Annotated in this window: 59 protein-coding genes and 1 tRNA gene (2 of these 60 only partly in view); 44 read left to right on the forward strand and 16 right to left on the reverse strand. The window is 33.6% G+C overall.

Translation table 11 applies throughout. The annotated features are described in order from the left end of the window. Together FA046_RS17245 and ccoN are read right to left on the reverse strand one after the other, a co-directional pair. Window positions 1-163, reverse strand: partial view of a hypothetical protein gene (locus FA046_RS17245; protein WP_169303332.1) — the 5' portion only. The gene continues 14 nt to the left of window position 1, outside the view; 163 of the gene's 177 nt are visible here — the first part of the coding sequence; its start codon is at window positions 161-163; the stop codon falls past the left edge of the window. 12 nt (window positions 164-175) lie between these two features. Beyond that, entirely contained in the window at window positions 176-2,287 is a 2,112-nt protein-coding gene (ccoN, locus tag FA046_RS08435; RefSeq protein ID WP_136825939.1) for a cytochrome-c oxidase, cbb3-type subunit I, read from the reverse strand. Between the two features lie 60 nt (window positions 2,288-2,347). Here ccoN and FA046_RS08440 point away from each other — a divergent pair, with 60 nt between their 5' ends. From FA046_RS08440 to FA046_RS08470, 6 genes are all read left to right on the forward strand, one after another. Further along, a complete protein-coding gene (locus FA046_RS08440; protein WP_136825940.1) occupies window positions 2,348-2,665 on the forward strand; it encodes a hypothetical protein in 318 nt (105 codons plus the stop codon). 132 nt (window positions 2,666-2,797) lie between these two features. Further along, entirely contained in the window at window positions 2,798-3,460 is a 663-nt protein-coding gene (locus tag FA046_RS08445) for a hypothetical protein (protein WP_136825941.1), read from the forward strand. An 850-nt stretch (window positions 3,461-4,310) separates the two neighbouring features. After that, on the forward strand, window positions 4,311-4,928 hold the full coding sequence (locus tag FA046_RS08455) for a hypothetical protein (RefSeq protein ID WP_136825942.1): 618 nt from the start codon (window positions 4,311-4,313) through the stop codon (window positions 4,926-4,928). 211 nt (window positions 4,929-5,139) lie between these two features. After that, the gene (locus tag FA046_RS08460; RefSeq protein WP_136825943.1) at window positions 5,140-5,955 is read left to right on the forward strand and encodes an ion transporter; all 816 of its coding nucleotides are present in this window, start codon (window positions 5,140-5,142) and stop codon (window positions 5,953-5,955) included. An 86-nt stretch (window positions 5,956-6,041) separates the two neighbouring features. Next, entirely contained in the window at window positions 6,042-7,052 is a 1,011-nt protein-coding gene (locus tag FA046_RS08465) for a sodium:calcium antiporter (protein WP_136825944.1), read from the forward strand. Window positions 7,053-7,121: 69 nt separating this feature from the next. Beyond that, on the forward strand, window positions 7,122-7,538 hold the full coding sequence (locus FA046_RS08470) for a hypothetical protein (protein ID WP_136825945.1): 417 nt from the start codon (window positions 7,122-7,124) through the stop codon (window positions 7,536-7,538). 24 nt (window positions 7,539-7,562) lie between these two features. Here the strand turns inward: FA046_RS08470 and FA046_RS08475 are convergent, their stop codons facing one another. The 7 genes from FA046_RS08475 to FA046_RS08505 all read right to left on the reverse strand — a co-directional run bounded on the left by FA046_RS08475 (window position 7,563) and on the right by FA046_RS08505 (window position 17,329). Then, complete coding sequence (locus FA046_RS08475) at window positions 7,563-7,919, reverse strand: bleomycin resistance protein (RefSeq protein WP_136825946.1); 357 nt, start codon at window positions 7,917-7,919, stop codon at window positions 7,563-7,565. A gap of 40 nt (window positions 7,920-7,959) precedes the next feature. Then, complete coding sequence (gene tnpA, locus FA046_RS08480; RefSeq protein ID WP_136825947.1) at window positions 7,960-8,400, reverse strand: IS200/IS605 family transposase; 441 nt, start codon at window positions 8,398-8,400, stop codon at window positions 7,960-7,962. A gap of 1,003 nt (window positions 8,401-9,403) precedes the next feature. Then, window positions 9,404-9,577, reverse strand: coding sequence for a cbb3-type cytochrome oxidase assembly protein CcoS (gene ccoS, locus FA046_RS08485; RefSeq protein ID WP_136825948.1), 174 nt, complete (start codon window positions 9,575-9,577; stop codon window positions 9,404-9,406). Then, complete coding sequence (locus FA046_RS08490; protein ID WP_136825949.1) at window positions 9,574-11,958, reverse strand: heavy metal translocating P-type ATPase; 2,385 nt, start codon at window positions 11,956-11,958, stop codon at window positions 9,574-9,576. The genes ccoS and FA046_RS08490 overlap by 4 nt, the downstream gene beginning before the upstream one ends. A gap of 101 nt (window positions 11,959-12,059) precedes the next feature. Next, window positions 12,060-14,639 carry a cation-translocating P-type ATPase gene (locus FA046_RS08495; protein ID WP_136825950.1) on the reverse strand — a complete coding sequence of 860 codons (2,580 nt, stop codon included), beginning with the start codon at window positions 14,637-14,639 and terminating at the stop codon, window positions 12,060-12,062. Between the two features lie 432 nt (window positions 14,640-15,071). After that, window positions 15,072-16,118 (reverse strand): AI-2E family transporter, encoded by a 1,047-nt coding sequence (locus FA046_RS08500; protein WP_136825951.1) that lies wholly within the window; start codon window positions 16,116-16,118, stop codon window positions 15,072-15,074. 206 nt (window positions 16,119-16,324) lie between these two features. Continuing rightward, window positions 16,325-17,329: a LacI family DNA-binding transcriptional regulator gene (locus tag FA046_RS08505; protein ID WP_136825952.1), complete on the reverse strand. Its 1,005-nt coding sequence runs from the start codon at window positions 17,327-17,329 to the stop codon at window positions 16,325-16,327. Between the two features lie 259 nt (window positions 17,330-17,588). On the opposite strand from FA046_RS08505, the gene FA046_RS08510 reads away from it, so the two are divergent. From FA046_RS08510 to FA046_RS08520, 3 genes are all read left to right on the forward strand, one after another. Next, a tRNA-Pro gene (locus FA046_RS08510) sits at window positions 17,589-17,662 on the forward strand. Window positions 17,663-17,959: 297 nt separating this feature from the next. Further along, window positions 17,960-19,213, forward strand: coding sequence for a site-specific integrase (locus tag FA046_RS08515; protein WP_136825953.1), 1,254 nt, complete (start codon window positions 17,960-17,962; stop codon window positions 19,211-19,213). Further along, on the forward strand, window positions 19,213-20,208 hold the full coding sequence (locus tag FA046_RS08520; protein WP_136825954.1) for a PDDEXK nuclease domain-containing protein: 996 nt from the start codon (window positions 19,213-19,215) through the stop codon (window positions 20,206-20,208). The genes FA046_RS08515 and FA046_RS08520 overlap by 1 nt, the downstream gene beginning before the upstream one ends. A gap of 79 nt (window positions 20,209-20,287) precedes the next feature. Here the strand turns inward: FA046_RS08520 and FA046_RS08525 are convergent, their stop codons facing one another. From FA046_RS08525 to FA046_RS08545, 5 genes are all read right to left on the reverse strand, one after another. Then, window positions 20,288-20,707 carry a hypothetical protein gene (locus FA046_RS08525; RefSeq protein ID WP_169303333.1) on the reverse strand — a complete coding sequence of 140 codons (420 nt, stop codon included), beginning with the start codon at window positions 20,705-20,707 and terminating at the stop codon, window positions 20,288-20,290. Continuing rightward, on the reverse strand, window positions 20,694-21,875 hold the full coding sequence (locus FA046_RS08530; protein WP_136825956.1) for a nucleotidyltransferase domain-containing protein: 1,182 nt from the start codon (window positions 21,873-21,875) through the stop codon (window positions 20,694-20,696). The genes FA046_RS08525 and FA046_RS08530 overlap by 14 nt, the downstream gene beginning before the upstream one ends. A gap of 4 nt (window positions 21,876-21,879) precedes the next feature. Next, window positions 21,880-22,656, reverse strand: a complete 777-nt coding sequence (locus FA046_RS08535) for an SMODS-associated NUDIX domain-containing protein (protein WP_136825957.1) — start codon at window positions 22,654-22,656, stop codon at window positions 21,880-21,882. Between the two features lie 157 nt (window positions 22,657-22,813). Continuing rightward, the gene (locus tag FA046_RS08540) at window positions 22,814-23,236 is read right to left on the reverse strand and encodes a hypothetical protein (protein WP_136825958.1); all 423 of its coding nucleotides are present in this window, start codon (window positions 23,234-23,236) and stop codon (window positions 22,814-22,816) included. A 24-nt stretch (window positions 23,237-23,260) separates the two neighbouring features. After that, window positions 23,261-24,343 (reverse strand): helix-turn-helix domain-containing protein, encoded by a 1,083-nt coding sequence (locus tag FA046_RS08545; RefSeq protein ID WP_136825959.1) that lies wholly within the window; start codon window positions 24,341-24,343, stop codon window positions 23,261-23,263. A 255-nt stretch (window positions 24,344-24,598) separates the two neighbouring features. Between FA046_RS08545 and FA046_RS08550 the strand changes: the two genes are divergently transcribed. The 26 genes from FA046_RS08550 (at window position 24,599) to FA046_RS08670 (ending at window position 45,504) form a co-directional block, all read left to right on the forward strand. After that, complete coding sequence (locus tag FA046_RS08550; protein ID WP_136825960.1) at window positions 24,599-24,946, forward strand: helix-turn-helix domain-containing protein; 348 nt, start codon at window positions 24,599-24,601, stop codon at window positions 24,944-24,946. Window positions 24,947-25,071: 125 nt separating this feature from the next. Continuing rightward, entirely contained in the window at window positions 25,072-25,308 is a 237-nt protein-coding gene (locus tag FA046_RS08555) for a hypothetical protein (protein ID WP_136825961.1), read from the forward strand. 157 nt (window positions 25,309-25,465) lie between these two features. Further along, window positions 25,466-25,870, forward strand: coding sequence for a plasmid mobilization protein (locus tag FA046_RS08560; RefSeq protein ID WP_136825962.1), 405 nt, complete (start codon window positions 25,466-25,468; stop codon window positions 25,868-25,870). Then, window positions 25,837-27,066: a relaxase/mobilization nuclease domain-containing protein gene (locus FA046_RS08565; protein WP_136825963.1), complete on the forward strand. Its 1,230-nt coding sequence runs from the start codon at window positions 25,837-25,839 to the stop codon at window positions 27,064-27,066. Before FA046_RS08560 ends, FA046_RS08565 begins: the two co-directional genes overlap by 34 nt. An 11-nt stretch (window positions 27,067-27,077) precedes the next feature. After that, window positions 27,078-29,057 carry a conjugal transfer protein MobC gene (gene mobC, locus FA046_RS08570; protein ID WP_136825964.1) on the forward strand — a complete coding sequence of 660 codons (1,980 nt, stop codon included), beginning with the start codon at window positions 27,078-27,080 and terminating at the stop codon, window positions 29,055-29,057. Window positions 29,058-29,167: 110 nt separating this feature from the next. Continuing rightward, window positions 29,168-29,746 (forward strand): GNAT family N-acetyltransferase, encoded by a 579-nt coding sequence (locus FA046_RS08575; RefSeq protein ID WP_136825965.1) that lies wholly within the window; start codon window positions 29,168-29,170, stop codon window positions 29,744-29,746. An 80-nt stretch (window positions 29,747-29,826) separates the two neighbouring features. Continuing rightward, a complete protein-coding gene (locus tag FA046_RS08580; protein WP_225870899.1) occupies window positions 29,827-30,687 on the forward strand; it encodes a response regulator transcription factor in 861 nt (286 codons plus the stop codon). 252 nt (window positions 30,688-30,939) lie between these two features. Continuing rightward, window positions 30,940-31,641 (forward strand): RteC domain-containing protein, encoded by a 702-nt coding sequence (locus FA046_RS08585; protein ID WP_169303334.1) that lies wholly within the window; start codon window positions 30,940-30,942, stop codon window positions 31,639-31,641. A 64-nt stretch (window positions 31,642-31,705) separates the two neighbouring features. Continuing rightward, entirely contained in the window at window positions 31,706-32,035 is a 330-nt protein-coding gene (locus tag FA046_RS08590) for an ArsR/SmtB family transcription factor (protein ID WP_136825968.1), read from the forward strand. Window positions 32,036-32,072: 37 nt separating this feature from the next. Continuing rightward, a complete protein-coding gene (locus FA046_RS08595; protein WP_136825969.1) occupies window positions 32,073-32,636 on the forward strand; it encodes a DUF6428 family protein in 564 nt (187 codons plus the stop codon). Between the two features lie 17 nt (window positions 32,637-32,653). Next, window positions 32,654-33,073, forward strand: coding sequence for an arsenate reductase ArsC (locus FA046_RS08600; protein ID WP_136825970.1), 420 nt, complete (start codon window positions 32,654-32,656; stop codon window positions 33,071-33,073). Window positions 33,074-33,076: 3 nt separating this feature from the next. Then, window positions 33,077-34,156 (forward strand): ACR3 family arsenite efflux transporter, encoded by a 1,080-nt coding sequence (gene arsB / locus FA046_RS08605; protein WP_136825971.1) that lies wholly within the window; start codon window positions 33,077-33,079, stop codon window positions 34,154-34,156. A gap of 8 nt (window positions 34,157-34,164) precedes the next feature. Further along, a complete protein-coding gene (locus tag FA046_RS08610; RefSeq protein WP_136825972.1) occupies window positions 34,165-34,896 on the forward strand; it encodes a metallophosphoesterase family protein in 732 nt (243 codons plus the stop codon). A gap of 235 nt (window positions 34,897-35,131) precedes the next feature. Next, window positions 35,132-35,299: a hypothetical protein gene (locus tag FA046_RS17385; RefSeq protein WP_205943622.1), complete on the forward strand. Its 168-nt coding sequence runs from the start codon at window positions 35,132-35,134 to the stop codon at window positions 35,297-35,299. Then, window positions 35,289-35,624 (forward strand): DUF4134 domain-containing protein, encoded by a 336-nt coding sequence (locus FA046_RS08615; RefSeq protein WP_136825973.1) that lies wholly within the window; start codon window positions 35,289-35,291, stop codon window positions 35,622-35,624. Before FA046_RS17385 ends, FA046_RS08615 begins: the two co-directional genes overlap by 11 nt. Window positions 35,625-35,626: 2 nt before the next feature. Then, window positions 35,627-35,971 carry a DUF4133 domain-containing protein gene (locus FA046_RS08620; protein ID WP_136825974.1) on the forward strand — a complete coding sequence of 115 codons (345 nt, stop codon included), beginning with the start codon at window positions 35,627-35,629 and terminating at the stop codon, window positions 35,969-35,971. After that, window positions 35,955-38,420 (forward strand): TraG family conjugative transposon ATPase, encoded by a 2,466-nt coding sequence (locus tag FA046_RS08625; RefSeq protein WP_136825975.1) that lies wholly within the window; start codon window positions 35,955-35,957, stop codon window positions 38,418-38,420. Before FA046_RS08620 ends, FA046_RS08625 begins: the two co-directional genes overlap by 17 nt. After that, window positions 38,417-39,109, forward strand: coding sequence for a conjugal transfer protein TraI (locus tag FA046_RS08630; protein ID WP_169303336.1), 693 nt, complete (start codon window positions 38,417-38,419; stop codon window positions 39,107-39,109). The genes FA046_RS08625 and FA046_RS08630 overlap by 4 nt, the downstream gene beginning before the upstream one ends. A gap of 1 nt (window position 39,110) precedes the next feature. Continuing rightward, window positions 39,111-39,737 (forward strand): hypothetical protein, encoded by a 627-nt coding sequence (locus tag FA046_RS08635; protein WP_136825976.1) that lies wholly within the window; start codon window positions 39,111-39,113, stop codon window positions 39,735-39,737. A 5-nt stretch (window positions 39,738-39,742) separates the two neighbouring features. Further along, on the forward strand, window positions 39,743-40,369 hold the full coding sequence (locus FA046_RS08640; RefSeq protein ID WP_136825977.1) for a TerB family tellurite resistance protein: 627 nt from the start codon (window positions 39,743-39,745) through the stop codon (window positions 40,367-40,369). A gap of 2 nt (window positions 40,370-40,371) precedes the next feature. Next, on the forward strand, window positions 40,372-41,583 hold the full coding sequence (traJ, locus tag FA046_RS08645) for a conjugative transposon protein TraJ (protein ID WP_136825978.1): 1,212 nt from the start codon (window positions 40,372-40,374) through the stop codon (window positions 41,581-41,583). Between the two features lie 19 nt (window positions 41,584-41,602). Beyond that, entirely contained in the window at window positions 41,603-42,214 is a 612-nt protein-coding gene (traK, locus tag FA046_RS08650; protein ID WP_136825979.1) for a conjugative transposon protein TraK, read from the forward strand. 217 nt (window positions 42,215-42,431) lie between these two features. Continuing rightward, a complete protein-coding gene (gene traM / locus FA046_RS08655) occupies window positions 42,432-43,559 on the forward strand; it encodes a conjugative transposon protein TraM (RefSeq protein WP_136825980.1) in 1,128 nt (375 codons plus the stop codon). A gap of 11 nt (window positions 43,560-43,570) precedes the next feature. Then, the gene (locus tag FA046_RS08660; protein WP_136825981.1) at window positions 43,571-44,092 is read left to right on the forward strand and encodes a DUF4138 domain-containing protein; all 522 of its coding nucleotides are present in this window, start codon (window positions 43,571-43,573) and stop codon (window positions 44,090-44,092) included. Between the two features lie 6 nt (window positions 44,093-44,098). After that, window positions 44,099-44,884, forward strand: coding sequence for a hypothetical protein (locus FA046_RS08665; protein WP_136825982.1), 786 nt, complete (start codon window positions 44,099-44,101; stop codon window positions 44,882-44,884). A 95-nt stretch (window positions 44,885-44,979) separates the two neighbouring features. Continuing rightward, window positions 44,980-45,504, forward strand: coding sequence for a hypothetical protein (locus FA046_RS08670; RefSeq protein ID WP_136825983.1), 525 nt, complete (start codon window positions 44,980-44,982; stop codon window positions 45,502-45,504). A 135-nt stretch (window positions 45,505-45,639) separates the two neighbouring features. Here FA046_RS08670 and FA046_RS08675 read toward each other — a convergent pair whose 3' ends face one another. Continuing rightward, window positions 45,640-46,242 (reverse strand): methyltransferase family protein, encoded by a 603-nt coding sequence (locus FA046_RS08675; RefSeq protein ID WP_136825984.1) that lies wholly within the window; start codon window positions 46,240-46,242, stop codon window positions 45,640-45,642. 133 nt (window positions 46,243-46,375) lie between these two features. Between FA046_RS08675 and FA046_RS17610 the strand changes: the two genes are divergently transcribed. The 4 genes from FA046_RS17610 to FA046_RS08690 all read left to right on the forward strand — a co-directional run bounded on the left by FA046_RS17610 (window position 46,376) and on the right by FA046_RS08690 (window position 54,231). Next, on the forward strand, window positions 46,376-46,684 hold the full coding sequence (locus tag FA046_RS17610) for a DUF6660 family protein (RefSeq protein WP_394347366.1): 309 nt from the start codon (window positions 46,376-46,378) through the stop codon (window positions 46,682-46,684). Between the two features lie 65 nt (window positions 46,685-46,749). Then, window positions 46,750-51,108: a CusA/CzcA family heavy metal efflux RND transporter gene (locus FA046_RS08680; protein WP_136825985.1), complete on the forward strand. Its 4,359-nt coding sequence runs from the start codon at window positions 46,750-46,752 to the stop codon at window positions 51,106-51,108. A 15-nt stretch (window positions 51,109-51,123) separates the two neighbouring features. Continuing rightward, on the forward strand, window positions 51,124-52,296 hold the full coding sequence (locus FA046_RS08685; protein WP_136825986.1) for an efflux RND transporter periplasmic adaptor subunit: 1,173 nt from the start codon (window positions 51,124-51,126) through the stop codon (window positions 52,294-52,296). A gap of 12 nt (window positions 52,297-52,308) precedes the next feature. Further along, window positions 52,309-54,231 (forward strand): heavy metal translocating P-type ATPase, encoded by a 1,923-nt coding sequence (locus FA046_RS08690; RefSeq protein ID WP_136825987.1) that lies wholly within the window; start codon window positions 52,309-52,311, stop codon window positions 54,229-54,231. Window positions 54,232-54,773: 542 nt separating this feature from the next. Here FA046_RS08690 and FA046_RS08695 read toward each other — a convergent pair. Further along, window positions 54,774-55,097, reverse strand: coding sequence for a hypothetical protein (locus FA046_RS08695; RefSeq protein ID WP_136825988.1), 324 nt, complete (start codon window positions 55,095-55,097; stop codon window positions 54,774-54,776). A 16-nt stretch (window positions 55,098-55,113) separates the two neighbouring features. On the opposite strand from FA046_RS08695, the gene FA046_RS08700 reads away from it, so the two are divergent. The 5 genes from FA046_RS08700 to FA046_RS08710 all read left to right on the forward strand — a co-directional run. Further along, window positions 55,114-55,575 (forward strand): hypothetical protein, encoded by a 462-nt coding sequence (locus tag FA046_RS08700; RefSeq protein ID WP_136825989.1) that lies wholly within the window; start codon window positions 55,114-55,116, stop codon window positions 55,573-55,575. Between the two features lie 59 nt (window positions 55,576-55,634). Further along, a complete protein-coding gene (locus FA046_RS17535) occupies window positions 55,635-55,763 on the forward strand; it encodes a hypothetical protein (protein WP_262709950.1) in 129 nt (42 codons plus the stop codon). Between the two features lie 38 nt (window positions 55,764-55,801). Further along, window positions 55,802-55,942, forward strand: coding sequence for a hypothetical protein (locus FA046_RS17255; protein ID WP_205943623.1), 141 nt, complete (start codon window positions 55,802-55,804; stop codon window positions 55,940-55,942). Between the two features lie 4 nt (window positions 55,943-55,946). Beyond that, complete coding sequence (locus FA046_RS08705; RefSeq protein WP_136825990.1) at window positions 55,947-56,984, forward strand: DUF932 domain-containing protein; 1,038 nt, start codon at window positions 55,947-55,949, stop codon at window positions 56,982-56,984. Window positions 56,985-57,319: 335 nt separating this feature from the next. Next, window positions 57,320-57,671 carry the 5' portion of a JAB domain-containing protein gene (locus FA046_RS08710; RefSeq protein ID WP_136825991.1) on the forward strand. It continues 134 nt past the right edge of the window, so 352 of the gene's 486 nt are visible here — the first part of the coding sequence; it begins with the start codon at window positions 57,320-57,322; the stop codon falls past the right edge of the window.

Here is a 57,671-nt window from a genome sequence, read left to right on the forward strand (position 1 = left end):
CAAATTCTGTATTTAAAGGAATGCTGCTCATGTAGTTTACATGGGTTTTCTTCATCCTAATTAATACAACTGTAGCTACTATAAAAAACACAAAGAAGATGAGCAAAGAGAATAGCATGTAAACTTCATTGCCATTTAAATTATTTATAAACTGCTTAAACATGGTGTGCTCTATTTATTTGTTCTTAATATCTGTTCCTAATCTTTGTAAATAAGCTATTATCGCAATAATCTCTTTATCACTAGATACTTTAATTTTATCAATAGCTAAGTTTGCTGCAATGGCTTTAGACTGCTCATCTACATCGCGGTTGGCTATTGCTGCATAACCGTTTGGATAAGGAACACCTAAGGTTTGCATGGCTCTAATTTTTGCGCCTGTAGTAGTGGTATCTAATTTTTGATCCATTAACCAATCATAAGCTGGCATAATACTTCCCGGCGACATGGTTCTTGGGTCCATCATGTGGTTATAATGCCAAGCATTGCTGTATTTACCACCTTGACGGTGCAAATCTGGTCCGGTACGTTTAGAACCCCACAAAAAAGGGTGATCATAAACAAATTCACCGGCTTTACTGTAATCGCCATAACGTTCAGTTTCTGAGCGGAAAGGTCTCACCGTTTGCGAGTGGCAATTCACACAACCTTCGCGGATGTATAAATCTCTACCATGTAACTCTAGCGGAGAATAAGGTTTAACACTGGCAATGGTAGGCACATTAGAGCTGATAAAGAAAGTAGGAACCATTTCAACCAAGCCTCCAATTAAAATTACAATTAAGCTCAACACCAATAAAGTCATTGGTTTACGCTCTAATCTTCTGTGCCAAAATTCTTTAGGCTCGTCTTTTCCTAATTTCACCAATGGTAAAGCTTCGGCAGCTTCATTACTTACCAATTTACCGGCTTTCATGGTTTTAATCAGGTTATAAGCCATTGCAATTACCCCAATTAAGTACATAGTACCGCCAATAGAGCGCATCACATACATGGGCAAAATTCTTAAAACAGTTTCTAAAAAGTTAGGGTATTTTAATAATCCGTCTTGTGTAAATTCTTTCCACATTAAGCCTTGTGTAAAACCAGCCCAGTATAGCGGAATGGCATAAAACAAGATACCTAAAGTGCCAATCCAAAAGTGAAAGCCAGCCAGTTTTTTAGAGTATAATTCGGTTTTGTAAATTCTTGGAATTAACCAATACAAAACACCAAAAGTTAAAAATCCGTTCCAACCTAAAGCGCCAACATGTACGTGGGCTACAATCCAATCTGTAAAGTGACCAATAGCATTTACTCCTTTTAAAGATAATAAAGGACCTTCAAAAGTAGCCATACCATAAGCGGTTAAGGCAACCACCATAAACTTTAAGGTTACATCATCTCTAACCTTATCCCAAGCGCCACGTAAGGTTAACAAGCCGTTAATCATACCGCCCCAACTTGGTGCAATTAGCATAATAGAAAATGCTACACCTAAAGATTGCGCCCAATCTGGTAAAGAAGTGTACAATAAATGGTGAGGGCCAGCCCATATATAAATGAATATTAAAGCCCAAAAATGCAGTATACTTAACCTGTAAGAATAAATTGGGCGGTTAGCCATTTTAGGTAAAAAGTAATACATCATCCCTAAATAAGGCGTGGTTAAGAAAAACGCAACCGCATTATGCCCATACCACCACTGTACCAAAGCATCTTGTACACCGGCATATAAATAATAACTTTTAAAAGCAGATATGGGTAATTGAAAAGAGTTTACAATATGTAAAACCGCAATGGTAACAAACGTGGCAATGTAAAACCAAATGGCAACATACAAATGGCGTTCTCTTCTTTTAATAATGGCGCCAAACATGTTAATGCCAAAAACCACCCAAATTATAGTAATGGCAATATCTATAGGCCACTCTAATTCAGCGTATTCATGTGAGGTAGTTAAGCCTAAAGGCAAAGTAATTACTGCCGAAACAATAATAAGCTGCCAACCCCAAAAATGTATTTTACTTAATACATCACTATACATACGGGCTTTTACCAGCCTTTGTAAAGAGTAGTAAACCCCCATAAAAATGGCGTTACCTACAAAGGCAAAAATTACCGCGTTGGTGTGTAGCGGTCTTATTCTTCCGTAAGATGTAAATTGATTGCCCAAGTTCATAGAAGGACTAAAAAGCTGTGTGGCTATTAATAAACCCACAGTCATTCCAATAATTCCCCAAACAATGGTGGCAATGGCAAAGTTTCTTACAATTTTGTTGTCGTAATAAAATTTATCAGGCTGCATAATGTTGTGTTAATCCTTTTTTATTTGCCGTAAAAGTATTCCAACTCCCGTGACAATAGAATGACCCAAGGTAGTGTAAAAAGTGACGCATATCACAAAATAGAAAATGAAGAGGATTATAAATTGCTATTTGGAAGTTCCCCAAGCTTGCAGCAAGGGGGCGGGCTTTGCGCTGTATCTTTTTTTGTCACCCTGAGCGGAGTCGAAAGTGTCACCCTGAGCGGAGTCGAAAGTGTCACCCTGAGCGGAGTCGAAAGTGTCACCCTGAGCGGAGTCGAAGGGCGCACAAAAAAAGCCTGCCCGTCCGGTTTAGGCGGGGATGCCGCTTCAATCCCTAACCCAAAACCTAAAATGAGGACTGAAAGTAGTATTTATTAATTGAAATGATTATCTATGTAAGGTGAAAGCAAATTTCTACCCTTTTGCTTTGAAAACGAAAAATTTACAATAAAACATAATTGAAATATATGCGCTAAAGGTAGCGTATAGCAAATAGTTAGCACCAATACTATGACGACAAATTCTATAATTAAAATAACTGCTATTTTGTGTTTATATATAATTTCTTCGTGTACTGAACAACAGAAAAAAATTGAAGAAGCTGAACAAATTCAAGAATTGAAACCTGTTATAAATTTATTGTATGATTCTATTAAATTGAATAGTTTCAAATATTCCGATTTAGTAAAATTCTCAACAGACAGTATTGAATGGGAGAAAAGAAAGGGATTTTATACCAGACTAGACAGTTTAGAATTCTTTCAAGTTTATCAGGACACTAGTGAAAGGTATCTTGCACAAAGCGATAGAAGTATTGATCTTGATTTTTATTATTCAAAACAAAAAAGTAAAAGAAATCTAATTGAAAGAACTTTTTTACAACAAAGGGAATCTGAATATTGTGACAGAATCTTATATCATCTTTACGACTTAAATGGAAAGCTAATAAATAAATTTATTGTTGCAAGTCATTGTGGAGATGGTGGTTATTATGAAAATTCAGAAGGAAAGTTCATAAATGACAGCACTTATGTGCTTTTAACCGAAGACAATTATAAAACTGAAGATACAGTAAAGCAAAATACTATAACTTATACCAAAACGACAACCATAATAAAAAGGAATGGAGAGATAAATCAGAATAAAGAATTAATTAACACCAAAATTGAATAAAGTACTGGTGCTAACCACAAATTTGTATTATAATGGCTGAACTGCTTTACGTTATTTCATCGCAATTAACTAAGTTTATACGGGGCAGACAAGTTTTTGCTTTCTAAGCCATTACAACACAAATTCCCCAACTGGCGCAAGTCTTCCGAGCGTGAGAGAAGAGGGTGAGGGGACTTGTGCTTTACTGTTATTGACAATGAGTACAATAGATGTATTGCAGTAAAAATGAAGGCACAAGTCAGGCCTTGGCTCAAATCCATTTCACTAAGACTTGCGCTAGTGGGGAGCTTTATTAGAATGGAGTTCAATTTTTTATGAGCGTTAACGATGGGAACGGCATCCTTTTTGGTTTTTTCCAAAAAGATATAGTGGACAGCGTGTTAAAACGCCCAAACTATTATTATTAATCGAATTCAGCTTTTTAACCCTTTACTATTAACTCCTCCCACTGTTAAACATCCGTATTCTAAATTCCATTCAGTTTTAAAATAAAGTAAAACAGCTATCTTTAAAACGAAATCTGTTGTACAGTTTTATTCCAAATCATAAAAAATAACCTTAAAAATGATCAATAAAGAACGCCTTCACAACATCATATTTGAGAATGACACCAAAGCAGGAAGGCAATTTGATTTAATTTTGCTTTGGGCCATTTTATTTAGCATCTCACCTAGTTAAAGTGTTCCTTTTGTAGGATCACTTAAATCTTGCTACGAAAACCGAGGACTGTGTCCGAGAATTGAAGAAAATATTTACTTTTATTTATGGCAACACTCTATCGTTTTGGAGATTACACAAACGCATTCTGCACAAATTTGCAAACCGTTAGCGCCATTCTAAAACCGACTACATGAAAAGAAAAGGTTGCCTAATTCCTTTGGTAATTGGTATTTTATTGATTATACTACTTATCTACGGAATATTTACTTCGTTCGATCCAGTATACAGCAGTACGAAAATAAAACAGAAAATAGGTGGAGTATTAATCTGTAATACGATTTATAATGCTGACCATCATACATGGCAATATGACGTTAATTATAAGTACCAAGCATCCAACGACAGCGTATATGAAATCGGACAAGGGACCTATTATAGTAGAGAATGGAATCAAGATGAACAATTAATTAAGTATGGCAAGTGGATTATTCTAAAAACAGGAAACTGGGCTGGAAGTGACAAAATCATAGTTGGAAACCTGAAATCAAAAGAATGGACTGAATATAAATTCACTCCTGAAAACATTGAGAAAAGTAATATTTGGACTTCATCGCAAACCCATTCACTTTTAAATTATTGTTGTGCTGAATCCTACATAACAAAAATAAATAACGGAGAAATCATTGTTCAATATAAATTTAGGATAGACGAAAATAACACTGACCTAATGGGAACACGAAATATAAAATATCAAATCGACACTGCATCAGGAGATCCTAATATGACTGGAATAACAGTTGACAAATAGAAACGGCTGCTTACGCCGTGTTTAAATTATAACTGTCTGACGCGATTCTTTAAGTTTTCAGCTTTTTAACTCTAAACTCATTAAATCCTCCCACTGTTAAACATCCATCTCCTAAATTCCAATCAGTTTTAAAGCAAAGTAAAACCGCTATCTTTAAAACGAAATCTACTGTACAATTTATCACAGCTTCCAAAAAAAAAATATCTTAAAAATGATCAATAAAGAACGCCTTCACAACATCATATTTGAGAATGATACCAAAGCAGGAAGGCAATTTGATTTAATTTTGCTTTGGGCTATTTTATTTAGCATCACCATAGCAATTCTGGATAGTGTGCCAGATTTTCACGAAAAATTTCAAGCGGAGTTTTATTACATCGAATGGTTTTTTACCATTTTGTTTACCATAGAGTATATTTTAAGGGTTTATGTAAGTAGAAAGCCAACAGGTTTTATTTTTAGCTTTTGGGGCTTTGTAGATTTGTTTTCTATTTTACCCACTTATTTAAGCTTGTTGTTTTACGGTTACCAGTATTTATTAGTCGTTAGAATTTTTAGATTACTTAGGGTATTTAGAATACTAAGATTAGTGCGTTTTAACAAAGAAGCGGCCATGTTAACCAATGCTTTAAGGGCAAGTTCTTATAAAATCGGCATTTTTTTATCGGCCATTACCGCATTTGCAGTGCTTTTAGGTACGGTATTATATGTGGTAGAAGGTGGGGAACATGGCTTTACCAGCATTCCACAAAGCATATATTGGGCAATTATTACCATTACTACAGTGGGCTACGGAGATATTGTGCCTCATTCTACCTTAGGTAAATTTATTTCTTCTTTTGCCATGATTATTGGTTACGCCATTATTGCCGTACCCACCGGAATTGTAACCGTAGAAATGGCTAAATTAAACGATAACAAGTCTAAATGCCTCAATTGTGGCCATTCTACTTCAGATTATGCAAACTATTGCAGTAATTGCGGTGCCAAGATAAACCGTAGCAAAGAACCAGAACAACTAAGTTGAAAATTACCAGAAACAGGTCTACACTTTATTTTCGTCAGGTTTATTAGGCCTCAAAAGCAATAGCTTTATAAGGTTTTCTATAGGTGATGGATAATTTATATTTAAACATTTTAGGCTTTTTGGCTTGTGCCTTAGTCATTATTTATAGTGGTGCAAAACTGTCTTTTTATGGAGATAAAATTGCCAATCTCACCGGCATGGGAAAGGCTTGGATAGGTCTTATTTTAATGTCATCAGTAACTTCTTTACCCGAATTAATAACAGGCATTAGTTCTGTAGCCATTGTTAAAGCTCCTAATTTAGCTGCTGGAGATGTTTTTGGGAGTTGTGTTTTTAATTTATTGATACTTTCTTTTTTGGATGCCCGAATAAAGCAACCTATTCTTTCGATGGTAAAATCAAGCCACATGGTAGCGGCAATTTTCGGAATTATTTCACTTACCGTAGCAGGATTAGCTATTTATTTGGCTGATGAAGCGCCCACCATATTATGGATTAGTAGTTTTTCTTTTGTTTTATTTGCGGTTTACCTGATTGCTGTTTGGAGTATTTTTAAATACGAACATAGCGCTTTAACCGAAGCGTGGCCAGTAGAAATTCCTCAAACTGCTGCTAATGCGGCAGATCTAAAAAAAACCATTGGCGAATTTTTACTTCATGCCTTAATTGTAGTTTGTGCAGCTATATTTCTACCTTATTTTGGTCAGCAAATAGCTTTATATACAGGCTTGGGAAATTCTTTTTTCGGCACTTTATTTTTAGCGGCAGCTACTTCTTTGCCAGAGTTGGTGGTTTCTTTAGCAGCTTTAAAAATAGGTTCTTTAGATATGGCAGTGGGTAATTTATTAGGCAGTAATGTGTTTAATATGTTTGTTTTAGGTTTAGATGATGTTTTTTACAAAGAGGGCTCTTTATTTAAAGAAATATCGCCCTCGCATTTACTGTCTGTATTTGTAACCATTATTATGACAGCTATTATAGGTTTAGGACTACTTTTTAAACCTCAAAAAAAGCAATTATGGCTTTTAAGTCTCGATACTTTTTTAATTATAGTGCTTTATGTAATGCTCATGATTTACTTGTTCTTAAATACTTAAAAGGATGATGAAGATCATCATTTTTATAGGAGAATTAGATTAACTTTCGTTTAACTAAATTGTAAAAACATGCAAGCCAGATCAGAAACGCACAAAAGATTGTACCAAAGTATAGGGAAATTATGTTATGCAATTGCCGCAATTGATAGGAGCGTAAAAGAGCAAGAAATAGATGCCCTGAAGCAAATTGTGCGGAAAGAATGGCTCTCTGTAGATGATTTTGAAGATGAATTTGGTACAGATGCGGCCTACCAAATGGAGGTTGTTTTTGATTGGTTATTAGAGCATTCTCCTAGCGCTACTAATTGTTTCAAAGATTTTGAAGACTTTAAAATGGAACACCAACAATTATTTAAACCAAAATTAAGTCAACTGATTATGAAAACTGCCGAATCAATTGCCGCCGCTTTTGCCAATAAAAACAAATCAGAATTGGTTTTATTAAGTGAACTACAGCTTTTGTTAGATAAAAAGCATCCTAATTAGGAACCCTTATTGAGTTGGTGTTTTTTAAAAGCTTTGTCCAAATGTAAGTAAGTTGTTATCTGGATCAAGTAATGAAAACTCTTTTTGTTCCCAAGGTTTTAATTCTAAATGCCCATTTGGGTGGATGTTAGTTTTTTTATTTAACAATTGCTGATAAAAGGTGTCAATATCATTTGTTCTGATATATACTTGTCCGTAGTTTTCTTTTGGATTAAGTGTTTTGAACTCAAAAAAATGGATTTCGATATTGTCCTTTTGCAGCATGAGGTAGCCGTCAAAATCAGCACTGCCAAACTCTTTAAAATCTAATATATTAACATAGAAATCTTTGGTTGCAGCTTTATCTCGCATTGGTAACTTGGGATGAATATTTGTTAGCATAGTTTAAATATTTAGTTCTGTTTTAGTTCCTTATATCAAATTATTTTTCTGATGTAAAAGTCCAGCCATATTTTTCCATAAAGCTGTCTATCTCTTCAGAGAATGTATTTACAGAATGGTGTGTTTCCTGATTATGGATATATTTCCTAACTGCTTCAAGATGACTTTCGCTTACGCCTACAGCCCAATAGTCATCCTGCCAAACAAATTTCTCACTTGTTAACTTATTCTGATTGATCCAAAAAGACGATTCTCCTTTTATTAGTTGGGCAACTTTGCTTATTGTTTGCTCTTTCCCTAGTGAAATTAAGCAATGAGCATGATCTTGATATCCATTAATACAATCAAGCCAAATACCTTTTTCCTCCGCATTTTTCTTGATGTGCTGGAAAATAGTTTTTCTTATTGCTGATGAATTTAAAAAGGGTTCTCTGTTTTTTGTAGAGAATACTAAGTGTAAATAAACTCTTACCCAACTCATATTTTTTGTTTTATGTGGCTAAAGCCAATTGATTTTTTATCTTATTGCAGTTGCTTAAAAGCAACTGCAATAAATACTTAGATAATTCAATATGATTTTTTTCTATGATAAGTACTTAAAAGCAACTGCAATAAATGCATGTCTAATTTATCATCATTTTTTTCTCCATAATCAGTTGCTTAAATCAACAGCAATAAGTGCTTTGTCTATTAATTATCCATTGCAGTTTGGCTTTAGCCAACTGAAAGCTAAAGCATTTCTATATTGCTTTAGCATCATTTGTTTTTTATGTGGCTAAAGCCAATTGATTTTTATTTCTTAATCAGTTGCTTAAAAGCAACAGCAATAAATGCTTGTCTAATTTATCATCATTTTTTTCTCCATAATCAGTTGCTCAAAGCAATAGCAATAAGTGCTTTGTCTATTAATTATCTGTTGCAGTTTGGCTTTAGCCAACTGAAAGCTAAAGCATTTCTATATTGCTTTAGCATCATTTGTTTTTTATGTGGCTAAAGCCAATTGATTTTTATTTCTTAATCAGTTGCTTAAAAGCAACAGCAATAAATGCTTGTCTAATTTATCATCATTTTTTTTCTCAATAATCAGCTGCTCAAAGCAATAGCAATAAGTGCTTTATATATTAATTATCTATTGCAGTTTGGCTTTAGCTAACTGATAAAGAAAAGTATTTCTATTTTGCTTTAGCATCATTTGTTTTTTATGTGGCTAAAGCCAATTGATTTTTATTTCTTAATCAGTTGCTTAAAAGCAACAGCAATAAATGCTTGTCTAATTTATCATCATTTTTTTCTCCATAATCAGCTGCTCACAGCAACAGCAATAAGTGCTTTGTATATTAATTATTTATTGCAGTTTGGCTTTAGCCAACTGAAAGATAAAGCATTTCTATATTGCTTTAGCATCATTTGTTTTTTATATAGATAAAGCCAATTGCTTTTTATTACTCAATCAGAAAAAAAAGGAAAGCCTTAAAAAAGAAGAATTATTTTTTTGGAACTTCAGGGTCTTCTATAGTGCCATCATCATCTAATAAAATTCTTACTGATGGGGTGTATAAATCATCATTTTGCCCATTATGATGTGACCAAAAAAAGGCCAATAAAAATATTAAGGCTAGCACTACGCTGCATCCAATTAAAAAGAATATGGTACTCATGATATTAATTGATGTTTTTTAGCAGCTAAATGGGTAGCTATGCTGGTGAATGAAATAATAGTTACGGTACTTAATGGCATAATAATGGCCGCAATAAGGGGAGAAAGTTGCCCCGTCATGGCGATGCTGATACCCACTAAGTTATAGCTTAAGGAGATGAAAAAAGAATAGTGGATGACTTTTACTGCCGATTTTGAAAAGCGTAAAAATTTTGGCAACAAATGTAAAGATGCTCCATCTAAAATGGCATCGCTACCGGGGGTAAAGTTGTTAATATGATCTGTTACGGCAATGCCGGCATCGCTTTGTTTTAATGCTCCGGCATCGTTTAAACCATCGCCAATCATCATAATTCTGGTGTTGTTTTGCTGTTTTTTATAAATAAAGTCGAGCTTGTTTTGTGGCGACTGCTTAAATAGTAAATTCTCTTTTTTGAAAACTTTGCTTAAAGCTTCCGCATCTTGATCGGTATCGCCTGATAGTAAATAGGTTTGATAATTTTGATCAATATCTGTCAGGATTTTATCCAAATCGGGTCTAAATTTTTGACGAATGGCAAAATAACCTACGTAGCGTTCTCCTATTTTAACATGCACTTCTGGAAATTGCGCATTTGTTTTAGTTTGCCCAGTAACAAAGAAACAACTGCCAATGCCTACCAATTCTTTACCCACAAGTGCGGTCATTCCTGCTCCCGGAATTTCACAATATTCTTCTATTTTAATTGCTTTTTGCGAACCAAGAAAGCTGCTTATTTTTTGACTTAATGGATGGGTGGAGTTTTTACAAATGTTAAATATGATTTCTTTATCACCATTGTTTAAATCATTAGAAAATGTAACGCCATTTTCTCCGGCAATGGTTACGGTGCCAGTTTTATCAAATACAATGCTGTTTATAGCGGCTAATTGTTCTACCACATCGGTATTTTTAAGGTAGAATTTATTTTTATCAAATACACTTAAAGCAGCTGCCATTGTAAAAGGTGTACTTAAAGCCAATGCACAAGGGCAAGCCACAATAAGAATGGCTGTAAACGCATTTAAACCTAGTTGCCAGTTTTGTGGTAGCCAGTATAATAAAGTACCTACAGATATAATGATAAGGGCTATGCTAAATATTTTACTCACCCTGCTTGAAAAGGTTTTGATTTTATCTTGTTTGGGTTTTACAAAAGCTTCGTTATTCCACAAGCCAGTTAAATAACTTTGCGAAACAGGTTTAATTACCTCTAATTCTATAGCGCTACCCGTTTGCTTGCCTCCGGCGTAAATAATTTCTCCAACAACTTTGCGTACAGGTTCAGATTCGCCGGTAACAAAACTAAAATCTATAGCCGCATCTCCTTTTAATAAAATGGCATCAGCCGGAATAATTTCTTGGTTTTTTACCAAAATTCTGTCGCCTTGTTTTAGTTTTTCTAAGGGGACAGAAATTTCTTTAAGCTCATCGGTAATTACTTGAACAGCAACTGGAAAAAAAGATCGGTAATCTCTTTCAAAAGAAAGATGGTAATAGGTTTTTTTCTGGATAAACTTTCCTATCAAAAGGAAAAAGATTAATCCTGTTAAGCTATCGGCAAAACCTTCTCCTAAATCAAAAACATAAGCAGAAAGGGTTCTTAAAAACATTACTAAAATACCCAAGGCTAAAGGGAAATCAATGTTTAAAACGCCATTTTTAAGGTTGTGGTAAGCTTGTTTAAAATAGTCTATTCCGGAGTATAATACAACCGGAATGCAAAATAAAATGCTTAATAAACTAAAGAATGTTCCAAAATGCTTGTCGGCTGCTGATAATCCAAAGTAAGCCGGGAAACTGAGTAACATCACATTTCCGAAGCAAAAACCTGCAACAGCAATTTTAGGGAGTAAGTTGTCTTTTGCCTGATGATTTTGTTTCACCACATCTTGCAAGCTAATAAGTGGTTCATAACCTATACTTTGTAATAAAGTAGCCACTTCACTTAAGCTAATTTGCTGTTGGTTAAACTGAATATCGACCTGTTTTTTTAAAAAGTCGACTCTGTTTTCTATAATACCAGGGTTAATGGTGTTGAGCCTTTCTAAAAGCCAAATGCAAGAGCTGCAATGAATGGCTGGTATGTAGAAAGAAACAATGGTTTTACGGTTGTCTTTATAGCTAATAAGCTGAGCTTCAATCTCTGGCTCATCTAAATAGGAAAACTTTTTATCGGCAATTTTTCTGGTGTCGCCAGGGTGTGGGTTAAGTTTGTAATAGTTGCCTAATTTGCTGTTTATCAGAATGCTGTAAACCTGATAACACCCATTACAACAGAAGCTCTTATCATCTTGCTTAATTTCTTCTGTAATACAAATATCTCCACAATGGAAACAATGGGTTTTGGTAAGCGTAGCCATATTTCAAATGTGGTAAAATAATGGGCAGAAATAAATGATTTGCAAACTTTGTAAAAGTGACTTAGATCATAAAAATAGGTTTAAATGACGAGATTTATACTCTAAAATAGTTTTTTTTTATTGCTACCGAGTGGATTTTTTTTAAGTTTTTTAATCAGCTTTAATGCTTCTAAAAACCAAAAACCAAGGCTAGAAATGGTAAAAGTGAAGAGTAATTCTTTAATGCTTAAAGGGCTAATATGAAATATGTTGTTTAAAAAAGGAATGTAAATAATTGCGAGCTGTAAAATAATTGTAAAAACAACTGCACCCAGCAAATATTTGTTGGTAAAAATTCCAATTTTAAACAAGCTTTCATGCTCACTTCTAATGCCCATTACATTCCATAACTGTCCAAAGCATAATAGGGTGAAAATTATAGTTTGCCAATGCTTTACTTCTTCCCTAATTAAAAAATACTGACTGCCTACTATAATAATGGCTAAAAAGCCACCCAGCATAAATATATTTTTCCCTAAGTTACCTGAGAAAACACCTTCTTTAGGGTTTCTTGGAGGTCTTTTCATAAGGTTTTTCTCTGCTGGTTCTGCAGTAAGTGCTAAAGCTGGCAAGCCATCAGAAACTAAATTTATCCATAAAATTTGAATAGGAATTAAGGGCAGCGGCAAGCCAATTAAGGGTGCTATCAGAATACACAACAATTCAGTTGCATTACCAGATAGGATATAGAAAATGAATTTTCTGATGTTATCATAAATTCTTCTTCCTTGTTTTATGGCTTTTACAATGGTGGTAAAATTATCATCCAATAAAATCATTTGAGCAGCTTCTTTGGTGACATCTGTACCGGTAATGCCCATGGCAATGCCAATGTTAGACATTTTTACCGATGGAGCATCATTTACTCCATCGCCAGACATGGCTATAAAATGCCCCTTCTTTTGTAGCGCTTTTACAATTCTAAGTTTTTGACCGGGCGATACACTCGCATAAACCCTTATTTTTTCTATTTTATTTTCTAGTTCTTTTTGCGGCATAGCTTCTAGTTCATTACCTGATACAAAAAGCTCTTTTTTTTGGTCTAGAATACCTAACTCTCCAGCAATATATGCGGCCGTTGCCGGATGATCTCCCGTAAGCATAACGGTAACAATTCCCGCCGTTTTACATTCTTCAATAGCTTGTTTTGCTTCTTTTCTGATGGGATCTATTAAGCCGGCTAAACCTAAAAATTGCATTCCTTTTTCAATGGTAGCAGGGCTTATTTCATTGGGTAATTTTGATAGTTTGTTAAATGCGTATGCAATGACCCTTAGCCCTTTTTCGGTCATTTTTTTTATCTGTAATTCTAATTCTTTATTCCCAATAATATCAGGGCAAATGGCTGTAACGCTAGCCACAGATCCCTTTGTAACCACCAAATGGAGTTGATCATCATGGTGAATGGTGGTCATCAATTTCCTTTCAGAATTAAAAGGAATTTCATCTGTTCTTTTGTGTTTTTTTGACCATTCAGGATCAAAATTGTCATGTTCTCTCACGTATAGAAGGAGGGCAACTTCTGTGGGATCTCCAAATAAATCATTCTCTTTTTCTTCTACATCATGATTTAGATACATAGCTTTTAAAAATGAATGTTGATGTTTCCCTTCTTCTGGAACCCAAATTTCGGCCACTTTCATTTTGTTTTGGGTTAAAGTCCCTGTTTTATCTGTACAGATATAGGAAACAGACCCTAAAGTTTCTACCGCAAATAATCTCCTAATGAGTGCGTTATCTTTAACCAGGTTTTTTGCGCCCAAAGAAAGTGAAATGGTAATTACACTTGGTAGCGCTTCTGGTATGGCTGCAACAGCCACAGAAAGAGAAAGCAGCAACATTTCCATTGCTGTTTTACCTTGCAAAAAGCCAGTAATAAATAAGATTAAGCAAATAAATACAATAATAAAGGTGAGTTTTTGGCTAAAATCTATCATCTTTAATTGTAAAGGAGTTAACGGCTCTTTTTCTTGCAGCATTCCGGCTATTTTACCCAATTCTGTTGCCATTCCGGTAGCGGTAACTACACCTTTTCCTCGCCCATAGCTTACCAATGTGCCGCCAAAAGCCATGTTATTGTAATCTAATAATGAAAAATTATTACCTTTTAATGCTGTATTTATTTTTTCTGAGGGGAATGACTCGCCTGTTAAACTCGCCTCGTCAATGCTAAGAGAATGACTTTCAATCAAACGCATATCAGCCGGAATTTTTGTTCCTGCTTCTAATAAAACAAGATCACCGGGTACTAATTTAGATGAATTTACTTTATGGGTTAATCCATTTCTAAAAACCAAACTAGTAGGATTAGCTAGTTTTTTTAACTTTTCCATCGCCTTTTCGGCTCTATATTCCTGCACAAATCCAGTAATAGCATTTAAAACAACAATAATCAATATCACTATTGCATTGGTGTACTCTTTTAGGATGAAGGAAATGGCTACCCCAAACAGCAAAACCAGCATCATCACATTAATAAACTGTTTAAAAAATATTTTTAAGGCGTTATTTTTATGGGTAGCTATTAAATCATTTGTGCCATATTTCAAAAGTCTTTTGGCAGACTCTTGTTCATTTAATCCCTTTTCAGAGGATTTTAGGTTTTCCAAAACCGCTTTTACAGATAATAGATGCCAGTTCATAAATTATTGTATCAGCAAAATGATTTTATGTTTTTCTTCTTCATAAATATTAAAGCACATGATTATCCAAGAAAATAAATGATTTTAAAATTTTTATTTGGGCATTTTAACACGCTTTCCACTAAATCTTTATCCCAAAAAGGGAATAAAGGATACCGCTTCAATCGTTAATGCACTTATATAATCAGCTAACTTTAATCATTTAAATATTTGCCACAGCTTAAAATAATACGCTTAAAGTTCATTTTAAAACAGCAATGTTCTTTTGATAATTGTCAAAGGTGAAGATGATGTCTATCAATCTCCATTAATCATTAAAAATTCATGCTTAATATTAAAAAGCACTAATGGTTTTAGGGCCTAAATCTTTTAAATTATAATTGGAAGGGTAGTGCGAAAAATAATAATTGGTTCAATCAATCTATCATTAGATCATGCTTTCCCGTTTCTATCCAATAAAAAATATAAGGCCTTCCATTCAGGAATATTCTTTGCTATTATTTTTAAAATGGCCACAAAGGGAATAAACAAAATCATACCAGCAACACCCCAAATAATGCCTCCTGCAATAATTGCCACCAAAGTTGCCCAAGTACTCACATTTAACTGTTTACCCACTACTTTTGGAAAAATAATATTAGCTTCAAGGTATTGAACAAAAGTAAAAACACCAATTACACCCAACGGATACCAAATAGAATCTTTAGTAATAAAGGCAATAGATATTGGCAGCAAAGCACTAATTACGATGCCTATATATGGAATAATGGTCATAATGGCTGTAAGCATGCCAAACAGAACAGCATGTTTAATCCCTAAAGCCAGCAACCCCACACTATTTAAAACGCCAACAATAATATAAATCATCATCATACCTTTTACGTAATTAGAAAACGTGTAAATGGTTTCTTGTAAAATAGTTTGGAGCTTTATTTTATGCTGTAAGCCAAATATCATTTCAACAAAGTGAACAAAAACAGATCGGTGAAAAAGAAACAATGCAATATATGCAGGGATGAGGAAAAGCATGAAAATGACCCCCGCTGTCGCATTAAATACATTACTAAGAATGCCACTCACCTTATCACCACTGTTGTAAGCCATGTTATGAAGCCATTCATCTTGCATTTTTATAGTGATAGAAAAATTTTGCTGTAAAAAGGCTCTCCATTCAATCAATACAGGTTTAAATTTTTCTACAATAAAGGGAATATCTTCTTTAAACAATTGAAATTGCCAAAACAACATGCCTACAAGTAACAAGAGCAAAAGAAAAACAACGATTAAGCAAGTGGTAATAGCTAAATATTTAGAGAATCCTTTTTTTTCTAACCATAAACAAAGTGGGTACATTACAAAAGCAATCAACAAACTAAATAACATGGGTTCAAATAATAACCTTCCAAAGTACAATAAAATTGTACTTAAAGAAATGATTAGCAGCCACTTTAGAAAACTGTCCACATAAGAATCCAACATTCTGTTTTGCTTTTGTGATAGAAAAATGTTTGAGATTTAAATTTCTTCAACCAGAATTATTTATTGGAGGGCAAGAAACATTGATCCAATACAAATATGTTCAATTCTTTTTCCTAATAGGTTGATTAAAATCATGTAATACAATGATTTTATGTTTTTTAGGATGAGGATAACAGTATAGAAAACCTTGGATTTGATGCTTGGAATTATTTTGTAGAATCTCTTTTTATTAGTGTAGAACTTATAGTGATGTCTTTCATTTGCTCTGTTTCTTTCTCCTCAATTTGATCAATTAATAAATTGGCGATAGTTTGACCAATTTCAAATGCAGGCTGAGAGATAGTTGATAAAGAAGGATTTAAATGTCTTGCCACCTTAAGGTTAGAGAAAGTGATAATTTTGATTTCATCAGGTATTTTAATATTCACTTTTTGGCAAACATCATAGCAAGCAATCGCTAAATTTTCTACAGTACAAAAAATAGCGTCAGGTTTTATATTTTGTATAATATCTTCCAACTCATTTAAATTAAGCTCTTCCGATGGATTAAAAGTTCTTACTAATGAGTCATTAAAATCAATATTATATTTTTTTAATGCAGCTTGATAGCCTTTTAGTCTATTTTGCATGGTAGAAAGATTTTCTCCAGCTTTTAAAAATAATATTTTTTTACAACCTCGTTTAATCAAATGTTCGGTAGCCTCAAGTGAACTTTCAAAATCGTTACTAGCAACTTTTACCACATTCATGTCTTCAATCACGCGGTCAAACATCACTAGATTTATTTTTCTTTCAATTAACGTTTTTAGGTGATCAGTTTGTTGAGTTTCTGCCGAAACAGAAATTAAAACGCCATCCACTCTTCCGCCAATTAGGTGGTTTGTAATTCTAACTTCCTTAGCGAAATTTTCATGAGATTCATAAATTAGAACATAATAGTCTTTCTCTTGGCAAATAGACTCAACCCCTTTAATTACTAAAGAAAAAAAGTTATTTGAAATCTCAGGAATAATTAATGCTATGGTTTTACTTTTATGCTTTCTTAAAAATGAAGCAAACGGATTAGGTTGATAGTTTAATTCTTTAGCAAGTTTTTGAACTCTTTTTTTTGTTTCTATATTAATTTCATAACTATCCGTCAGAGCCCTAGATACTGTAGATACAGAAAGGCCTAATTGATGAGCTAATTGTTTTAGTGTAATATTATTCATTGATTAAATGAAAACGTAGGGCATTCAATAAAATTAAATAATTAATGCAATTTTATTCAATTAAAAATAAACTATAAGTCTTTTTTTAAATTTTTTAAGAAAATAAAATAATCTAAATAGGTAAGTTGTTGTAAAACAAATGGTTTTGATACTAATTAATCATTTGTTTTTTTGGCATCAAAAATAGTTTAACTTTTTATTCAAAAAAGTTTGCATCCCTAAAGAAAAAAGCTACTTTTGCATTCCCAATAACAAAACTCGGGATGTAGCGTAGCCCGGTATCGCGCCTGCTTTGGGAGCAGGAGGCCGCAGGTTCGAATCCTGCCATCCCGACTGAGACACAGTCTAAATGAGTTCAAAACCCTCTAAATATCATAATTTAGGGGGTTTTCTGTTTTTTAACAGTCTATAATAATCCTTTTCAATCCATCTGTCGTGAGAACTAAAAGGTGACCTAAATTAATTTCTATATTAGGTCACTGGAAAGCGTTCAAGTATTTGATATACAATTATTTATATCATTATATGAGAACTCATTTAGATTCAAATGAACTGCTTTTTGGTTTTTAAATAAATCCTGTTTTGAGAAATAATTCAAATCAGTTTATAAATCATTTAAAAACAAAAATCATGAGAACATCAAACAGTTTCGGGATTCACTTTATCCTGAGGATGAACAAACAGAAAAATGGAAGTGCTCCCGTTTATGCCAGAATATCGGTCAACGGAGAAAGAATTGAAATGTCTTTAAGAAAATCAGTAAAGATTACAGATTGGAATTTGGTGAAAGGACTCGCAAAGCCAAAGACCATAGATCTGAAAACATTAAATAACAACCTAGAACAGACCAGAGGGATGCTTTCGGGGATTTATCAAGAACTTTGCTTGACCAGCGAACTGATTACGCCTAATTTGATTAAAAATAAATTTCTTGGGGTTGTAGAACATAGGCATACTTTGAATAGTCTGATGGACTATCATAATCTCCAAATGATTGAAGTTTTGGCTCCTGGCACAATGAAGAACTATTATACCACTCAAAAGTATTTAAGAGAGTTTGTCGCCAAGCAGTTCAAAAAAGAGGACTTATATCTTACAGAATTGAATTATGAGTTCATTACCCTTTTTGAATACTTTTTAAGAAAACATCAGCCCGTAGATCATCAGAAAGGAATGACCAATAATGGAGTGATGAAACACTTGGAGAGACTTCGTAAAGTGATAAGATTGGGTGTAAAAATGGAATGGTTAGACAAAGATCCGTTTGCCATGTTCAAGTTGAAGATGAATAAAGTTGAAAGGGGATTTCTAACAAAAGAAGAATTGTTCGCAATTGAAGATAAACAAATCAAAATCCCACGGGTTCAATTTGCCAGGGATGTCTTTGTGTTTAGTTGCTATACTGGTATGGCATATATCGACGTGATGCAACTGAATCCACAGAACATCATTAAAGGTATTGATGGAAACCAATGGATAAAAACGTTTAGGGAGAAAACAGATACAGCAGTAAATGTTCCCCTTTTGCCCAAAGCATTGTCCATCGTAGAAATCTATAAAAATCATCCGCGTTCCATTGCTCATGGAACTATTTTCCCTGTAATCTCAAATCAAAAATTGAATAGCTATTTAAAAGAAATTGGAGATATATGTGGCATCCAAAAGAACTTGACCTTTCATTTAGCTCGCCACACTTTTGCCACCTCTGTTACACTTTCCAATGGAGTGCCTATTGAAACCGTAAGCAAAATGCTCGGACATACTTCCATAAGAACAACGCAGATTTACGCAAAGGTGGTGGAACATAAAGTGAGCTTTGATATGGACGTATTAAAGAACAAACTCGAAGTTGAGAAACAAGAAAACTTAAGGAGGGCACTATAATGAAAGAGTTAAAAACAGATAAATTATTCAATGCGGTAAAGAATCTCATTGAAGAATCAAGAAGATCCATTGCGAGGCAAGTAAATACCGCAATGGTATTTACCTATTATCATATTGGTAAAATGATTGTTGAGGATGAACAGGGTGGTGAAGAACGAGCGACTTATGCTAAGCAAACCCTGAAATTATTGAGTTCTAGCTTAACAAACGAATTTGGAAGAGGCTTCTCAGTAGATAATCTGGAATCGATGAGGCTATTTTATATTGAATACGGAAATTCCGAGACGGTGTCTCGGATTTCTGAGTTTCCATTTAGTTTGAGTTGGTCCCACTATGTACAACTTTTGAAAATTAAGGATAAGCAAGAAAGAAATTTCTATGAAACTGAAAGCTTCCAAAATAATTGGTCGGTAAGAGAACTTAAAAGACAATATGACTCTTCTTTGTTTGAAAGATTAGCATTAAGTAAAGATCATAACGAAATCATCGCAAATTCACAGAAAGGTAGAATTTTAGAAAATCCCATAGACACTTTGAAATCTCCTTTCGTATTGGAATTCTTAAGTTTAAAAGAAGACCACCATTATTCTGAAAGTGATCTAGAAAGGGCAATCATCGATAAACTTGAACAGTTTATGCTGGAATTGGGAAAAGGATTTTTGTTTGAGAGCAGACAGAAAAGAATCACTTTGGATGGTGATCATTTTTATATTGACCTTTCCTTTTACAACCGTTTATTAAAATGTTTCGTCCTGATAGATTTAAAAATCGGAAAATTGACTCATCAAGACATTGGTCAGATGCAGATGTACGTAAATTATCACGATCGAAAAATTAAATCCTCTGATGAAAACCCAACCATTGGAATAATTCTTTGCAAACAAGAAAGCAAAACTGTGGTTGAATTTACGCTACCGGAAAGTAATGAACAGATTTTTGCAAGGGAATATAAGTTGTATTTACCGAGTAAGGAGGAATTAAAGGGAGTTCTATAAATGTTAAATTATCTTAATATTTACAAGACGTCCTGAGCGCTTACTTCTCTAACCACTCGGTTAGAATAGATTTGTTTAATCAATGTTTGATTTCTTTTCCTAACCAAACACCATATTTTTTCCATTCCTGATAATGTACGCACCATTCTGGAATCCAAGAAACCATATCTACAAGCGACACAGTTTTAAATAATGGCATATCAATTTTAGGGTGATATAAGCAAAGGCTAAGATCAGAATAAACGTGAATTGCAGAATTAAATTTTATTCCCGCATTTCTTAAGAATATTCTATCGAACCTGTATTCATAAAATGGCGAATAAGTGATGGATACATTATAACTTTTACCAAACATTTCTAATGTTCCATCCGCAATAAGTAGTTTATTTTTGACAACGACTTTAAGCCATGGGAAGTAAGATTCTACCAGGGCTTTCTGGACAAATAGAAATTCCTGGTAGTTCTTTCTGCATTCAGTGATAACGTTAGTGATCCCCATGATTATGATGTGGTTTGTTATCATAGCCATTATTCTTCTGAATCTGACCCGTCTTGCTCGTATGTACTATGCCAGTTAAAATTAGCGAATTGGCCTGAGTAATTTTTGATTCTGAGAATTTCGACAAAACTGTAATCTGATCTTGAAGAGATTTTTTGTAAATACCTTCGTCAAAAAGCTCTACATAGGCTTTTCCACTCTGTTCGAAACTAGATTTCAATTGTATCCATTTACCATGAAAATCCTCTATGAATCTATAAAAATGATCATAATGTGCATCCGTCCAGCTATCTGTAAAGTACTCGCTTGTTAAAGCAGGATTTTGTATTGTAAACTTTCTCCCTTTTCCTATGGCTTCAGTATATAGCGACCGTATTCTATTTATTGCATTGTCAATCGTCTCATAAATTGAATTTTCACCTTGATAATTAAGCCCCATCAATGTTGTGATAACAATGCTTGAAGTGCAATAGGTATCGTCTTTAGCAAAAAAGATGTCTCTATATCTTTTTACTAGCTGAACGGCTCTTTGAAGTGGTTTTTTTAAATAATAGCTATCATTAGGAAGCTCTTGTACTTCAGCTTTAAGTTCCACAAAAAGATTTTTATAGTAACTTTCAAGAACTGGTTGACTATTAGTTGCATTAGCTCTCATAAGAAACCAATCTGCAAAACCTTTTGGATCACTTGTAGCCCAATCTTCCAATAATCTGTCTGGAATTTTAAGAGTGGTTTCACCATATACAATTATGCAACCAGGTAGGATATCCATATGAAAATCATCTGCATATTTAATTCTAATACAACGATTCTTTTTTTCAATTTTATCACGATATCTGCCGTCATTTTCCAGTTTTTTCAAAAGTGCTTGGTAGATTTCTGCTGGAGTGAATTTTGAATATAATTCGTTTATTTGTAGAACAATATCTAAATCAAACTCAGACCCTAAATAAGGTTTTACCGTTGTGCCTGTAAGTACAGAACCTTGAGGATATACATCAATATCCATATCTCGGAAAAATCCTTGATCTAAATCTATCAATTCCGAGATAGCCTTATAGGCTTGTTCCATTCTAGACTTTCTGGTATCATCAAGTTGAAGGTTTTCTGCAATTCTAGCGAGAAGCTCTTCGCGCTGAAGTTCATAGTTAAGAAAAATGTCTTGCATGCTGTTAAAATTTTTGATTAATAATAAGTTTTGTATGATGTCCTATTTTAGCTAATTGGTGATTGTCTTCACAATATCTGAGCTGTTCAATTTGATCGCACTCAACAATTGCATAGCCATTCGCAAGATTATTAGGGATTTTGTTTAAATCCTTAAGTGCCAGTGCTTGCTCTTGAGATGGTAGAAATTCAAAAATGTCATAAATCAATATTTCATAGCAGTTATGATATTCGCTCCAAACCAAATTCTTAGAAAATCGTTTAAGGTGTTTGTAGTTGATATTTTTGAAAATATGTTCATCTAAGATTTTAGTGTTGATTAATTCTTCATCAAATTCACGGTTAATACTTATTTCTCTTTCTTTCCCTTCTTCAAACCATTTTATGGCTTTCACGGCATGCTTTCCAGGAATTCTAAACCTTAAATCTTGATTGCTGATAGTATCTGTGCCTAGACCTTTTTTAAAAGTATCTGGTCGATAATCCCAAGAGTTAAAAAGTCTATCATCACCATGACGTTTGTATACACCCCCAACCGGTTGTAATTGTTTATCAATCCTTCTATTAAGGACTAATAAGTATTTATCCGTTTCCGGAATTTGAATTTTTATTAGATAGCTCAGTGAGAATCGGATTTCTTTATCTTTATACTTTCCGAATGTTGTTTTCAAATATAGTTGGACAAATCCTCGATTTTCCCATAATACTGATGTACCTTTTGTAAATGCTTGTTTTAAGATTAAAGCGAATATTGCCCCCATGTTTTTAAAAATTTCTTGCATAGTCTTTCCATTATGCCCTATTAAAACACATTAAATACTGTTTGATAAAAAATTATAGGAAGCTTTAGTAAAAGAGATATATTTGTTTTCCAGAACAATCTAAAGCGACTATATAATCTTTGTTATTATTGGTTGTCAGCCGGAACTTCGGTTCCGGCTATAGATTAAGTCTTTGTTTATCTTTCTTCATTTCATTTATAAATTCAAAATATTCTTTATTGTTAACAGTTACTTGGTTAAATTCATCAAGTGTTGATGTGCGGACTTGAAGTTTATTTGCAAAATCTCTTATTAATATTTCTTCCTCATCTACTATTAGAATAGCGTTATTTGTTTTGCACAGATAAAAAATCTCCAATAATGCGCTACCTGCAGCTGCAAACTCTTTTCGATTGCTTAAAACAAATTCATATCCTTCATCATCAAGTTCTTTGATTACAATTAATCCTTTATCCCCTAAATCATTAATCTTGTAAATGGTGTTGTTGTTATGATATTTCAATTTACCTTTTGCAACCAAAATTGGTACATTGAGGCTTGGCAGCACCTTCGTAAGTTGCAGCAATAATAAATCGGTCATATCATAGAATACAAACATAATCCTCTAAATCAAACTAAATCGATCATTACCAAATCGACGATCAACGTCTTCCATTTTCAAGTCTAACATTTCAACTACTTTCTCTTTTGAAATCCTCTTTTCCATGTAGCCTCTTGTTACAAGCCTATCAAAGCGCTGAGGTATCTCTTTACTCTTTGTGTAAGTTCCAAAAACTTTTCCCTCGGCATACCATTGTTCGTAAAGTAAATTCCATTTTTTACAAATAGCATCATCTATTAATCCGACATCATTTGCACGAAAAATTATACTTCTTACCGATGCACCATAAATTTCCTTTAAACTTTTTAATTCATCCAATGAAATGTTTGTGCGATTTCTGCCCAAATATTCGATAAGAGCCTCTCCAGGAACTAAAAATGCAGAAGCAAATCTGTTACAAAGTTTTTCTTCAAACTCTTTGGTTACAGTCTCGCAGAATTTTAGAATTAGATGGGCACATTCATGCAAAATTGTAAATCGCTTACGTGTTGTTTCGCGAGTATGTTCATGTTTTGTATTTAAGATGATAAACGGAATTCTTTTTGTGCCATTTTTCATAAAACCGCACAATCCAGGAGATTCAGTTTCACGTTCGAAACTTATGATTTTAAAACCTTTTCCTTCCAAAAGAGCGCAAACATCATCAATAGGGTTATTAGCCAACTTCCATTTTTTTCTTACACGAAATGCAGCTTTTTCTACATCAGCATAACTTTGTATCAATAAATCATCAAGCGGATTTTCAAACTCTATTTCAGTCCCGAGAATATGTTCCAATTCTAAATAGATAGTAGAATAATCAATTACCAGATCATGAATTTTTTTCTTTTCAATTTCACTATCAAGTAATTTTTCGCCATGACGAAATTCTGCAAGCTCTAATTCACTCTCGCTAATGTGGAGCAAACTCCAAACATCAACATTCAAAGCATCTGCTACAGCTATAAGGGCTCTATTACTAGGTCTGATTGTCCCTTCTTCATATTGCTGAATAGTTGGTTTGGCCAATCCAGCTAAATCTGCGAGTTGTTGCAGTGAAAGGCTTTTCTTAATTCGAAATTGTTTAATTTTATCTCCGATACTCATATTATTAGTTTCGTATAGTCAAATATAAAAAACTAAATATCACTATACGAATTTAGTTTTCCACATAAGAGTTTTTATTCTTAATAGTCATTAGTAACAAGATCGATATTACTTCGTCTCTGTAAATAGACGTATTCACTTGAATATTATAAAACCTTCTATTATACTTCTTAAAAAACTCACAACTTAGGTTGAGGTTGTGAAGTTTTTATTTGCAATCTCATCTCCTTTGCTGCTGAACAAAACATCAAAATTATGTCAGTAACTAGCAAACAAACTAAAGGAGTTAGAATCTTAATTCCTACTTCCGACCAACTTCTTACTCAAGGTGATTTAGTTGATTTCAAAAATGAAATGCTCAACGAATTTAAACGCATCATCAAAGAGAGTATGGGCGATCCGGGGAAGCGTTGGTTGAAATCTTGCGAAGTCAAAAAGATGCTTGGAATTTCTCATGGTTTTCTCCAAACTTTGAGAGACAACGGGACTTTGCCATTTACTAAAATCGGTGGCTCCATTTATTACGATTTTGAAGATATCACAAAAATGATGGCATCCAATAAATCCAGTTCAGGGTATATAAAAAGTACTCTGGCAAACTGAGGGTTATAGAAGTGATTTGGGCGTTTTGACATGCTATCCGCTATATCTTTTTTCCTTTCATAAAAAAAGGATGCCGCTACTATCACTAACGCAAATTGCATGAAGATTTAATCAATCAACAAACTATGGCTATTAAAAATGAAGACTCTCCAACACTAAAAGAAGTAAAGATATATTTCGACCAGAAAGGCTTCGAGGAAGAAGATGCCGAATCTTTTTTCAAAGAATTCCAGAAAAAGAATTGGCAGAATTCCAAAGGAAAGCCATTGGTGAACTGGCGGGCAAAAGCCAATGAGAGGATGTGGCTGAAACAAAAAGACAATTCATATTTAAGAAGTAAAGCGACTTTAATGTTTAACTAATAAAAGCGAAGTTGGAAAGCTGTGGACCGCCTCGTTGAAGCAGTCAGCAAGATGTACGTTTGGCAGCCAAACGGATCTTGCCCTACCTTCCGGAGTCAGTCGGGGCATTGCTAAAAATCCTCCAAAGTCGGATTTTATAAAGATAAATTGAAAGACAATGACAGATGAAAATCGAATCATAAGAGTTACAATCCGATTCAAAAAATCAGAATTTGAAAAGATTGAAGCCAAATACAAACGGACTGCTTTTAGACACTTAAATGAATACTTGAGAAATGTAATTCTAGATAAGAAAATAACAAATCTCTACAGAAACCAATCGATGGATGAGTTAATGGAAGGGCTGATTTTGCTACGGCAAGAACTTAATTACGTTGGTCATAATTTCAATCAAGCTGTCAAAAAACTCAACAGTTTTGCAGAAATGCCAGACGCTCACTATTGGAAAAAAGCGATGGATATTTCAAGAAATGAATTGGAACCCTGCATTAAAAATATAAAAGATAAGATGAATAATTATGCTGATTTATGGTCGCAAAAATTATTAGCGGAAAAAGTTTAAGAGGCGCATTACTTTATAATGAAAATAAGGTGGCGAAAAATATGGCTAAGCTAATTGGTGGAAATGGTTTTCATAAGGATTTAAAGCATTTGAATTTTAATAATAAGCTGATGCGATTGCAAGATTTAGCTACAAAAAATGAGCGAGTAAAAACCAACACTTTACATATTTCTTTAAATTTTGCCAATGGAGAAAAGCTTATTACAGAAAAACTCAATGCAATAGCCAAAGATTATATGGCTAGAATAGGGTTCGGTAAACAACCTTATTTAGTCTATCAGCATCAAGATGCTGGACATCCACATGTTCATATTGTAACTACAAATATCCAGTCATCAGGAGAAAGGATCAGTCTGCATAATTTAGGGAAAACCAAATCTGAGGAAGCAAGAAAAATCATTGAAAAGGAATATGATTTAATTCCTGCGAGTAAATTTTCTAAAGAGCCAGGTTTCAACTTAACTAAAGTGGAATACGGTAAATGTGAAACCAAACGAGCCATTACAAACGTGGTAAAAGGAATCATTTCATCTTATCAATTCACTAACCTACCAGCATTTAATGCAGTTCTGAAAAATTATAACGTGGTTGCAGATCGTGGTGCTAAAGAATCACGGATGTATAATAAAAATGGATTAATGTATTGGGCATTAGATGCCAAAGGAAATAAGATTGGTGTGCCTATTAAAGCGAGTAGCATTTATGGAAGTCCAACATTAAAAAAACTAGAATCCTACTTTGAGAAAAATAAAGAAACAAGGAAACCTTATAAAGAACAGCTTAAGACAAAAATTAATGCAGTTCTAACTACGAATGCTTCTCAAGCCGGCTTCAAGCAAGCTTTACAATCAAAGGGTATTGAAGTTGTATTCAACCGAAATGAAACTGGAAAATTATATGGAGTTACTTTTATCGACCAACAAAGTAAAACGGTGTTTAAAGGAAGTGATATAGGTAAGGGATACTCTGCAATCGCTTTGGAAAGCTATTTTATTAGAAATGAAATTTCTAAACCATTAAAATCAACTGACTTCAAGTTGAATCTTAAAGGAAATAGTGTTCCATCAAATATTTCTTTTTCAAATAAATCTACGCTTATAGACTCTTTGTTTGGAGCTGAATTACAAGATGCTCCGAGTTTTGAAAATGCACAAAGAAAGCACCGTAAAAAGAGAAGAAAAAATCAAATACAATAAAAAACTAAATTATGGGAACAGGAGAAAATGAGCAAGGTTTGCGCAAAATTATTGATTTTACAAGATTGCTATCAATTGGAATTTTAATCATTCATTTCTATATCAGTTGTTATTCCTTTTTTAAGAATAAGGGGATTTCTAGCAACATAACAGATAGAATTTTGTTTAACATCTCAAAACTTTCCATATTCAATACACCATTTTCCGCAAAGCTTTTTGCTTTCGGATTTTTGCTCATTTACCTATTTGCAAATAAAAGTAGAAAGCGTCTAAATGGGAATGCTTTCCATCTAATATTATCCTTTTTTATCGGAATTTTTATTTTGTTTGGTAGTCATCCAGCTCTAAAAAGTTTAGGATTTTATACCATGTTGAGCTATATGGTCTTAACATCATTTGGTTATTTGTTAGTACTTTATAGCGGTAGCAAGCTTTCAGGAATTGTTAAATCAAATTTGATGGATGATATCTTTAATAGAGAAAATGAAACCTTTCCACAAGAAGAAAGAAAATTAGAGAATGAATATTCCATAAATCTACCTGCAAATTATCGTTTTAAAGGCCATAATTGTAAAAGTTGGATAAACATTATCAATCCTTTTAGAGGGACTTTAATTATGGGAACGCCTGGTTCTGGTAAATCTTATTTTGCGATTAGACATATCATTACTCAGCATATTGATAAGGGCTTCAGTATGTTTCTTTATGATTTTAAATACGATGATTTAAGCAAAATAGCATATAACAGTTTGCTCAATAAAACTGGCAATAAAGCAAAATTCTTCGTGATTAATTTTGATGATTTAAATAAGACACACCGTTGCAATCCATTAGACCCAGAAAATATGTTGGATATTGTTGATGCAACTGAAGCTGCAAGAACCATCATGTTGGGTTTAAATAAAGAATGGATTAAAAAGCAAGGTGACTTTTTTGTGGAATCTCCAATCAATTTTTTAACAGCTATTATTTGGTATCTGAAAAAACACCAAAATGGTTTATACTGTACTCTACCTCATGCCATAGAATTGATGCAGCAAGATTACAAACAGCTTTTTGCACTACTTAATGAAGAACCGGAGATTGAAGTTTTAATTAATCCATTTATTTCTGCTTGGAAAAATGAAGCTTTTGATCAGTTAGAAGGTCAAATTGCAAGTGCAAAAATTAGCTTGGCAAGATTAGTTTCACCATCTCTTTATTATGTGCTTTCAGGGAACGATTTTACACTGGATTTGAACAATCCTAAAGAACCCAAAGTAATTTGTTTAGGCAATAATCCTCAAAAGCAACAAGTTTATGGAGCGGTATTAAGCCTGTATATTTCAAGAATGTTAAAATTGGTGAATCAAAAAGATAAGTTAAAAAGCAGTTTGATTTTTGATGAATTTCCAACCATTTACCTAAATAATATTGATAGTTTGATAGCCACCGCCCGATCTAATAAAGTTGCTACTACATTAGCCATTCAAGATTTTAGCCAATTACGAAAAGATTATGGGAAAGAGCAGGCAGATGTAATTTTGAATATAGTTGGGAATATTATTTCAGGACAAGTGAGTGGTGATTCTGCGAAATTTTTAGCCGAACGTTTTGGTAAAATCAAACAGAAAAAGCAAAGCATAACCACCAATAAAGCAGATACTAGTATTAACGATTCAACTCAACTAGATTTTGCTATTCCCGTATCTAAAATTTCATCTCTTTCTTCGGGCGAATTTGTGGGTGTGGTTGCAGATGATCCTACAAATAAAATCGATCTAAAACTATTTCACAACAACATTATAAATAACCATAATCAACTAAAAAAAGAAGAGGAAAACTATAAAGAAATTCCAGCCATAAGATGTGTAAACGAAGAAATGGTGAGACAAAACTATTTTCAAATTAAACAAGATATTCAAGAAATATTAGCCCATCAATTCGACTTAAATCCTGTAAAACAAGATTTTAACAAAGAAAAAGAAATAGTTAAAGAAATGGATTTTTAATGTTTACCATACCATTTTTAATACATTGAGAGTTAATTTATAAACTAATTGGCACTATTTTGGAGATAATTTCGTTACAATTACAAACTTTTTAACCTCATCTATCTACCATGATTAATGCCAGTTACGAAGACAAATACTTAATTGTCGATATACTAACTAAATCATTCGACACTAATAAAAGTGTCAATTATATTGTTAAACAAGATCAAAAGCGAATCGCAAGAATCAGATCTTTGATGGATTATTCTTTCGAAATGTGCTATCATTATGGCGATGTATATTTAACAAACGACAAAAAAGGATGTGCACTCGTTCTTTATCCTCATAAAAAAGAAAGCTCTTTAAAAAGTATTTTGTTAGATGTAAAATTGATTTTGAGATGCATCGGCATTGAAAATATCGGCAAAGCCATGAAAAGAGAAAGTGCCATTAAGCAATTGCAACCTAAAATACCCATGTATTATTTATGGTTTATTGGGGTAGATGCAAAGCATCAAAATAACGGCATTGGTTCTCAATTATTAGAATTTGTAATTGCAGATAGTGAAGAAAAACAACTTCCAGTTTTTTTAGAAACTTCTACTCTAAAAAATCTTCCTTGGTATCAAAAGTTTGGATTCAAAATCTATAATGAACTACAATTAAGCTATAAACTATTTTTTCTAAAAAGGGAATTTAAAGTATAGTTATGACAGTCTTCGGTACAGAAATGCATATTGTAACGTTCAATTTCGTTGTAATAGAAATTGTGATGTTTCTCTATCAGTTGCAATATTATTTATATCGTCCGCAGGATAAGCAACGTTCCTGGTTTTTGGTGCTGTTACTTTTATTGATATTTTATAACATCACAGGTGGTTTATTTCCAGATCCCAACATTCCAATTCCAATAGTTTTACAGAATATCTTAGCCTATGCGGGTGGATTTGCGGTTGCTTCTTATGTCCCTTATTATTTTTATAAAGGATTTGAGTTGGATGATATTAGGTTTCATGCACTTTACGGAGTTCCGCTTTTCTTATTACTACCCTTCTTTATTTTTTTTGTAGTCATTTATGCAATAGATCAAAATTTGGATAAAGCTATTGATTATGGCGTAATAATTCCGTTTTTCTATTCTTTCGTCATCTTAGTGGCGATAGCAAAAGCTATTTGGAAGAAATATAGAAAGCGCACCCAACAAAATAACATCGTTGAAATTATTGCTTTGTATGCCGCAATTCTCCCTTGGGTTTCCATGACTATCATTGCCTATTTTCATCTGAGCCAATTGCTGGAAGTATTGTTGACCAATGGAGGTTTTATATTTATCTCTATCCTCTTTTTTACAAGATATATTTCAAAAGCCAGAAGAGAATACGAACAGTTAATCGGTGCTAACAATCAATCCAATATTTATTTTCATGAGAACTGCAAGGTTTACCAATTAACTTCCAGAGAAATTGAAATTGTTGAGCTGATTAAAGCAGGAAATAAATACAGAGAAATCGCAGAAATTCTTTTCATTTCAGAAAGAACGGTAACTACACACGTTCAAAACATCTACCAAAAAATAAACGTTTCCAGCAAAGTTGCATTAATCCAAAAATTAGAACAGAAAGTTCATTTAAGCCTATATGAGGGGTAAATACGTTATTTTACGTATGCAATTAGTCTGTTTAGCGTATGGTTAAATAGTTTCATTACCTCGAATTTTGTTTCCATAAAGATATCTTCCTTTTTGGAAAAACCTTAATGAAAGAATTGTACTATGAAAGAATGCGCTCAACGTATCTACAATGCTCTAGAACAACAGCTATATTTAGTTTCTGTTAAACCTCTAACCGAATGCGAGAAATTAAAGCTGACCATTATTACTTGCAAAAAAGCTTTAAATATTTTGAAACGGCTTCTCGCTGATTACTTCTTCGAAAATTGCGATGATGAGATTTTCTTTTTTAAAGAAATTAAACCTCAATTTTATAGTAAGTACATCTACTACGTTTCCATCTATAAACACTTGATAAAAAAGCCTTCAGGAAATCCGAAATTGATAGAAGAATACATTGATAAGGATTTAGAAGGATTGGAGAAATTCTATGAGCAAAACCAAGCATTTTTTCTTTACTATAGAACTGGAGCTACCCATTTAGATCATCTGTATTTTACCCGTGGAGCATGTGATATTTATGCCGAGTTGGATGATTATCATGGGGATGAAATGTTCTCCACTTCACATGATTACCGACTTTCAAAATTGATAGCGAATGAAGAATTTCAGCAATTTCTATTTCAGCAAAAATCTAACTTAGAAAATGGAATTTCAGTAGAATGTAAACCGCCAATTGTTTGGACTGGCAACCAAACCGAATTGGTAGAACTCATTTATGCTTTAGCAGAATGTGGTGCTTTAAACAATGGCAACGTTGAAATTAAAACAGCTATAGAATATTTTCAAACCATGCTTAAGGTGGATTTAAAACATTATTACCACAAGTTTAGAGATATTACCAACCGTAAAAAAGAAAGAGCTGTGTTTTTGGATAAATTGAAGGTTAGTTTGGATAGGAAAATTGAAAGTAGGCTTGAGTTAGAAAGATAAGATTAAATTTTTTTTGAAAATGATTTGTAGTATTAAATATTAATCGTAATATTGCAATGTAATTATGGGATTAACTAAAACAGAAATATTCACCGAAGAACAAAACAGACTAGCTACGCTTTTGAAAGCTTTAGCACATCCTGCTCGTATCGCTATTTTACAACGAATTATGGTGGTGAATACTTGTATATGTGGAGATTTAGTCGGCGAATTGGGTTTAGCACAAGCAACAATTTCGCAACATTTAAGAGAACTGAAAAATGTTGGCTTAATTCAAGGAACCATAGAAGGTGTGAGCGTTTGCTATTGCATTCATCCAGAAAACTGGAAATTATTAGAGCTTCATTTCGGGGAATTTATAAGAACCTATAAAGGACCAGCAAAATGCTGTTAAAAAAAATTGAAATAATCAATCGTAAAATTGCAATGTTATGAACAATATAGAAAGTATGAATTGGAAGGCTTTTAAAGAAGCTTTACTAGCAAATCCTGAATTGGATTTGCAATTTCAGTATGCGGCTAATCACTGGGTTGATGCGTCTTATCACATTACAGAAATTAAACAAGCACCTATTGTATCGGTAGATTGTGGTGGAGTAATGAATAGTTGGACAGAAGTAATTGTACAGCTTTGGGAACCTACAGATCAGAAACAATTGAGATCAATGAAAGTAAAAAAAGCACTTTCAATTATCGATTTGGTAGAGAAATCCTTACCGCTTAATCCCTTAGCAATTGTAAAAATTGAATTCGGAAATTCAGAATTCGATACCAGACAAATGTTCCCAAATTCTTTTAGTGCAGATGGTGATAATTTCATCATTGATCTTCGTCCGGATGCAACGCAATGTAAAGCCATTAACCGAGGCGGAAGCTGCGGAACTACAGATCAGGGAGAAGAATGTTGCACCCCATCATCAGCAGAAAAACCTAAAATAGAAATGAAGAATTTGGCTTCAGAAAATAGCTGTACGCCAGGTTCGGGATGTTGTTAATTTAAAAGATTAAAGAAATGAATGTATTGGTATTATGTACGGGAAATAGTTGCCGTAGTCAGTTAGCCGAAGGTTATTTAACATATTTTGCAGGCGATAAAGCAACAATTTATAGTGCCGGAATTGAAACTCATGGCGTAAATCCACGAGCAATTAAAGTGATGCAAGAAGATGGAATTGATATTTCAAAACATACTTCTAACCATGTTGATGAATATGCAGATATCGAATTCGATTATTTAATCACCGTTTGCGATCATGCAAAAGAGGCTTGTCCTTATTTCCCAACCAAAGCTGTAAAATTGCACCATAATTTTCCTGATCCGGCAAAAGCAAAAGGATCAGAAGAAGAAATAATGGATGAATTTAGAGCGGTACGCGAAATGATAAAAACTTACGCTAGTGATTTTGTGAATGAATACATCAATAAAAAATAAGCCATGTCTGTAAATCATTGCGCTCCGGTAGTGGAGAGAAAAAAGCTGAGTTTTTTAGATCGCTTTCTTACCCTTTGGATATTTTTAGCCATGGCTATTGGTGTAGCTATTGGTTTTTTTATGCCTTCTTCATCAGGATTTATCAATTCTTTTTCTAGCGGTACTACTAATATTCCTTTGGCAATTGGATTAATTTTAATGATGTATCCTCCATTAGCAAAAGTGAAGTACGAGAAAATGGGCGAAGTTTTTAAGGATACTAAAGTACTCAGCGTGTCGCTAGTTTTAAACTGGGTAATTGGTCCAGTTTTGATGTTTTTTCTAGCGGTTATTTTTTTGAAAGATTACCCAGAATATATGGTTGGTCTAATTTTAATCGGGTTAGCCAGATGTATTGCCATGGTGGTAGTTTGGAATGAATTGGCTGAGGGAAACCGTGAATATGCCGCAGGTTTAATTGCCTTGAACAGTATTTTTCAAGTGTTATTTTACAGTATTTTTGCTTATTTTTTCATTACTGTACTTCCGCCTTATTTCGGATTACAATCATTAGCAATAAATATTACTATTTCAGAAATTGCTAAAAGCGTAGGGATTTATTTAGGAATTCCTTTTGCGATGGGTTTAATTACTAGATATGGTTTAATCAGTTTAAAAGGAGAGGCTTGGTTTCAGAATAAGTTTATACCCAAAATATCTCCAATCACCTTAATTGCTTTGCTTTTCACCATTTTAATCATGTTCAGTTTAAAAGGAGAACTAATCATTCAAATCCCGATAGATGTAATCAGAATTGCTGTTCCTCTAGTAATATATTTTTCCATTATGTTTGTAGTGAGTTTTTTTGCTGGACGATACTTTGGAGCAGATTATTCTAAAAGCACTTCAATAGCCTTTACCGCTACTGGAAATAATTTTGAACTGGCAATTGCCGTTGCCATTGGTGTTTTTGGCATCAACTCCGGACAAGCTTTCGCTGGTGTAATTGGGCCTTTGGTAGAAGTACCCGCTTTAATAGCCTTGGTAAATCTTGCTTTTTGGTTCAGGAAAAAATATTTTATGGCAGAACCATTAAAATCATAATCCCACTCATGACCATAGCTTTATTTTCAGATGTACATGCAAATTTCCCCGCATTTGAAGCTTTTTTAAAAGATTTAGATGCTCGTAAAATAGATGCCGTTTATTGTTTGGGAGACCTTATCGGCTATCACATCTCGCCTAATGAAATTATTGAGGAAGTGAGAAAACGTAAAATTGTAAGCATTGCCGGTAATCATGATTTAAAAGTAAAAAAGCACACTGATCATAATCAAGAAAACGACATTAAAAACTATGCGTATCATTTAGTTTCTGAGAATAATCGACAATACCTAAACGCCCTGCCTTCAACTATAAAATCAGCGTATAGATTTGATCAAAAAAGTTTAAATTTAGTTTTGGCACATGGAAGTCCTCGAAGTGTGAACGAATATATCTTAGAAGATTTGGAAGAGAATTATCTTCTAGAAATGATGGAAGAAGTAGATGCGGATGTGCTTTGTGTTGGGCATTCTCACAAACCTTTTCATCGTATCATTCAAAATCAAGAAAATAAATTTAAACATATCATTAATATTGGATCTGTAGGCAAACCAAAAGATGGAAATCCGGAAGGTTGTTACGCTTTATTGACTATCAATTCAGCAACAGAAGCTTCAAACCATAGTGCAATAAAAGTTGAATTTATAAGATTTAGTTATGATATAGCAAAAGCTGTTAAAGAAATTGAAAATAGCCCATTACCTAATGAATTGGCCGACCGCTTAAGAAATGCCTATTAATTTTTATAAAAAACTTCACAACTTAGGTTGAGGTTGTGAAGTTTCCATTTTAATCCCCTGCAAATTTGCCTTCATCATAGCAATATCGCTATGTGTAAAATGAAGGATTATGTTTACATCAATTTCATGGCAAGCGTACCTAATTGCTTTATTAGGTATCACTACAATTTATTACCTCAGTGTCCTGCTTTGGTTGTATGGTAAAGATTTGTTCGCATTCATCAATGGCAAGCAAATGTCATCCACAGAAGATTCTGAAAATCATTCATCCGATTCAATTATGGGAGCAGCTAAAGAAGAAGACTCTTTTAGCGCTGTCAATGCTGATGAATTACAATTCAGCGTGAATGAAGAAGATTCAGAAAGTGTTCACCCTTTAACCCACACTACAGATGAAGATTAGAATTAGAAGAAACTTTAATAGAACAAAGGTGACTAAGACCATTTTGCTTTGCTCAACTCTTATTATAATCAGCTTTGCAGTAATGGCACAAGATGGTAATGCCGGAATTACCGAAGCAACCAATAAAGTCAGAAGCTACTTTATTACCGGAACCAATTTAATGTATGCGATAGGCTCTATTGTGGGTTTAGTAGGCGCTATTAAGGTCTTCCAGAAATGGAACGCAGGAGATGAAGACACTTCTAAAGTAGCATCTGCATGGTTTGCCAGTTGTGTTTTCTTGGTCATTGTGGCTACTGTTTTACAATCATTTTTCGGGATATAATTATGGCAACAGTATATCAAATAAACAAGGGCATTAATAAACCCATTGAGTTTAAAGGCTTGAAAGCCCAATACATCATGTATTTAGGGATTGGCTTAGTGGTGTTATTACTGCTGTTTGCCATTATGTATATGTTGGGAGTTCATCTATTGATCTGCTTAATGATCGCTGGAATTCTAGGTTCTGCATTATTCTTACTGACCTTCCGCTTAAGTCATCAATATGGTGAACATGGTTTATTAAAGTTTTTGGCTAAAAGGAAAATTCCAACATTCTTAAAATCAAGTTCAAGGCAGTTATTTATTCAGCTCACTAGAAAGGAGGTTTGTAATGTCAAATCCAATTGATTTGAAAAAAATATTTCCTATTTATAAAGTAGAGAATGATACTATCATTTCTCGTACAGGAGATTTGACCGTTGCTTTTGAGGTTTCTTTACCAGAGATTTTCAGTCTTTCAAACGAGAATTATGAAGCTTTTCATCAAAGCTGGGTGAAAGCCATTCGAGTATTGCCTAAACATAGTTGTTTCCATAAACAAGACTGGTTTACAAAATCTTCATTTTCTGGAATGACCAATAAAGATGGAAGTTTCTTATCCGAGGCAAGTAATCAATTCTTTGATAAAAGAGGGTTTCTAAAACATCAATGCTATGTGTTCTTAACCAAAAAATCAGCGAATGGGAAAAGTGTTAGTTCTGCTACTTCTGGTTTGTTTTATAAATCACCTATTCCAGTTCAAACTTTGAAAGCCAGCTTTATCAATGATTTTTATGATAAAGCCAATCAGTTTGAAAGGATTTTGGAAGACAGTGGCTTTGTTGAATTAAAGCGATTGACTAATAATGAGCTAACAGGAACAAAACAAGGTTCAGGCCTTTTAGAGCAATACACTTTTCTTTCCAAGCCCAGTGAAAAACTGGTTAAGGACATTCATTTAAAAGATGAGCTAAAAATTGGTGATAATTATTGCCAGTTATTCAGTTTGTCTGATGCTGAAAATCTTCCCGCTTTCTGTGCTTCAAGAATCAATTATGATAAATACAGTACAGATAAAACCAAATTCAGTATTGGTTTTGCTTCTCCTTTGGGTTTACTGCTAAACTGCAACCACATTTTTAACCAATATATTTTTATTGGAGATGGAGCTAAAACTTTAAAAAAGCTAGAATCTAAAAGATTGAGGTTACAATCGCTTTCAGCTTATTCCAGAGAGAACCTTATCAGTAGAAATGCCACACAGGATTTTTTAAACGAGGCTATTTCTCAACAAAGGCAACCTGTAAAAGCGCATTTCAATGTAATAACCTGGGATAGCGATAGAGAAAATTTAAAATCAATCAAAACTCAGGTTTCGGCAGCACTCGCTCAATTGGATGCAACCCCGAAATTAGAAACTGATGGTGCAGCCCAAATTTGGTGGGCGGGTTTACCTGGCAATGAGGCACAATTTCCAATGAATGATTCTTTTGATACGTTTACTGAACAAGCTTCTTGCTTTTTAAATCTTGAAAGCAATTATAAAGTCGCCGAAAGCCAGTTTGGTTTACGTCTGGGGGACCGATTAACAGGAAAACCCGTGTTGGTGGATATATCTGATGAACCCATTGCTAAAGGAATTTGCACCAATCGAAATAAGTTTATTCTCGGTCCTTCTGGATCGGGTAAATCCTTTTTCACTAACCACATGGTTAGGAGTTATTACGACCAAGGCACACATGTTTTATTGGTGGATGTGGGGCATAGCTATAAAGGTTTATGCGAAATGGTGAATGGCTATTATTTCACTTATGAAGAGGAAAAACCTATCAGTTTCAATCCCTTTTACTTGAGTGACGGAGCGGTTTTAGATACAGAGAAAAAGGAAAGTCTTAAAAGTTTGATTTTAGCACTTTGGAAAAAGCAGGATGAAGTACTGGAACGCCCGGAATATGTGGCATTATCCAACTCTTTACAAGGTTATTACGAAAAGTTGAATCGAGATAAATCTATTTTCCCTTGTTTCAATTCTTTTTATGATTACCTCAAAAATGATTTTGCTACAGAGCTAAAAAATGAAAAGCTCAAAGACAAGTATTTCGATTTAGATAACCTTCTTTATGTTTTAAAGCCATTTTACAAAAATGGAGAGTTTGGTTTTCTACTCAATGCCACAGAAAATCTGGATTTATTAAAACAAAGGTTTATTGTTTTTGAATTGGATAATATCAAAGATCATCCTATTCTTTTCCCAGTAGTCACGCTGATTATTATGGAAACTTTTATCAGTAAAATGAGAAAGTTGAGAGGTATCCGTAAAATGATATTGATTGAAGAAGCCTGGAAAGCAATTGCCAAAGAAGGAATGGCAGAATACATCAAATATCTCTTTAAAACCGTTCGCAAATTTTATGGGGAAGCAATTGTGGTTACGCAGGAGGTGGAAGACATCATCAGTTCTCCAATAGTAAAAGAAACCATTATTAATAACTCGGACTGTAAAATCTTGCTGGATCAATCAAAGTATCAAAACAAGTTTGATGACATCCAAAATCTTTTAGGACTCACGGAAAAGGAGAAAGTACAGATTCTCTCTGTGAATAAAGCCAACGATCCCAATCGGAAATACAAGGAAGTGTTTATCAGTTTAGGCGGGCAAGTCAGTAAAGTTTACCGAACAGAAGTGAGTCCAGAAGAATATCTGACTTATACTACCGAAGAAAGAGAGAAGCTAAAAGTGCAGGAATACACCAAAAAGTATGGTAGTATCCAAAAAGGAATAAGTGCAATCGTTCACAAAAAAAATAAAGATTCATGAAAAAATTTATGTTTTTAATGCCAGCCAGCATGATTGTGCTGATGGTATCTATGCCTTCGCAACAGGCTAATGCTCAAGTTGCAGTTTTAGAAGTAATTAAAGCAGGCGTAAAAAAAGTCATCAAGGCAGTCGATCTCAAGATACAGCGGATGCAGAACGAAACTATTTGGCTACAAAATGCCCAAAAGGTAATGGAGAATCAACTCTCCAAATTAAAGCTGAATGAGATCTCAAACTGGTCTGAAAAGCAGCGGGAGTTGTACAGTAAATACTATACAGATTTATGGAAAGTAAAAGCTGCAATTTCTTATTACCAGCGCATAAAAGACATTACTAAAAAGCAGGTTTTTTTAGTCGAGGAATATCGGAATGCTTGGTCAATGACTCAAAAAGATACTCATTTTACACCGAAAGAACTAGAATACATTTACAATGTATATGCTGGTGTTTTGAAAGAGAGTGCTAAAAACATCGACCAATTATTATTGATTATTAATTCTTTTAAAACACAAATGACTGATGCGCAAAGGCTGGAATTGATCAATGAAGCAGCTGATCGGATTGACCAAAACTATGCTGATTTGAAAAAGTTCAATAGCCAAAATATATTGCTGAGTCTGCAACGCTCAAAAAACCAACAAGAGATAAGAAGTGTCCAGAATCTTTACGGAATTGATTTACCTAATTAATATGAAAAGTTTAATTATCATGATGCTTTGCTGCTTCACCATGAAGCTTAAAGCACAAACTTGGGACGAAATATTCAGACAAAAGAAAACGCAAAAGGAATATTTGTTGAAACAACTGATTGCATTGAAAAGCTATGGAAACTTCTTGCAAAAGGGATATGAAATAGTTGGAGGCGGTTTAAAAACAATCAAAGATTTGAAGAATGGAGAATTTGATTTACATCAAGATTTTTTCAATTCTTTAAAAAGCATAAACCCAGCGGTAGCCAATAACCCTCAAATTGCAGCAATTGTTAATCTTGAAAAAGGGATTTACAATTCATTTAAAACACTTATGTATTCTCGTTTATCAACAGCAGAAATTGATTATATCAATAGTGTTAAAAAGAAAGTTTTGGAAGAATCCAATCAAGATTTGGAAAGTCTATCTGCCATTCTTAAACCTGATCATTTGGAAATGCAAGATAACCAACGCATTCAAAGAATTAATGAATTATATCAAAGCATGGTTTCTAAATATCAATTCACTAAAACATTTATTTCAGGAATTATCCTCCTTCAAAATCAAAAAGAAAAGGAAAAACAGGAAATTAAATGGTCTGAACTCATGTTGAACCCCTCAAATTAAAGGATATGAAATATTTATGGACAGTATTGCTAATATTTGGCTTCAATCTCACTAGCCAAGCACAATCCAATGAAATACAACAACTATTACTCAATGTAGAGAAATTAACGCAATTGAAAAGCATCTTATCAGATATGAAGAAAGGCTATCAAATAGTGAGCAAGGGCTATAATTCTGTGAAGCAAATAACGGAAGGTAATTTCAGTTTACACGATGCTTTTCTAAGCAGATTAATTGCGGTAAATCCTGCAATCAAAAATTATAAGCGAGTGGCAGATATTATCAGCTATCAAAAAGATATAGTTAAAGAATATCAGCAAGCTTTTAACCGGTTTAACAGCAGTCAAGTTTTTAATAAAAATGAGCTTCAATATCTGGAACAAGTTTATAAGGGTTTATTCCATCAAAGTTTGCAAAATATTGATGATTTGACAACAATCATTACTGCCACTAAACTCCGTATGGGCGATGACGAGAGATTAAAAATCATCGACCGTATTTATGAAGATACGACGGATAAACTCCAATTTTTAAAGTCTTTTAACCGCAAAACGTATGTTTTGATGCAACAAAGAAATCGAGAAAAAGATGAAATGAAGCAACTCCAAAATCTTTATCAATTAAATAAATAGCTATGAAAAAAATTAAGTTTTTAACCATCATTTTGGTGGTTACAGGGATGGTTTTGCCCCAGATATCTTTTGCACAAGGCATTTCTGGAAGTGCGCAAGGGTTGCAGAAAGTACTGGATCATGTTTACCAAGAAATGATTCCTTTATGTAGCAAACTCATTGATGTTGCCCGTGGAATTGCAGGTTTTGCAGCTTTGTGGTATATCGCTTCACGAGTGTGGCGACATATTGCAGCGGCAGAATCCATAGATTTCTATCCACTACTCCGACCATTCGCCATTGGCATAACCATTATACTTTTTCCTTCGGTAATAGCCATCCTTAACGGAATATTAAATCCTATTGTATTGGCAACAAATGGAATGGTTACAGATTCCAATAAAGCTATTGCGGTTTTATTGAAAAAGAAAGAAGAGGCGGCTAAGAATTCCAAATCATGGCAAATTTATGTGGGCGATGATGGTAATGGTGATCGTGAGCAGTGGTATAAATATACCCATCCAAGTGGCGATACCGGTGTAGAAGAAGGTGTTTTAGATGGATTGACAAATGATATGAAATTTTGGATGGATAAGCAATCATATAATTTCAGAAATACCATTAAACAATGGATGAGCGAAGTTTTACAGGTGCTATATGAAGCTGCTGCATTGTGTATCAATACCATTCGGACTTTCTATTTAATCGTTCTAGCCATTCTAGGCCCATTGGTTTTTGGCTTTGCAGTTTTTGATGGTTTTCAACATACACTCACGGTTTGGCTAGCCAGATATATCAATGTTTTTCTTTGGCTACCAGTAGCAAATATTTTCAGTGCTATTCTTGGGAAAATTCAAGAGAATATGTTGCAATTAGATATTTCTCAAGTGCAAAGTTCGGGTGATACTTTTTTTAGCCCAACTGATACCGCATACCTCATTTTCATGCTGATTGGCATTATCGGATATTTTACTGTCCCAGGTGTAGCCAGTTACATTGTTCATGCTGGTGGTGGAAATGCTCTTTTGAATAAAGTCACAAACATTGCAGGTCGCTCTTCTAATTCAGCAGCTTCAACGGCAGGCGCAGGTTTAGGGATGGCAGCAGATGCTTTAGGAAATCAGTGGCAAAAGGTCTCTCAAAGTATGTCGAGAAATGGCGTCAATTCCGATTACTTTAAAGATAAAGGAGACCAATCTTCTAGTTATCAAAAAGATAAGTTATCAGGTAAATAAACCCTTAAAATTTTAAAATATGTTTCAGCAATTAAAAAATATAGACACCGCTTTTAGGCATATCAAATTGTTTAGCGTGATTTTAATATTGGTATGTTTAATCATTACTGGATTGGTGCTTTTCAAAAGCTATCAAGCCATTGATGTAGCCAATGACAGAATTTACATTCTGTCAAACGGTAAAGCATTAGAAGCATTTTCTGCAACTAGAAAAGACAATGTCAAAGTAGAAGCAAAAGATCATATCGCAACATTTCATCAATATTTCTTTTCGCTAGATCCTGATGATAAAGTGATTCAATCCAATATCAGCAAAGCTTTGTACCTAGCAGATGAATCGGCTAAAAATCAATACGATAATTTGAAAGAAGAAGGATATTATACCAATCTGATTTCAGCGAATATCAGTCAGAAAATCAGCATAGATAGCATCCAAATAGATTTAGAGCAAACCCCCTATTATTTCCGATGTTTTGCAACTCAGCAATTAATCAGATCATCATCAACCGCTACCAGAAGCCTAATTACAGAAGGATATTTAAGAAACGTCAGCCGTTCGGATAATAACTCCCATGGTTTTCTGATAGAAAAATGGAAAATCATCAGTAATCAAAATTTAAGTAAACCATAATCTTTATGAAAGCTAATCAAAAGCAACATTGGAACTCTGGAATTAAACGGCATATCACAAAATTTAAAAGACAGTTAGCTGATCGTTTAAACCGAAAATTCTCAGAGTTCAGTTCCAATCAGAATAAAATGTTTCTGGCTGCAATCTGCCTAATCTTTAGCTCAGTTTGCACATACCTCATTTTAAAAGCAATTATTTAACCTCAATTTAATTTAACATGAAAACACAGTCATCCGCGGAAACGCAAAAAAGAAAAAGACTTTTACTCTTTTTACCCTTGTTAATTCTTCCATTTACCACCATGGCTTTTTGGGCTTTAGGCGGAGGAAAAGGAAATGTAAAACCTACTGATTCCATTCAAAAAGGTTTCAACACCAATTTGCCAAATGCCAAATTTGATGATACGCAGAAACAAGACAAGCTGAGCATTTATGAGTCGTTTGCTCAAACACAGCGAAGTAAAGAATTATCAGACACCGATTTTCAAAATATTCCTTTTGAAAATCAAAACGATGCAGCAGACAACGAAATTCAACAAAAGTTGGCTCAGCTTACCTCTGCTTTAAATCAGCCCGAAAATCAACCGCAATTTAGTCCATCAAAATCAGTTCGGCCAAAAACTACTGGAGGAATGGATAAAGATGTCAATCGTTTAGAATCCTTAATGAAAAATATGGATAACAAAGGTGATGATCCCGAAATGCAACAGCTCAATGGCATTTTAGAAAAAATTATGGATATACAGCATCCCGGAAGAACACAAGAACGAATGGAAAATCAACGGAAAGATAATCCAGGAGCTTTAACAGTGCATACACTAAACGGCAAGAATAGTCAGATTTATCAATTAGCACAAAGTCTCAAACCTGATTTACTCGACCCAAATACTAATACCATAAAGGCGGTAATTCATCAAACGCAAGAGGTCGTTTCAGGTTCAGTTGTCAAATTAAGGCTATTAGATTCCATTATTATCAATGGTACACTCATTCCTAAAAATCAAATGATTTACGGTTTGGCACATGTAAATAATGAAAGGTTAGAAATCAACCTTAAAACATTGCGCTATAAAAATTCCATACTCCCAGTTTCATTATCAGCATATGATTTAGATGGATTAGAAGGCTTGTTTATTCCCGGAGCAATAAGTAGGGACGCATCAAAAGAAGGTGTTGACGATGCTTTACAAAACCTTCAGATTATGACGATGGATCCATCCATAGGAGCACAAGCCGCCAGTGCAGGTGTTCAAGCAGCAAAAGGACTTTTTAGGAAAAAAGTAAAGCAGATAAGAGTACAGTTAAAAGCTGGATATCAGCTTTTATTAAGAGATAATAACCAATAAAACCATATAAAATGAGAACATTAAAATTAATTGCCATAGGCTTTTTGTGGAGTATTAAGGTACTTTATGCAAACGATAGTCTTAAAGTAGATCATCTGATTCAGAAAATAGCAAACACCCATTTGAGTCAAATACAAAGCGATGCTAATGGAAAAGTAAACGGCCAGCTAAGTAAAGTTTTAATTGTAGGCGATAGCTTATTTTTTAAACTCCAAATCGCTAATCGTTCAAATCTCAACTATCAAATAGACTTTATCAGGTTCTATGTTCGAGATTTAAAAACCAGTAAAAGAACCGTCACGCAAGAGCAGGAACTTTATCCAATTGTATCATCAGTTAATCAGAATAATGCTTTAAAAGCAGGTGCGAGTTTAAATGAGGTATTTGTTTTAAAACAATTCCCCATATCTAAAACCAGTGCGCTTTTTATAGAGGTTTATGAAAAAAGTGGCAGCCGACATCTTTACCTCAAGGTGAAGCAAAAGCACATTTTAAAAGCAAAAGCAATTTCTTCAATTTTTAATCAAAAATAAATAACCATGAACACACAAAATTTAGATTATTTAAAGTCGAATTTAAAGTATTTTGGATTTGGCGAAAGAATGAATGATGAACTTGAAAAGAGCATCAAATCACAAAAAAAAGATTTCAAACTGAATTGTGAAATCCCACATTTTAATAGTAAAATGAATTATACGCTGTACTTTAAAAAGTCGGACAATACAGATATGTATTTCTTCAATAAGTATGATGCTTTTTTAGAAAATGGTAAACTGGAATTGAGTAAAGAACAAGCTTTTTACATCAATAAATCAAACGGAATTACAGCCAAAGAAGCTTTTAATTTATTAGAAGGTCGTTCTGTTCATAAAGAACTCGCCAATAAAAATGGAGAGAAATATAAAGCTTGGATAAAAGTCGATTTTAATTCCCCTGATGAAAAAGGTGGTTATAAGCTGCAACAGTTTAGCGAAAAATATGGTTATGATTTGGAGAAGACTTTATCAAAATATCCTATCAAAGAGCTAAATGATCCTGAACAAAAGAAGCACTTATTAAGTTCTTTAGAAAAGGGAAATGTGCAACAAGTAGTCATTAACAAAGACGGAAAAGAGGGTAAATATTTTATTGAAGCTGTTCCACAATATAAAAACATCAATGTTTACGACCATAAAATGCACACTGTTAAAAGGCAGCAAATAGAATCGGGAAATAACCAAAATGAAACCGATAAAAAGGAGAAAAGCACTAAGCAAACGGAAACAAATGCAGAAACTGAAGAACCTAAAAAGACCACAGGTAGAAAGAAAAAGTTAAGTGTATAATAAAGGAAAGCCCGAAAGGGCTTTTTTTATTCGCTTTAATATGAAACATAATTTATAGTCGTTAAATATTTACAGCTAACCAAAACATTCAAATCATGAAAAATCTATGTTATCTATTCATTTCAATCACTTTATTTACTGCTTGTAGTTCTAAAGATTTAGACAAAGAAACCGCCTTGAAATTGCTTCAAGAACAAAAGGACTATCCCAAAACTATTGAAACTGACATTTACGTTGCTGACCCAGTAGATGCTACAAAACTTTTTAAATCTGACTTAGAAAAAGAAGGTTATGTAAATATTGCCCATACCCAAAAACTGGCTGATGTCGGCAAACCCATTATTACTTTTACCGATAAAGCAAAACCATATTTAATTCCACAAACAACTGAGGATAAAAAGAATAATATTCAGCGAGTGAAAGTGGCAGAAGAATTTATAATGGAGATTTTGAATGTTAAAATGGATGATGATGGGAAATCTGCATTGGTTGAGTATAGTAGTTTGTTGAAGAGGAAAACTCCGTTTTATGCGGTTTCAGGGATTGGTGTAAATGTTGAAAAAGTTATTAAGAAAGTAAAATTTATTCGAAATAAAACTGAATGGTCATTTAGGTTTTAGTATTATTATTGCATGATAGACAGTATCTTAATAATTTTCTTCATAAAACTAACTTTGAAGATATAGTAGTTTATAGATTGAATATGCCTTTAAATATCTTATTTAGAAAAAAGTTTAATATTTTAAACTTACTATTCAAATCAATTGTCTTACTTTTTCTTTATAGTCAATATATTCTTTACCGAGTTCTTTGGTTAAGAATTCTTCCTCAAGTCTGATTTGAATTTGAATTAAGACATAACCTAAAATCATAAATATTAAGGTCAATGCGTTTGGAGTAACTAAAAAAAGTCCAACTAAACTTAAAATCATTCCAAGAAATATTGGATTTCTAGAAAAACTAAAAACACCCGATTTTACTAAGTCTGTTTTTATTTCATTATCTATTCCAATACGCCAAGAATCTTTCATGTGACTTTGCGCAATAATTGTCCAAACGAGTGAAAATGCTAGACATATAAAGCCTACATACTTTACAATTTGGTAATCAATAGATGGAATAACTAAAAAATATTTATGCAAAATTGGAAATAAAGCATAAGCAAAAACATAAATGAACATTGCAATTAATGTCAATTTAAAATAAAATCCAATAAGACCGTAAGCACTATCATCATTAGGCAAAACAAGAGGATTTTTTCCAATTCTTTTAGCTACTATAAGTGTTTTAAGTACAAATGCAATCCCAAAATAAATAATAAAATATAGAGGTAGTATTATCTTGATTAAATCGTCCATGTTCTAAAATTAATAATTAGTTCTTACTTAATAAGCTTCAGTTGGGGTCTTATAAGTATTATTGCGTTTCCCCAGTTTCATTTACTTCAATTTTCCAAATATAATTTTCAAAAAAAATCACTACATTTAATGCGTGAAAATTCTATCAATTCTTTTAATGTCCTACTTTTTGATGCTGTCAAGTATTTCTTGTGCTGATAAAAAGGATTTTTCACAAGATCAAGTCAAAATTGAAAAAACATCTAGTCAAGATCATCCACAAACTGACTTTGATTTATGTTCTCCATTTTGTTCATGTTCATGCTGTGTTGGATTTACCAAGCCAATTGAACATCTAGTTGATTTCAAACTATCTAAAACTCCAAATTCTAAATCTATCTATTTAGAAAAATATTACTTCACAAATAAAATCCCACTTTACCTTCCTCCAAAATATAGTTAACACAAAACTTTCTAAGAATATTTTTGATGCGTTTACGCATCTGTGTTTTACTATACTTTAATTTTATGTTAAATAAAATCATTCAATTTTCTATCAAGAATAAGTTGATTATTTGCTTGATGGTATTAATTCTGATAGGCTGGGGAGCTTATTCAGTTAAACAATTACCCATAGACGCAGTACCAGATATTACCAATAATCAAGTTCAAATTATAACATCTTCTCCTAGTAATGGAGCCGAAGATATTGAACGCTTTGTGACCTATCCTGTAGAGCAAACCATGTCTACTATTCCTGGTATTGAAGAGATTCGCTCTTTTAGTCGCTTTGGTTTATCTGTTGTAACTGTTGTATTTAAAGAGGATGTAGAAATATATTGGGCAAGGCAACAAGTTAATGAAAGATTAAATCAAGCTACAGAATCTATTCCTAAAGGAATGGGTAAGCCTGAATTAGCGCCTTTAACAACAGGTTTAGGAGAAATTTATCAGTATGTTATCCACACCAAAAAAGGCTTCGAAAATAAATACAATGCTACAGAATTAAGAACCATCCAAGATTGGATTGTACGACGACAGTTATTGGGTGTTGAAGGAGTTGCTGATGTAAGCAGTTTTGGAGGTTATCTGAAACAGTATGAAATTGCTATCAATCCTGATAAGTTAAAAAGTATGAACATCAGTATCAATGATGTTTTTACTGCTCTTGAAAAGAACAACCAAAATACTGGAGGTTCATATATCGACAAAAAACCTAACGCCTATTTTATAAGAAGTGAAGGCTTAATTAAAAGCATCAAGGATATTGAAAACATCGTTGTCAAAACCAATGAAAATAGCATTCCTGTTTTAATAGGAAATGTTGCAGAAGTAAGAATTGGTGCTGCTACCAGATATGGTGCAATGACAAGAAATGACGAAGGAGAAGTAGTTGGTGCTATAGTGATGATGTTAAAGGGAGCCAATTCTTCAAAAGTTATTGAGAATGTTAAAGAAAGAATGCTTCAAATAGAGAAAACACTACCCAAAGGGGTAGTAATTGAGCCCTTTCTTGATAGAACCAAATTGGTTAATAATGCCATAAGTACAGTTACTAAAAACTTAGCAGAAGGAGCTTTAATTGTAATTTTTGTTTTGGTTTTACTGCTTGGAAATTTAAGAGCTGGCTTAATAGTCGCATCTGTGATTCCTTTAGCCATGCTATTCGCTATTTCTTTAATGAATCTATTTGGTGTTAGCGGAAACTTAATGAGTTTAGGCGCAATAGACTTTGGTTTGATTGTGGATGGGGCAGTTATTATTGTTGAAGCTACATTACATCATTTGGGATTACGGAAAAATCAAAACACCCTTTCTCAATCACAGATGGATGAAGAAGTTTACCAATCATCATCAAAAATCAGAAATAGTGCAGCATTCGGAGAAATTATTATTTTGATTGTTTACTTACCTATTTTAGCCTTAGTTGGAGTTGAAGGTAAGATGTTTAAACCAATGGCTCAAACGGTGAGTTTTGCCATTTTAGGTGCTTTTATTCTTTCATTGACCTATGTACCAATGATGAGTGCTCTCTTTTTGAGTAAAACAATTAATCATCGTAAAAATATTTCAGATAAAATTATTGGCTTTTTTCAAAGAATCTATACGCCAGCACTCAATTTTGCATTAAAAGCGAGAGTAGTGATTGTTGCTATTGCCGTAGGTTTATTATTAATCAGCTTGGTAATATTTAGCTTTTTAGGATCGGAATTTATTCCAACATTGGAAGAAGGCGATTTTGCTGTAGAAACCAGAGTATTAACAGGAAGTAGTTTATCTCAAACCATTGATGCGGCAACAAAATCTGCAAAAGTGCTAAAAGCTAATTTTCCAGAAGTTAAAGAAGTGATAGGAAAGATTGGTTCTAGCGAAATCCCAACCGACCCAATGCCTGTTGAAGCATGCGATTTGATGATTATTTTAAAAGATAAGGGCGAGTGGACAAGTGCATCAACTAGGGATGAACTTGCTGAAAAAATGCAAGAAGTTTTAGAGAAAAATATCCCTGGTGTTTCCTACGGTTTTCAACAGCCTATACAAATGAGATTTAATGAGCTGATGACAGGCGCCAGACAAGATGTAGTAGTTAAAGTTTACGGAGAGGATTTGAATAAACTAAGCAAATACGCTAAACAAATTGGACGCATTGCTAACCAAATTGAAGGAGCTCAAGATGTTTATGTTGAACAGGTTTCTGGGTTACCACAAGTGGTTATCAAATTTAATAGAGATAAGATTGCTCAATTTGGTTTAAATGTAGAGGATGTAAACACTGCAATAAGAAGTGGTTTTGCAGGTGAAGTAGCGGGCTTAGTTTTTGAAGGTGAGAAAAGGTTTGATATGGTTGTTAGATTAGAGAAAGAAAATAGACAATCATTAGATGATATTAAGAATCTTTTTATCACTGCGCCAAATGGAAATCAAGTCCCTTTAACCCAATTAGCTGATATTGCTTTTGAGCAAGGTCCAAACCAAATACAAAGAGATGATGCTAAACGAAGAATTATTGTAGGCTTTAATATCAGAGGACGTGATGTAGAAAGCATCGTTAAAGAAATTCAAGCTAAAATAGAAAGCAATGTAAATTTTGAAGCTGGTTATTACCCTACTTATGGAGGTACTTTTGAAAACTTACAAGCTGCAAATGCTCGTTTAAGCATTGCTGTACCCATAGCATTATTGCTTATTTTCTTTTTACTTTATTTAACCTTCTCATCAGTGAAACATGCATTGCTCATTTTCACGGCTATTCCGCTATCAGCTATTGGCGGCATTTTAGCTTTATGGCTTCGTGGAATGCCTTTCAGTATTTCAGCAGGTGTTGGCTTTATCGCTTTGTTTGGAGTAGCTGTTTTAAATGGAATTGTATTGATAAGTGAATTTAATAGACTTAAAAAAGAAGGAATGACAGATATTATAGAAATAATAAAAACAGGTACAGCTATCAGATTGAGACCTGTAATTATGACTGCTTTAGTTGCCTCTTTAGGTTTTTTACCTATGGCATTATCAAATGGTAGCGGAGCTGAAGTTCAAAAGCCTTTAGCTACTGTTGTAATTGGCGGTTTGCTAAGCGCAACCTTACTAACACTTTTGGTTTTACCTACTTTATACATTTGGTTTGAGAGAATCAAAATTAAAAAAGTTAAGCCTGTAATTAGTGTTTTGATTTTATTCTTTCTATTTGGAGGATCTGCAAACGCTCAGGTAAAAACCATTTCATTAGCTGATGCTAAACAACTCGCTTTGCAAAACAATCAGCAAATAGTTTCCAGTAGTTTAGAAATTAATTTTCAAAAAGCTTTAAAGAAAGGAGCTACAGAAATTCCTAAAACTGATGTTTCATTACTTTATGGACAAACTAATAGTATTATTAAAAACGATAATAATATTGGTATCTCTCAAACCATTCCTTTTCCTACAGTATTTGCTGCTAATTCAATTTTAGCTGATGCTCAAATTAAGGGAGCTCAATTGAGAACAGAAAAAGCAAAAAGTGAACTAGTTTATGAGGTGGTTCAAACCTACACTAATTTGCAATATTTAATGAGTAAAGCCAAGCTACTATTACAGCAGGATAGTATTTATCAAGGCTTTTTAAATTCTGCTAGTTTACGTTATAAAACTGGAGAAAGTAGCTTATTAGAGAAAGCAACTGCTGAAAATGAATTGTTTGAAGTAAAAAATCAGTTGAAACAAAATGAAGCTGATATTGCAATTTACACTTCTCAATTACAAATATTAACAGGAGTAGATCAACAACTTGTTTTAACAGATATTGATTTAAAAGTTAATCCTATCGAATTTTCGATAGACAGTAGTGCTTCAAATCAGAACGCTAGTTTGAAGTCAATTCAACAAGAGATTGAAATTGCACAAAAAGAACAAGAAGTATTATCAGCTAAAAGCTTACCAGATATTACTTTAGGCTATTTTAATCAATCATTAATTGGTAATCAAAATATTAATGGACAAGAAGTTTATTTTGGTGGTTCTAAAAGGTTTCAAGGTGTTCAATTAGGATTAGCCATTCCTTTATTTTATGGCTCCTACAAATCAAAAATTAAAGCTGCTGGCATTACTCAGCAAATTAGTGAAGCCAATGCTAAACTTTATGAAAACAAATTGATGGGTGCTTATCAGCAAGCAATAAGAGAATACTCAAAAAACAAAGAAACCCTTGAATATTTTCAAATATCGGCTTTGCCAAATGCAACTTTGATTTTAAAAAATAGTCAATTGGCTTATCAAGGTGGAGATATGAGTTATGCAGAGTACTTGCTTAATCTAAAAAAGGTCAATAGTATTCGTGAAAATTATTTAACGGCAATTTTAAAGCTGAATCAATCTATTAACACATTGGCATTCTTAAACGGAAACCAATAATCAAAAATTAGAAATATGAAATCGATATATAAATTATTAATCACGTTAGTTATTGCATTGATCATTCAAAGTTGCAATCAAGCATCTGAAAAAAAGGAGGAAATAGTGCCAGTAGAAAACAATCATGGTAATGAAGCAGTGCTTACGCCTGAACAATTTAAAACTGCACAAATAGAATTGGGTAGCATTGAAATGAAAGCGTTAAGTGGTACCATTAAAGTAAATGGGATGCTTGATTTACCTCCTCAAAGTCTCGTTTCAATCTCCACTCCCTTTGAGGGCATTGTAAAAAGTACAGAAATGCTTCAAGGTATGAAAGTAAGAAAGGGACAAGCTGTGGTAGTCTTGCAACATCCTGATTTTGTTCAAATTCAACAAGATTACCTAGACTTTAGCAGCTCATTAGAGTATTTAAAGTTAGAATATGAAAGACAGCAAGAATTATCAGCCGACAATGTAAACGCTAAAAAAACGGTACAAAAAGCTAAGAGCGAATATCAAAGTATGTTAGCTAGGGTTAGAGGTCTAAAAGTTAAGCTTAAGCTAATGAATGTGAATATTATCTCTTTAGAAAAAGGAAATATTCAGAGTACGCTTACACTTTATTCTCCGATTAATGGATATGTTACTGAAGTAAATACAAATATAGGCGCAACTGCTTCCCCTTCTGATATTTTGTTTGAAATAGCAGATACAGAGCATTTACATGCCGAGCTAACTGTTTTTGAAAAAGATGTCCCTCAATTAAAAATTGGGCAAAAGGTAAGGTTTACCCTAGCGAATGAAAATAAAGAAAGAATGGCAACTGTTTATTTGATTGGTAGAGAAATAAGCAAGGAAAGAACTGTAAATATCCATTGCCACTTAGATGAAGAAGATGGGCAACTTTTACCCGGAATGTATCTGCAAGCTTTGGTTGAAAATGGGAGTCAAGATGTAGCAGCATTACCAGAAAAGGCAATTGTAGAGTTTGAAGGCAGCAAGTATATTTTTATTGAAGGTTCAGAAAAAAATAAGGAACTGAGACATTTTGAAATGATTGAAATAATTGTGGGTGTTACTGAACTTGGTTTTACACAAGTGAGTGCGGTAAACAAAATAGATTTAACAAAAGAGAGAATTGTATTGAATGGCGCTTATGATCTATTAAGCAAAATCAAAAATAGTGAAGAAGGAGAAGAACATTAAAAAACTAATATTATGATTGAAAATAAAAATATAGACCATCATCACGAAGATGATGGTCATAATCACGGTTCAACCGAGAATGAAACATGGTTAAGTCATTGGCCATTATTAACTGCCTTACTCATTTTGGTGGTTATGCAGGTTTTAGAATTTGGCTTTTCTATAAGTTTTACGCTAATTATATCACTCATCATTTATATCACTGCTTATCTTTTAGCAGGTTATAATGTGCTGAACTTAGCTTGGCGTAAAGCTATTCGATTAGACTTTTTTAACGAGTTCTTTTTAATGAGTGTAGCCACTATTGGTGCCTTTGCCATTGGTTCTTTTAGCGAAGGAGTAGCCGTTATGGTTTTTTATTCTATCGGAGAATGGTTTCAAGATTCGGCAGTTAATAAAGCTAAATCAAGTATCAAAGCTTTATTGGATATACGACCAGACACGGTTGATGTCATAAGAAACGAAAAGATAGAAACAGTAAAACCATCTGATGTTAAAATTGGCGAGATTATTCAAGTTAAAGCTGGTGAGAAAGTTGCATTAGATGGTGTATTGTTATCTGAAAAAGCAACTTTTAACACTGCTGCACTTACAGGTGAAAGTAAGCCAGATAATAAGTCAAAAGGAGAAAATGTATTTGCAGGTATGATAAATCTGCAATCAGTCGCAGAGATTAAAGTTCTTTCAGAATTTAAAGACAGTAAGCTAAGCAAGATTTTAGAAATGGTACAGGATGCTACCGCTCGAAAATCTCAAACCCAATTATTTATATCTCGTTTTGCTAAGGTTTACACGCCTATAGTTTTTGCATTGGCTGTTTTATTGGTTGTACTACCTTACTTTTTTGTAAACGATTATGATTTTAATAATTGGTTATATAGATCATTGGTCTTTTTGGTAATTAGTTGTCCTTGTGCGCTCGTGGTTTCTATCCCGCTTGGTTATTTTGGCGGTATAGGTCTAGCATCCAAAAACGGTATTCTGTTTAAAGGTGGGAACTTTTTAGATGTGATGACTAAAATCAATACTGTGGTTATGGATAAAACTGGGACTTTAACTAAAGGTGTTTTTAAAGTTCAAGAAGTAAAAACCAACAATTATAATGAGAAGGATTTCATAAAATTAACCGCTGCAATAGAGAGTAAATCTACTCATCCAATTGCTTTAGCTGTTACTGAATTTGCTGGACCTGTATTAGACGGTGTTACTATTAAAGATGTTGAAGAAATTGCAGGACATGGTTTAAAAGGTATAATAGATGGAAAAGAAGTTTTAGCTGGAAATACCAAACTACTCAAAAAGTTCAATATCAGTTATGATAATGCTATTGATAATATTGTAGAAACTATTGTAGTGGTTGCAATTGATAAAGTTTATGCTGGTTATATCACTATTGCCGATGAGATTAAAGAAGATGCAAAACAAGCGATTGAAGATTTACATCAATTGAATATTGAAACCGTAATGCTTAGTGGCGATAAGCAAAGTGTAGTAAATAGTGTAGCTAAATTTCTAAGTATTGATAAAGCTTTTGGTGATTTATTACCGGAACATAAAGTCGAAAAAGTTCAAGCCCTAAAAGATTTGGGTAGACAAATTGCATTTATAGGTGATGGTGTAAATGATGCTCCTGTAGTTGCCTTAGCAGATGCAGGAATTGCTATGGGCGGTTTAGGTAGTGATGCGACTATTGAAACAGCAGATATTGTTATTCAAAATGACCAACCTTCTAAAATTGTAGCTGCTATTAAAATTGGTAAACTAACTAGAAACATCGTTTGGCAAAACATCATTTTAGCTATGACAGTTAAAGTCATCGTTTTAGGATTAGGTGCAGGTGGCATAGCTACTTTATGGGAAGCTGTAATAGCTGATGTTGGTGTGGCTTTATTGGCTATTTTAAATGCTGTAAGGATTCAGAAAATGAAAATTTAATTTTAAAAAAAGTGATAAGTGCTAAAAATTAACACTTATCACTTTTTTTTAGAACTTATGGAGATAAACGTTATACGTTTCATGATTATAAATTTAAGTTTAAAATTAATTAATGCTCAAATGTGCTTTTATAAGTAAAGTAGTATAAAATAATTTAACTGTTGAGGGCGCAAGTTGGCGTTAGAATAGCTAGAAGAAATTCCTAAATTAAAACAATAAAAGAATTCATCTCTTCGTGGGAAGAGAGCAACCATTTTTGATAATATGATAAGCTTTAAAAACGTCAGTAAAAATTCCGATTAATTGTTAGATCAACTCTCATGTAAATAGAACGATATTTTCATTTCTTTAATACTGCGTCCTTATGTGTAATTCCTTACACATAAATGGCATTCAAGTATTTGCTTAAAACACTTATAGAAACAACTAAATTAGAAAACCCCAACCAAAACCATTCATCCCTTTTCGTACCTCAAATAGATGAATGCCCTTCGGGTGCTCCGTTCCGCTCCGCTGCGGAAATGGCAGTTTTTGTTGTGCTTTTATAAAGCGAAAGAACCAATAGCTTCCATTGCATTCCAGCTATCCATTCTTTTTAAAAGAAATCCAAACCGAAAGCTTTTTAAAGCGATTATTCCTAAAGATTCTTCTTGGCTTTTTTGCAGAGGCAAATTTAAACCTCTTCGGCAATCAAGACCATGCCCTTCGGGTTTGGACAAATAAATCTCCACGCCTCCGCTACGCTCCGGGTAGTATTTTTTTGCCTCAAAGTCTTGACTTGCCCGCCCACCACACAATTTTTTAGCCTCTATCAAAAAGCCAATGGAGGCGCAAGCCGAAATGGGATGAACAGATTTTTTAACCATTTAATTTTTATTCAAAATGAAAACAGCAGAAAAAACAAACGGAGCAGTTCAAGGAACGAGCAACAAATTAGCAGAAATCAAACCTGCTATCAAGAACCCTAATCTTTCCCACAATGGAGAAACAAAAAAGGATGAGCAAAAAGAAAAACCAAAACAAGAAGAGCAAAAACAACTAGTTCCAAATTTAGAATCCACTTTAAAAGTGGTGGCAGATTTACACCAAAGAAGCATCCACCGTGAGCGATTATTAAAAAGAATCACAGAATTAGACCAGTTTGAAATCACCCTAAAAAGTGAAAGTGAAGAATTGGAAAGCAACCATTTTCAGGGTTGCCAATTAATGATTGCCGACGACAAAGGCAGGAACTTCGCCACCAAAACCTCGGGTTTAATCACTTTGGTAACTTCTTTTATTCGCCAAGCTTGTATGGAAAAGTTAGCGGAAATTGAAGCAAACATTGTTTTTCCAAAACATTAAACCATTTAGTCCCGGTGTAATGCCGGGACTTATTTCAAAGCATTTTAACAGCAATTACCATGATAGAGTTATTTATAGAATTTACCGACCAAATATTTTGGGAAGGTTATGCAGAAGATTTAGCAGAAAGCAATCCACAACGTTACACCGCAGAATTTAACGATTTTTTAAACATCTATAATTTTTAGCCATGCAGGAAATAATGTATTTAACAATCCAAGCGAGATTGAAAACAGAACTGACCAACCGTGAACAAATCATTAAAGAAGTAGAGAAAGAAGCGGTAGTCATCGTTTCCGATACAAAACATGTTCAGTTCATAGAAACTAAAATCATCATTAGCAATATTCAGAACCCTAAAAAATAAAACTATGGCACATCACATCAATTATAACGAACAGACCCAAAAGCATAGTTTTTTTTCAGTGAAAGAAAAAGCATGGCATGGCTTAGGGCAAATTGTTTCAGATTATCCCACCAGTGCAGAAGCTTTAAAATTTGCAGGACTAGATTTTGAGGTTTTAAAACTCCCCAATCTACACCTTTTGCCCGATGGAAAGGAAATCATTTCCGAAAATTCCTATTTCACATATCGAACAGACAACCAAGAAATTTTGGGCGATAAACTAGGAAGTGATTATGAAGTGGTACAAAACAAAGATGCTTTTACTTTTTTTGATGCCATTGTTAACCATCAAGACGGTATCTTATACGAAACCGCAGGCGCATTAGGCAAAGGCGAACGCATTTTTATTACCGCAAAACTTCCTGATTATATCAGAGTGGGCTTTGATGATTTGATTGAGAAATATTTATTCTTAACCACTTCACACGATGGTTCGGGCAGTATAACCGCAGCTTTTACACCCATACGGGTAGTTTGTAACAATACCTTAAATGCAGCATTAAAAAATAATAGCAATGGAATTAAAATAAAGCATACCAATAATGCCAAAGACAGGTTACAGCAGGCGCACCAATTAATGGGCATTAGTAATGCTTTAGCAAACGAATTGGAACAGGTTTTTAACCATTGGTCGAAAGTTAGAATTACAGACCAAGAGGTTTTGAAATTAGTTCAACAAGCTATATCACCATCAAAAGAGGTATTGAGAAATGTTTTAGAAAAGAGAGAGGATGAAAATTCCACGCATTTTAAAAATATTTGCAACAACGTTTTGGAATATGCTTTTTCTAATGAAACCCAGCAAACCCTAACCACTAAAGGAACTTTGTTTGGTGCATATAATGCCGTCACGGGTTATTATCAAAATGTAAAATCACATAAAAATGAAGAACAGAAATTGAAATCCATTCATTTCGGAACAGGATTGCAAAGAACACAACAAGCTTTTAAACTTTGCGAAGCTTTCGCCAAAAATAAAGCTGAATTACCATTTTTTGTTTAAGAAAAGGGCGAAAGCCCTTTTTTTATTCGTCCGAAGCCCCGCATTTTCTCGCTATTAATAATGATGATTAAAGCGAGAAAATACGGGGCTGTTCATTGATGAGGAGGTTTAAAAGAGGGATTTTAAAAAGCGAATCAGACTTCATCGATTAAATTATCGCACAAAGATAGCCTCATTTAGGGATACAGGTTCGCTACGCCAAGGTCGTATTTGAAAAATGGGTATCCACTCTGGCGGAACCTCCACATTTTTAAAATCTCCACCTTGCCCTTAATCCCAATACAAGGCAGATGAAGCACCATAATTCATTCATTAAAAATTTAAAAAAGAAGATTATGGAAAAGTTTCAAGAACCAGCAATAAACACACAAATCTCATTGTTTCAAGTTTCAGAAATCAGCGTAAGCTATAAACCGAAATTCAAGACTTCCGAAAGACCAAAAGTGATGACCTCAAAACAGGTTTATGACATTTTACAAAGTCATTGGGATAAAGATGTTTTAGAACTGAAAGAACAATTCAAAATCATGTTATTGAATAGAGCCAATAGAGTAATTGGTATTTATGAAGTTTCAAATGGTGGAATGAGCGGCACTATTGCAGACCCCAAACTCATTTTCTCCACCGCATTAAAGACATGTGCAAGTAGCATCATTTTGAGTCATAATCATCCGTCAGGCAACTTAA

This window comes from Pedobacter cryophilus, assembly GCF_005116455.1.
GTDB lineage: Bacteria > Bacteroidota > Bacteroidia > Sphingobacteriales > Sphingobacteriaceae > Pseudopedobacter > Pseudopedobacter cryophilum.

Excerpts from the sequence above, each read along its gene's own strand:
- FA046_RS08595 (WP_136825969.1), top strand. The coding sequence starts at position 32,073 with ATGAACAATATAGAAAGTATGAATTGGAAGGCTTTTAAAGAAGCTTTA.
- ccoS (WP_136825948.1), bottom strand. The coding sequence starts at position 9,577 with ATGAGTACCATATTCTTTTTAATTGGATGCAGCGTAGTGCTAGCCTTA.
- FA046_RS08490 (WP_136825949.1), bottom strand. The coding sequence starts at position 11,958 with ATGGCTACGCTTACCAAAACCCATTGTTTCCATTGTGGAGATATTTGT.
- FA046_RS08590 (WP_136825968.1), top strand. The coding sequence starts at position 31,706 with ATGGGATTAACTAAAACAGAAATATTCACCGAAGAACAAAACAGACTA.
- FA046_RS08610 (WP_136825972.1), top strand. The coding sequence starts at position 34,165 with ATGACCATAGCTTTATTTTCAGATGTACATGCAAATTTCCCCGCATTT.
- FA046_RS08690 (WP_136825987.1), top strand. The coding sequence starts at position 52,309 with ATGATTGAAAATAAAAATATAGACCATCATCACGAAGATGATGGTCAT.
- FA046_RS08465 (WP_136825944.1), top strand. The coding sequence starts at position 6,042 with ATGGATAATTTATATTTAAACATTTTAGGCTTTTTGGCTTGTGCCTTA.
- FA046_RS08495 (WP_136825950.1), bottom strand. The coding sequence starts at position 14,639 with ATGAACTGGCATCTATTATCTGTAAAAGCGGTTTTGGAAAACCTAAAA.
- traK (WP_136825979.1), top strand. The coding sequence starts at position 41,603 with ATGTTTCAGCAATTAAAAAATATAGACACCGCTTTTAGGCATATCAAA.
- FA046_RS08620 (WP_136825974.1), top strand. The coding sequence starts at position 35,627 with ATGGCAACAGTATATCAAATAAACAAGGGCATTAATAAACCCATTGAG.
- FA046_RS08540 (WP_136825958.1), bottom strand. The coding sequence starts at position 23,236 with ATGACCGATTTATTATTGCTGCAACTTACGAAGGTGCTGCCAAGCCTC.
- traM (WP_136825980.1), top strand. The coding sequence starts at position 42,432 with ATGAAAACACAGTCATCCGCGGAAACGCAAAAAAGAAAAAGACTTTTA.
- FA046_RS08565 (WP_136825963.1), top strand. The coding sequence starts at position 25,837 with ATGGTCGCAAAAATTATTAGCGGAAAAAGTTTAAGAGGCGCATTACTT.
- FA046_RS08550 (WP_136825960.1), top strand. The coding sequence starts at position 24,599 with ATGTCAGTAACTAGCAAACAAACTAAAGGAGTTAGAATCTTAATTCCT.
- FA046_RS08670 (WP_136825983.1), top strand. The coding sequence starts at position 44,980 with ATGAAAAATCTATGTTATCTATTCATTTCAATCACTTTATTTACTGCT.
- FA046_RS17535 (WP_262709950.1), top strand. The coding sequence starts at position 55,635 with ATGATAGAGTTATTTATAGAATTTACCGACCAAATATTTTGGGAAGGT.
- tnpA (WP_136825947.1), bottom strand. The coding sequence starts at position 8,400 with ATGAGTTGGGTAAGAGTTTATTTACACTTAGTATTCTCTACAAAAAAC.
- FA046_RS17385 (WP_205943622.1), top strand. The coding sequence starts at position 35,132 with ATGTCATCCACAGAAGATTCTGAAAATCATTCATCCGATTCAATTATG.
- FA046_RS08665 (WP_136825982.1), top strand. The coding sequence starts at position 44,099 with ATGAACACACAAAATTTAGATTATTTAAAGTCGAATTTAAAGTATTTT.
- FA046_RS08475 (WP_136825946.1), bottom strand. The coding sequence starts at position 7,919 with ATGCTAACAAATATTCATCCCAAGTTACCAATGCGAGATAAAGCTGCA.
- FA046_RS08600 (WP_136825970.1), top strand. The coding sequence starts at position 32,654 with ATGAATGTATTGGTATTATGTACGGGAAATAGTTGCCGTAGTCAGTTA.
- FA046_RS08705 (WP_136825990.1), top strand. The coding sequence starts at position 55,947 with ATGGCACATCACATCAATTATAACGAACAGACCCAAAAGCATAGTTTT.
- FA046_RS08625 (WP_136825975.1), top strand. The coding sequence starts at position 35,955 with ATGTCAAATCCAATTGATTTGAAAAAAATATTTCCTATTTATAAAGTA.
- FA046_RS08460 (WP_136825943.1), top strand. The coding sequence starts at position 5,140 with ATGATCAATAAAGAACGCCTTCACAACATCATATTTGAGAATGATACC.
- arsB (WP_136825971.1), top strand. The coding sequence starts at position 33,077 with ATGTCTGTAAATCATTGCGCTCCGGTAGTGGAGAGAAAAAAGCTGAGT.
- FA046_RS08520 (WP_136825954.1), top strand. The coding sequence starts at position 19,213 with ATGAAAGAGTTAAAAACAGATAAATTATTCAATGCGGTAAAGAATCTC.
- FA046_RS08635 (WP_136825976.1), top strand. The coding sequence starts at position 39,111 with ATGAAAAGTTTAATTATCATGATGCTTTGCTGCTTCACCATGAAGCTT.
- FA046_RS08535 (WP_136825957.1), bottom strand. The coding sequence starts at position 22,656 with ATGCAAGAAATTTTTAAAAACATGGGGGCAATATTCGCTTTAATCTTA.
- FA046_RS08700 (WP_136825989.1), top strand. The coding sequence starts at position 55,114 with ATGAAAACAGCAGAAAAAACAAACGGAGCAGTTCAAGGAACGAGCAAC.
- FA046_RS08575 (WP_136825965.1), top strand. The coding sequence starts at position 29,168 with ATGATTAATGCCAGTTACGAAGACAAATACTTAATTGTCGATATACTA.
- FA046_RS08615 (WP_136825973.1), top strand. The coding sequence starts at position 35,289 with ATGAAGATTAGAATTAGAAGAAACTTTAATAGAACAAAGGTGACTAAG.
- FA046_RS08545 (WP_136825959.1), bottom strand. The coding sequence starts at position 24,343 with ATGAGTATCGGAGATAAAATTAAACAATTTCGAATTAAGAAAAGCCTT.
- FA046_RS08675 (WP_136825984.1), bottom strand. The coding sequence starts at position 46,242 with ATGGACGATTTAATCAAGATAATACTACCTCTATATTTTATTATTTAT.
- traJ (WP_136825978.1), top strand. The coding sequence starts at position 40,372 with ATGAAAAAAATTAAGTTTTTAACCATCATTTTGGTGGTTACAGGGATG.
- ccoN (WP_136825939.1), bottom strand. The coding sequence starts at position 2,287 with ATGCAGCCTGATAAATTTTATTACGACAACAAAATTGTAAGAAACTTT.
- FA046_RS08515 (WP_136825953.1), top strand. The coding sequence starts at position 17,960 with ATGAGAACATCAAACAGTTTCGGGATTCACTTTATCCTGAGGATGAAC.
- FA046_RS08555 (WP_136825961.1), top strand. The coding sequence starts at position 25,072 with ATGGCTATTAAAAATGAAGACTCTCCAACACTAAAAGAAGTAAAGATA.
- FA046_RS08470 (WP_136825945.1), top strand. The coding sequence starts at position 7,122 with ATGCAAGCCAGATCAGAAACGCACAAAAGATTGTACCAAAGTATAGGG.
- FA046_RS08685 (WP_136825986.1), top strand. The coding sequence starts at position 51,124 with ATGAAATCGATATATAAATTATTAATCACGTTAGTTATTGCATTGATC.
- FA046_RS08525 (WP_169303333.1), bottom strand. The coding sequence starts at position 20,707 with ATGGGGATCACTAACGTTATCACTGAATGCAGAAAGAACTACCAGGAA.
- FA046_RS08500 (WP_136825951.1), bottom strand. The coding sequence starts at position 16,118 with ATGTTGGATTCTTATGTGGACAGTTTTCTAAAGTGGCTGCTAATCATT.
- FA046_RS08640 (WP_136825977.1), top strand. The coding sequence starts at position 39,743 with ATGAAATATTTATGGACAGTATTGCTAATATTTGGCTTCAATCTCACT.
- mobC (WP_136825964.1), top strand. The coding sequence starts at position 27,078 with ATGGGAACAGGAGAAAATGAGCAAGGTTTGCGCAAAATTATTGATTTT.
- FA046_RS08560 (WP_136825962.1), top strand. The coding sequence starts at position 25,466 with ATGACAGATGAAAATCGAATCATAAGAGTTACAATCCGATTCAAAAAA.
- FA046_RS08455 (WP_136825942.1), top strand. The coding sequence starts at position 4,311 with ATGAAAAGAAAAGGTTGCCTAATTCCTTTGGTAATTGGTATTTTATTG.
- FA046_RS08440 (WP_136825940.1), top strand. The coding sequence starts at position 2,348 with ATGACCCAAGGTAGTGTAAAAAGTGACGCATATCACAAAATAGAAAAT.
- FA046_RS08630 (WP_169303336.1), top strand. The coding sequence starts at position 38,417 with ATGAAAAAATTTATGTTTTTAATGCCAGCCAGCATGATTGTGCTGATG.
- FA046_RS08695 (WP_136825988.1), bottom strand. The coding sequence starts at position 55,097 with ATGGTTAAAAAATCTGTTCATCCCATTTCGGCTTGCGCCTCCATTGGC.
- FA046_RS08445 (WP_136825941.1), top strand. The coding sequence starts at position 2,798 with ATGACGACAAATTCTATAATTAAAATAACTGCTATTTTGTGTTTATAT.
- FA046_RS08530 (WP_136825956.1), bottom strand. The coding sequence starts at position 21,875 with ATGCAAGACATTTTTCTTAACTATGAACTTCAGCGCGAAGAGCTTCTC.
- FA046_RS08680 (WP_136825985.1), top strand. The coding sequence starts at position 46,750 with ATGTTAAATAAAATCATTCAATTTTCTATCAAGAATAAGTTGATTATT.
- FA046_RS08505 (WP_136825952.1), bottom strand. The coding sequence starts at position 17,329 with ATGAATAATATTACACTAAAACAATTAGCTCATCAATTAGGCCTTTCT.
- FA046_RS08660 (WP_136825981.1), top strand. The coding sequence starts at position 43,571 with ATGAGAACATTAAAATTAATTGCCATAGGCTTTTTGTGGAGTATTAAG.